Annotated in this window: 51 protein-coding genes and 1 tRNA gene (2 of these 52 cut by a window edge); 16 read left to right on the top strand and 36 right to left on the bottom strand. The window is 64.6% G+C overall.

Features of this window, described 5'->3' with window-relative positions:
• Together EYB42_RS06905 and EYB42_RS06900 are read left to right on the top strand one after the other, a co-directional pair.
• On the top strand, nt 1–757 hold the 3' portion of the coding sequence (locus EYB42_RS06905) for an RsmB/NOP family class I SAM-dependent RNA methyltransferase (protein WP_135449131.1). It extends 389 nt beyond the left edge of the window; the window shows 757 of its 1,146 coding nt (coding positions 390–1,146); its start codon lies off the left edge, out of view; it ends in the stop codon at nt 755–757.
• Nucleotides 758–868: 111 nt separating this feature from the next.
• Nucleotides 869–2,935, top strand: a complete 2,067-nt coding sequence (locus tag EYB42_RS06900) for a hybrid sensor histidine kinase/response regulator (protein WP_135449157.1) — start codon at nt 869–871, stop codon at nt 2,933–2,935.
• Here EYB42_RS06900 and hemB read toward each other — a convergent pair.
• On the bottom strand, nt 2,932–3,930 hold the full coding sequence (gene hemB / locus EYB42_RS06895; protein ID WP_135449130.1) for a porphobilinogen synthase: 999 nt from the start codon (nt 3,928–3,930) through the stop codon (nt 2,932–2,934). The genes EYB42_RS06900 and hemB overlap by 4 nt on opposite strands.
• Before the next feature lie 128 nt (nt 3,931–4,058).
• Here hemB and EYB42_RS06890 point away from each other — a divergent pair, with 128 nt between their 5' ends.
• Together EYB42_RS06890 and mfd are read left to right on the top strand one after the other, a co-directional pair.
• Nucleotides 4,059–4,583, top strand: coding sequence for a component of SufBCD complex (locus EYB42_RS06890; RefSeq protein ID WP_346763301.1), 525 nt, complete (start codon nt 4,059–4,061; stop codon nt 4,581–4,583).
• Between the two features lie 10 nt (nt 4,584–4,593).
• On the top strand, nt 4,594–8,058 hold the full coding sequence (gene mfd / locus EYB42_RS06885) for a transcription-repair coupling factor (protein ID WP_135449129.1): 3,465 nt from the start codon (nt 4,594–4,596) through the stop codon (nt 8,056–8,058).
• A 66-nt stretch (nt 8,059–8,124) separates the two neighbouring features.
• On the opposite strand, the gene EYB42_RS06880 is transcribed toward mfd, so the two are convergent.
• The 3 genes from EYB42_RS06880 to EYB42_RS06870 are packed head-to-tail and all read right to left on the bottom strand — an operon-like array spanning nt 8,125 to nt 11,497.
• Nucleotides 8,125–9,348 (bottom strand): multidrug effflux MFS transporter, encoded by a 1,224-nt coding sequence (locus tag EYB42_RS06880; protein WP_167850950.1) that lies wholly within the window; start codon nt 9,346–9,348, stop codon nt 8,125–8,127.
• Complete coding sequence (locus EYB42_RS06875) at nt 9,345–9,998, bottom strand: DsbA family oxidoreductase (protein ID WP_135449128.1); 654 nt, start codon at nt 9,996–9,998, stop codon at nt 9,345–9,347. Before EYB42_RS06875 ends, EYB42_RS06880 begins: the two co-directional genes overlap by 4 nt.
• A complete protein-coding gene (locus tag EYB42_RS06870) occupies nt 9,995–11,497 on the bottom strand; it encodes a class I adenylate-forming enzyme family protein (RefSeq protein WP_135449127.1) in 1,503 nt (500 codons plus the stop codon). The genes EYB42_RS06875 and EYB42_RS06870 overlap by 4 nt, the downstream gene beginning before the upstream one ends.
• Before the next feature lie 64 nt (nt 11,498–11,561).
• Between EYB42_RS06870 and EYB42_RS06865 the strand changes: the two genes are divergently transcribed.
• Nucleotides 11,562–12,185, top strand: coding sequence for a helix-turn-helix domain-containing protein (locus tag EYB42_RS06865; RefSeq protein WP_135449126.1), 624 nt, complete (start codon nt 11,562–11,564; stop codon nt 12,183–12,185).
• 43 nt (nt 12,186–12,228) lie between these two features.
• Here EYB42_RS06865 and EYB42_RS06860 read toward each other — a convergent pair whose 3' ends face one another.
• Together EYB42_RS06860 and EYB42_RS06855 are read right to left on the bottom strand one after the other, a co-directional pair.
• Entirely contained in the window at nt 12,229–12,345 is a 117-nt protein-coding gene (locus tag EYB42_RS06860) for an entericidin A/B family lipoprotein (protein WP_135449125.1), read from the bottom strand.
• 28 nt (nt 12,346–12,373) lie between these two features.
• The gene (locus EYB42_RS06855) at nt 12,374–14,209 is read right to left on the bottom strand and encodes an extracellular solute-binding protein (protein ID WP_394346486.1); all 1,836 of its coding nucleotides are present in this window, start codon (nt 14,207–14,209) and stop codon (nt 12,374–12,376) included.
• A gap of 258 nt (nt 14,210–14,467) precedes the next feature.
• Here EYB42_RS06855 and EYB42_RS06850 point away from each other — a divergent pair, with 258 nt between their 5' ends.
• Nucleotides 14,468–15,241 carry a 3-hydroxybutyrate dehydrogenase gene (locus tag EYB42_RS06850; RefSeq protein ID WP_135449124.1) on the top strand — a complete coding sequence of 258 codons (774 nt, stop codon included), beginning with the start codon at nt 14,468–14,470 and terminating at the stop codon, nt 15,239–15,241.
• A gap of 57 nt (nt 15,242–15,298) precedes the next feature.
• Here the strand turns inward: EYB42_RS06850 and EYB42_RS06845 are convergent, their stop codons facing one another.
• The 3 genes from EYB42_RS06845 to EYB42_RS06835 form a co-directional block, all read right to left on the bottom strand.
• Nucleotides 15,299–16,015, bottom strand: coding sequence for a DUF502 domain-containing protein (locus EYB42_RS06845; protein ID WP_240784006.1), 717 nt, complete (start codon nt 16,013–16,015; stop codon nt 15,299–15,301).
• An 81-nt stretch (nt 16,016–16,096) separates the two neighbouring features.
• Complete coding sequence (locus tag EYB42_RS06840) at nt 16,097–17,011, bottom strand: pseudouridine-5'-phosphate glycosidase (RefSeq protein WP_135449122.1); 915 nt, start codon at nt 17,009–17,011, stop codon at nt 16,097–16,099.
• Entirely contained in the window at nt 17,008–17,898 is an 891-nt protein-coding gene (locus EYB42_RS06835; protein WP_135449153.1) for a PfkB family carbohydrate kinase, read from the bottom strand. The genes EYB42_RS06840 and EYB42_RS06835 overlap by 4 nt, the downstream gene beginning before the upstream one ends.
• A 339-nt stretch (nt 17,899–18,237) precedes the next feature.
• Here EYB42_RS06835 and rpsB point away from each other — a divergent pair, with 339 nt between their 5' ends.
• Together rpsB and tsf are read left to right on the top strand one after the other, a co-directional pair.
• On the top strand, nt 18,238–18,996 hold the full coding sequence (gene rpsB, locus EYB42_RS06830; RefSeq protein WP_135449121.1) for a 30S ribosomal protein S2: 759 nt from the start codon (nt 18,238–18,240) through the stop codon (nt 18,994–18,996).
• Nucleotides 18,997–19,068: 72 nt separating this feature from the next.
• On the top strand, nt 19,069–19,977 hold the full coding sequence (tsf, locus tag EYB42_RS06825; protein ID WP_135449120.1) for a translation elongation factor Ts: 909 nt from the start codon (nt 19,069–19,071) through the stop codon (nt 19,975–19,977).
• 256 nt (nt 19,978–20,233) lie between these two features.
• Here the strand turns inward: tsf and EYB42_RS06820 are convergent, their stop codons facing one another.
• The 4 genes from EYB42_RS06820 to ndk form a co-directional block, all read right to left on the bottom strand.
• Nucleotides 20,234–21,019, bottom strand: a complete 786-nt coding sequence (locus tag EYB42_RS06820; RefSeq protein WP_135449119.1) for a helix-turn-helix transcriptional regulator — start codon at nt 21,017–21,019, stop codon at nt 20,234–20,236.
• A gap of 175 nt (nt 21,020–21,194) precedes the next feature.
• Nucleotides 21,195–21,863, bottom strand: a complete 669-nt coding sequence (gene gph, locus EYB42_RS06815) for a phosphoglycolate phosphatase (RefSeq protein ID WP_240784005.1) — start codon at nt 21,861–21,863, stop codon at nt 21,195–21,197.
• A complete protein-coding gene (gene rpe / locus EYB42_RS06810) occupies nt 21,856–22,545 on the bottom strand; it encodes a ribulose-phosphate 3-epimerase (protein ID WP_135449118.1) in 690 nt (229 codons plus the stop codon). The genes gph and rpe overlap by 8 nt, the downstream gene beginning before the upstream one ends.
• Nucleotides 22,546–22,718: 173 nt before the next feature.
• On the bottom strand, nt 22,719–23,141 hold the full coding sequence (ndk, locus tag EYB42_RS06805) for a nucleoside-diphosphate kinase (RefSeq protein ID WP_135449117.1): 423 nt from the start codon (nt 23,139–23,141) through the stop codon (nt 22,719–22,721).
• Nucleotides 23,142–23,265: 124 nt separating this feature from the next.
• Between ndk and EYB42_RS06800 the strand changes: the two genes are divergently transcribed.
• The 4 genes from EYB42_RS06800 (at nt 23,266) to EYB42_RS06785 (ending at nt 26,877) form a co-directional block, all read left to right on the top strand.
• Complete coding sequence (locus EYB42_RS06800) at nt 23,266–25,113, top strand: ABC-F family ATP-binding cassette domain-containing protein (protein ID WP_135449116.1); 1,848 nt, start codon at nt 23,266–23,268, stop codon at nt 25,111–25,113.
• 73 nt (nt 25,114–25,186) lie between these two features.
• Entirely contained in the window at nt 25,187–25,570 is a 384-nt protein-coding gene (locus tag EYB42_RS06795) for a DUF2267 domain-containing protein (RefSeq protein ID WP_135449115.1), read from the top strand.
• Between the two features lie 59 nt (nt 25,571–25,629).
• Complete coding sequence (locus tag EYB42_RS06790; protein ID WP_135449114.1) at nt 25,630–26,250, top strand: MarC family protein; 621 nt, start codon at nt 25,630–25,632, stop codon at nt 26,248–26,250.
• 51 nt (nt 26,251–26,301) lie between these two features.
• Nucleotides 26,302–26,877, top strand: coding sequence for a retropepsin-like aspartic protease family protein (locus EYB42_RS06785; protein ID WP_135449113.1), 576 nt, complete (start codon nt 26,302–26,304; stop codon nt 26,875–26,877).
• A gap of 38 nt (nt 26,878–26,915) precedes the next feature.
• On the opposite strand, the gene EYB42_RS06780 is transcribed toward EYB42_RS06785, so the two are convergent.
• The 7 genes from EYB42_RS06780 to EYB42_RS06750 all read right to left on the bottom strand — a co-directional run bounded on the left by EYB42_RS06780 (nt 26,916) and on the right by EYB42_RS06750 (nt 39,720).
• The gene (locus EYB42_RS06780; protein ID WP_135449112.1) at nt 26,916–28,448 is read right to left on the bottom strand and encodes a trimethylamine methyltransferase family protein; all 1,533 of its coding nucleotides are present in this window, start codon (nt 28,446–28,448) and stop codon (nt 26,916–26,918) included.
• A gap of 95 nt (nt 28,449–28,543) precedes the next feature.
• Entirely contained in the window at nt 28,544–30,169 is a 1,626-nt protein-coding gene (locus tag EYB42_RS06775) for an alpha-D-glucose phosphate-specific phosphoglucomutase (RefSeq protein ID WP_135449111.1), read from the bottom strand.
• Complete coding sequence (gene glgX / locus EYB42_RS06770) at nt 30,166–32,298, bottom strand: glycogen debranching protein GlgX (protein WP_276605852.1); 2,133 nt, start codon at nt 32,296–32,298, stop codon at nt 30,166–30,168. The genes EYB42_RS06775 and glgX overlap by 4 nt, the downstream gene beginning before the upstream one ends.
• Nucleotides 32,295–33,725 (bottom strand): glycogen synthase GlgA, encoded by a 1,431-nt coding sequence (glgA, locus tag EYB42_RS06765; RefSeq protein ID WP_135449110.1) that lies wholly within the window; start codon nt 33,723–33,725, stop codon nt 32,295–32,297. The genes glgX and glgA overlap by 4 nt, the downstream gene beginning before the upstream one ends.
• An 80-nt stretch (nt 33,726–33,805) precedes the next feature.
• Complete coding sequence (gene glgC / locus EYB42_RS06760; RefSeq protein WP_135449109.1) at nt 33,806–35,077, bottom strand: glucose-1-phosphate adenylyltransferase; 1,272 nt, start codon at nt 35,075–35,077, stop codon at nt 33,806–33,808.
• 31 nt (nt 35,078–35,108) lie between these two features.
• Nucleotides 35,109–37,280, bottom strand: coding sequence for a 1,4-alpha-glucan branching protein GlgB (gene glgB / locus EYB42_RS06755; protein WP_135449108.1), 2,172 nt, complete (start codon nt 37,278–37,280; stop codon nt 35,109–35,111).
• Between the two features lie 31 nt (nt 37,281–37,311).
• Nucleotides 37,312–39,720, bottom strand: a complete 2,409-nt coding sequence (locus tag EYB42_RS06750) for a glycogen/starch/alpha-glucan phosphorylase (RefSeq protein ID WP_135449107.1) — start codon at nt 39,718–39,720, stop codon at nt 37,312–37,314.
• 751 nt (nt 39,721–40,471) lie between these two features.
• On the opposite strand from EYB42_RS06750, the gene EYB42_RS06745 reads away from it, so the two are divergent.
• Nucleotides 40,472–40,810, top strand: a complete 339-nt coding sequence (locus EYB42_RS06745) for a TfoX/Sxy family protein (RefSeq protein ID WP_135449106.1) — start codon at nt 40,472–40,474, stop codon at nt 40,808–40,810.
• Between the two features lie 34 nt (nt 40,811–40,844).
• On the opposite strand, the gene EYB42_RS06740 is transcribed toward EYB42_RS06745, so the two are convergent.
• A tRNA-Thr gene (locus EYB42_RS06740) sits at nt 40,845–40,919 on the bottom strand.
• A gap of 143 nt (nt 40,920–41,062) precedes the next feature.
• On the bottom strand, nt 41,063–42,721 hold the full coding sequence (locus tag EYB42_RS06735) for an ABC transporter permease (RefSeq protein WP_135449105.1): 1,659 nt from the start codon (nt 42,719–42,721) through the stop codon (nt 41,063–41,065).
• A 110-nt stretch (nt 42,722–42,831) separates the two neighbouring features.
• On the opposite strand from EYB42_RS06735, the gene EYB42_RS06730 reads away from it, so the two are divergent.
• On the top strand, nt 42,832–43,716 hold the full coding sequence (locus EYB42_RS06730) for a hypothetical protein (protein WP_135449104.1): 885 nt from the start codon (nt 42,832–42,834) through the stop codon (nt 43,714–43,716).
• Nucleotides 43,717–43,739: 23 nt separating this feature from the next.
• On the opposite strand, the gene EYB42_RS06725 is transcribed toward EYB42_RS06730, so the two are convergent.
• A complete protein-coding gene (locus EYB42_RS06725) occupies nt 43,740–43,994 on the bottom strand; it encodes a DUF2312 domain-containing protein (protein ID WP_135449103.1) in 255 nt (84 codons plus the stop codon).
• Between the two features lie 137 nt (nt 43,995–44,131).
• On the opposite strand from EYB42_RS06725, the gene EYB42_RS06720 reads away from it, so the two are divergent.
• Nucleotides 44,132–44,347, top strand: a complete 216-nt coding sequence (locus EYB42_RS06720) for a hypothetical protein (protein ID WP_135449102.1) — start codon at nt 44,132–44,134, stop codon at nt 44,345–44,347.
• Nucleotides 44,348–44,353: 6 nt separating this feature from the next.
• Here EYB42_RS06720 and EYB42_RS06715 read toward each other — a convergent pair whose 3' ends face one another.
• The 3 genes from EYB42_RS06715 to EYB42_RS06705 all read right to left on the bottom strand — a co-directional run bounded on the left by EYB42_RS06715 (nt 44,354) and on the right by EYB42_RS06705 (nt 46,687).
• Nucleotides 44,354–46,084: an enoyl-CoA hydratase-related protein gene (locus EYB42_RS06715; RefSeq protein ID WP_276605853.1), complete on the bottom strand. Its 1,731-nt coding sequence runs from the start codon at nt 46,082–46,084 to the stop codon at nt 44,354–44,356.
• Between the two features lie 70 nt (nt 46,085–46,154).
• Nucleotides 46,155–46,367 (bottom strand): hypothetical protein, encoded by a 213-nt coding sequence (locus EYB42_RS06710; protein ID WP_135449100.1) that lies wholly within the window; start codon nt 46,365–46,367, stop codon nt 46,155–46,157.
• Complete coding sequence (locus EYB42_RS06705) at nt 46,364–46,687, bottom strand: TraR/DksA family transcriptional regulator (protein ID WP_135449099.1); 324 nt, start codon at nt 46,685–46,687, stop codon at nt 46,364–46,366. The genes EYB42_RS06710 and EYB42_RS06705 overlap by 4 nt, the downstream gene beginning before the upstream one ends.
• Nucleotides 46,688–46,840: 153 nt before the next feature.
• Here EYB42_RS06705 and EYB42_RS06700 point away from each other — a divergent pair, with 153 nt between their 5' ends.
• Nucleotides 46,841–47,272 (top strand): TIGR01244 family sulfur transferase, encoded by a 432-nt coding sequence (locus tag EYB42_RS06700; protein ID WP_135449098.1) that lies wholly within the window; start codon nt 46,841–46,843, stop codon nt 47,270–47,272.
• A gap of 4 nt (nt 47,273–47,276) precedes the next feature.
• On the opposite strand, the gene EYB42_RS06695 is transcribed toward EYB42_RS06700, so the two are convergent.
• The 10 genes from EYB42_RS06695 to EYB42_RS06650 form a co-directional block, all read right to left on the bottom strand.
• Entirely contained in the window at nt 47,277–48,242 is a 966-nt protein-coding gene (locus EYB42_RS06695; protein ID WP_135449097.1) for a FliM/FliN family flagellar motor switch protein, read from the bottom strand.
• A gap of 55 nt (nt 48,243–48,297) precedes the next feature.
• Nucleotides 48,298–50,982, bottom strand: a complete 2,685-nt coding sequence (locus EYB42_RS06690; protein ID WP_135449096.1) for an ATP-binding protein — start codon at nt 50,980–50,982, stop codon at nt 48,298–48,300.
• 1 nt (nt 50,983) lies between these two features.
• The gene (locus tag EYB42_RS06685; RefSeq protein ID WP_135449095.1) at nt 50,984–51,247 is read right to left on the bottom strand and encodes a hypothetical protein; all 264 of its coding nucleotides are present in this window, start codon (nt 51,245–51,247) and stop codon (nt 50,984–50,986) included.
• A gap of 10 nt (nt 51,248–51,257) precedes the next feature.
• Nucleotides 51,258–51,620 (bottom strand): response regulator transcription factor, encoded by a 363-nt coding sequence (locus EYB42_RS06680; protein ID WP_135449094.1) that lies wholly within the window; start codon nt 51,618–51,620, stop codon nt 51,258–51,260.
• Nucleotides 51,621–51,699: 79 nt separating this feature from the next.
• Complete coding sequence (locus EYB42_RS06675; RefSeq protein WP_135449093.1) at nt 51,700–52,977, bottom strand: helix-turn-helix domain-containing protein; 1,278 nt, start codon at nt 52,975–52,977, stop codon at nt 51,700–51,702.
• 268 nt (nt 52,978–53,245) lie between these two features.
• Complete coding sequence (locus tag EYB42_RS06670; protein WP_135449092.1) at nt 53,246–54,226, bottom strand: ABC transporter substrate-binding protein; 981 nt, start codon at nt 54,224–54,226, stop codon at nt 53,246–53,248.
• Between the two features lie 39 nt (nt 54,227–54,265).
• Nucleotides 54,266–55,111 carry an ABC transporter permease gene (locus tag EYB42_RS06665; protein ID WP_135449091.1) on the bottom strand — a complete coding sequence of 282 codons (846 nt, stop codon included), beginning with the start codon at nt 55,109–55,111 and terminating at the stop codon, nt 54,266–54,268.
• Nucleotides 55,108–55,974 carry an ABC transporter permease gene (locus EYB42_RS06660; RefSeq protein WP_135449090.1) on the bottom strand — a complete coding sequence of 289 codons (867 nt, stop codon included), beginning with the start codon at nt 55,972–55,974 and terminating at the stop codon, nt 55,108–55,110. Before EYB42_RS06660 ends, EYB42_RS06665 begins: the two co-directional genes overlap by 4 nt.
• The gene (locus EYB42_RS06655; RefSeq protein WP_135449089.1) at nt 55,971–56,306 is read right to left on the bottom strand and encodes a hypothetical protein; all 336 of its coding nucleotides are present in this window, start codon (nt 56,304–56,306) and stop codon (nt 55,971–55,973) included. The genes EYB42_RS06660 and EYB42_RS06655 overlap by 4 nt, the downstream gene beginning before the upstream one ends.
• On the bottom strand, nt 56,307–56,522 hold the final stretch of the coding sequence (locus EYB42_RS06650; protein ID WP_135449088.1) for a hypothetical protein. It continues 363 nt past the right edge of the window; only the last 216 of its 579 coding nucleotides appear in the window; its start codon lies off the right edge, out of view — the gene reads right to left on this strand; its stop codon occupies nt 56,307–56,309.

Raw genomic sequence — 56,522 nt, 5'->3', positions numbered from 1 at the left:
CGTGCTGGAGGCGCTGCGGCACCGCGCGCCTGTATTTCTGCGGGTGAACCTGCGAAAGGGCGATCGTATGGCTGCCATCGCGGCGCTGGCAGAGGAAGGGATCGTGGCAGTGGCGCATCCGCTGGCTTCGACTGCGCTGGAAGTGACCGCCAATGCGCGCAGGGTCCAGACTTCGCGGGCCTACCTGTCCGGACTGGTCGAGGTTCAGGATGCCTCCAGCCAGGCGGTGGTCGAGGCGCTGCCCCTTGCCGATGGCATGCGCGTGCTGGACCATTGCGCCGGCGGCGGCGGCAAGACGCTTGCCATGGCGGCACGGGCCGATCTGCGGCTGTGGGCACATGACATCGCGCCCCGGCGGATGGCCGATCTGCCCGAACGGGCGCGGCGCGCGGGAGTGCGGGTTACGTTCACCGACCGGCCCGAGTTGGCGGCGCCGTTCGATCTGGTCCTGGTCGATGCGCCCTGTTCAGGATCCGGCAGCTGGCGCCGCGACCCCGAGGGGAAGTGGGCGCTGACGCCGGATCGTCTGGCCTCGCTGGTGGCCGAACAGGCTTCGATCCTGGCTCGGGCGGCGGCCATGGTCGCGCGAGGGGGCATTCTGGCCTATGCCACCTGTTCCCTTGTCCGGCGCGAGAACCAGCTTCAGATCCAGACCTTCCTGGCAGCAAGCGCCGGTTGGCGGCAGGAACGCGAGCTTTCGCTGACACCGATATCAGGCGGCGACGGGTTCTTTCTCGCGGTAATGCGGCGAGCTTGACCGAAGTATTGCAACCATAGCGTGTGTATCGTAAGCGATTAAGCATCGGTTAACCTTTTGGCGGCCATGTTCACCCGGGAACAGTCGGGACGGATCGGTCGCGTGTCTGAAATGCTGCGCAGGGCTTATACGGGTCTTGACCGGGTTCCTTCGGCAGTGCTTCTTGCTCTTGCCGCCTTCGGGTCGGGCCTTCTGGCCCTGTTGATCACGACCACGGCAACTGTGGGCAACCCGGCGGGCGTAGCCGCCGCCACGGTACTGGCGCTTGTTGTTGTGCTGTGGGGGGTGTCGCATCTGCAAAAGCGCGACGGCCGGGCCCAGCATGCCGGCAGCTTTGCCCTTGTGGGGGCCGATGCGGCCGCGTGTTTCATGACCAATGCTGCCGGGCAGGTGATCTTCCAGAATGCGGCGGCCGAGGCCAGGTTTGGCAACAGCATCCGGTCCCTGACCGATGTCCTTGGCGGGCTGGTGCTGGCTCCGGGCCTTCTGTTGCTGGCCCTGTGCCGTGCGGCCGATCGCGATGGCGCAGCGCGGCGAGATCTGCCGATGCATGAGGGCGTTCTGCGCCTTTCCGTTCATCGTTCTGCGCCGGACCGCTATTTCTGGCGCATCGACGAATTCCGGCTTCCCGCCGCCGTTTCATCAGATCTGCCTTCATGCGACCAGCCGCCGAAGGATGCAGGCGGGGCTGACCTGGAGGAAGTGCCGGTTGCCCTGATGTCCTTCGGGTCAGATGGCGTCCTGCGGTCGGCCAACAGGGCGGCGCGCGACCTTCTGTGGCAGGGCGAGTTGCGCGCGGCGATGTTCCACGATGTCTTTGAAGGTTTGGGCCGTCCTGTGTCGGACTGGCTGTCCGACGTGGCCTCTGGACGCTTGCAAGGCGGTGCAGAGGTGCTGCGCGTGCGTAATGCAAGGGAAGAAACCTTCCTTGAGGTGACCCTGCGCAGTTTCGTCGATGGCGGTCGGCCGGGTGCTCTTGCGGTGCTGAATGATGCCACCCGCCTGAAGACCTTGGAGGCGCAGTTCGCGCAAAGTCAGAAGATGCAGGCAATCGGCCAGCTTGCAGGCGGAATCGCGCATGATTTCAACAACCTGCTGACCGCCATTTCCGGCCACTGTGACCTGCTGCTGCTGCGCCACGGGCACGAGGATCCGGACTTCGCCGATCTGGAACAGATCCGTCAGAATGCCAACCGTGCTGCGGCGCTGGTCGGGCAGTTGCTGGGCTTTTCCCGCAAGCAGACGTTGAATCCGGAAAGGCTTGATCTTGAAGAGGTCTTGTCGGACCTGACGCATCTTCTGAAACGGCTGGTCGTGGAACGGGTGGATCTGAAGCTGTCCAGTCCGGCCGCCCTCCAAGGGCGGCCGCTGAAGCCGATTCGTGCTGATCGGCGGCAGCTGGAACAGGTATTGATCAATCTGGTGGTCAATGCCCGGGATGCCATGCCCCAGGGTGGAACCATCGAAATCGCGACCGAATCCATCACCTTGACAGAGCCGATGTGCCGCGATCGCGCCTCGGTTCCTGCCGGGGATTACACGGTGATCCGGGTGATCGACTCCGGGATTGGGATTGCCGATGAGAACCGCCAGAAGATCTTCGAACCCTTCTTCACCACCAAGCGCGCAGGCGAGGGCACGGGACTTGGCCTGTCGATGGTCTACGGCATCATCAAGCAGTCGGGTGGCTTCATCTTCGTCGATTCCAATCCGGGCGCAGGCAGCACCTTCTCGCTTTACTTCCCTGTATTCGCTGGTGAAATGACGCGGCTCTCGCCCATCGAGCCGCGTCGTGGCCCGTCGCGCCCTGGTGCCGGTGTCGTCCTTCTTGTTGAGGATGAGGCACCTGTGCGGGCCTTTGCCGTGCGTGCCCTGCGTCTGCGCGGGCACACCGTACTGGAGGCAGCAACCGGAGAAGAGGCATTGCATGCGCTGGACGACCCCGGCCTTGATGTCGACCTGTTCGTGACCGACGTGGTTATGCCGGGGCTCGACGGGCCGGCCTGGGTACGAAAGGCGTTGGAAAGGCGGCCGGGGGCAAAGGTGATCTTCATGTCGGGCTATGCCGAGGACGGTTTGTGGGAAGACCAGTCACGCATTCCCAATTCGGTCTTCCTGCCCAAACCCTTTTCGCTGAACGACCTTGCGGAAACCGTGCAGGCCCAGCTTGCCCGCTAGCCGCGCAGACGGCGGGCGGCCTCTGGCGCGAAGTAGGTGAGGATACCGTCGCAGCCTGCGCGCTTGAAGGCGATCAGGCTTTCCAGCATCGCCTTTTCCCCGTCGATCCAGCCGTTTGCCGCGGCCCCCCGTATCATCGCGTATTCACCCGAGACCTGGTAGGCATAGGTCGGGGCGCCGAAAGCGTCCTTCACCCGGCGGCAGATGTCGAGATAGGGCATGCCGGGCTTGACCATGATCATGTCCGCCCCTTCGGAAAGGTCACGCGCCACAAGGCGCAGGGCCTCGTCGCTGTTGGCCGGATTCATCTGATAGGTCTTCTTGTCGCCCTTCAGGGCTCCCGTAGCGCCAACCGCATCGCGGAATGGTCCGTAGAAGGCACTGGCATACTTTGCGGCATAGGACAGGATCGCCACGTCCTTGTGTCCGGCGGCCTCAAGGGCCTGACGCATCGCCCCGATCCGGCCGTCCATCATGTCGGACGGCCCCAGGATATCAGCGCCCGCTTCGGCCTGGACCAGCGCCATCCTGACCAGCGCATCGATGGTTTCGTCGTTGAGGATCACCCCGTCCGCGACCAGCCCGTCATGGCCATGGGCGTTGTAGGGATCAAGCGCCACATCGGTCATAACCGCAATTCCAGGAACCTGCGCCTTGATCGCGCGGATCGCGCGGTTCGCCAGATTGTCAGGGTTCCAGGCCTCGCGGCAATCGGCCGTCTTCTTCGCGGGATCGGTGTAGGGAAAAAGGCAGACCGCCGGAATGCCCAGGCCCGCCGCCATCGCGGCAGCCTCGACCACAAGATCAACCGAAAGCCTTTCAACCCCCGGCATCGAGGCAATGGGTTCGCGCAGCCCCGACCCATCGCGAACGAAGATCGGCCAGATCAGGTCCGACACCGTAAGCTGCACCTCCTGCGTCAGTGTGCGCAGCGCTTCGGTTCGGCGGGTCCGCCGGAACCGCGTCTGCGGAAAGGGCGCAAGGACAGGCTGCATGGGCTGGCTCCGTGAAGGTTGACGCAAGGAGGACTTGCGGCTTCCCGTTCTGCCTGCCATGGAAAAGGGCGCACCTCAAGTTATCTGTGCTTCCCAAACGGGCAGCCAGGGAAAGGACGATCCGAAAGGTGGACGTTATCGACAAGGCGTTCGAAGTGATCGACATGCGGTCCTTCTCGAACCTCTGGTACTGGATCGCTCTGGCTGTCATGTGGTCATCGGTCAACTACTGGGTGCTTGGCGTGCCATACGACATGATCCAGCGCGCCCGGCGCGAGGGCGGCAAGGCGCAGTCCGATCTGGAAGACCTGGTGCGGATAAACACCGACCGGCTTCTTGCGCTGGTGGATCAGGGCGCGATGGTGCTGGTCGCCTTGGGAAGCTTCTGGCTGAGCGTGCTTGCCGTGTCTGGCTTCTACTACGATTTCGAATTCGCTCAGGCTGTCTTTCTGCTGATCTTTCCGCTGAGCCTGGTGGTCCTGCTCAGCATACGAGCAAGTCGGCGCATCCGGGCCGGTGCTGACACAGGCGAAGCGTTGTACCGCCGCCTGATCGTTCATCGGCTCTGGACACAGGTGATCGGCATGGTCTCGATACTCGTGACCGGCATGTATGGCACGTGGCAGAACCTCAGCATTTCGGTCCTGAACTGATCGGGTCGGCATGACAGCAGAACGCATCATCCTGGGCGGCGCGCCCGAAGGTTTTGACGCGCGGCTTGTGGCGAAGGAAATGGCGCGCGGGCGCCCGGTGATCCACATCGCCCGTGACGACAAGCGGGCCGAAGCTATGCGGGCGGCGCTGGCCGTGATGGCGCCAGAGGTCGCGGTGCTGGATTTCCCGGCCTGGGACTGCCTGCCCTATGACCGTGTCAGCCCCAACCCCGACATCAGCGCCCGCCGCATGGCCACGCTTTCGGTGCTGGCCGACGGGCTGAACGGCCCCTTCGTTCTGCTGACCACGCTGAATGCTGCGACCCAGAAGGTGCCCGCGCGTGACGTGGTGCGCGCTGCCTCGTTCCGGGCTGAAGTCGGGCAACGCGTCGATGAGGCACGGCTGAAGGGCTTCCTTGCACGGATGGGGTTTTCGCCTGTCTCGACCGTGGCGGAACCCGGCGACTATGCGTTGCGCGGAGGAATCATCGACATCTACCCGCCTGGGCCGGGCGGCCCGATCCGGCTGGATTTCTTCGGCGATGTGCTGGACGGCGCACGGCGGTTCGATGCCGCCACCCAGCGGACCGTCGAAAAGCTGAAGCGTGTCGAATTCGCCGCTGTGTCCGAGATCATCCTGGACGAGGCGGCTATCGCCCGGTTCCGCCAGAACTACCGCATCGCATTCGGCGCGGCGGGCACGGATGACCCGCTCTACGAAGCCGTCAGCGTGGGACGCAAGCACCAGGGGATGGAGCACTGGTTGCCCTTCTTCCACGAGCGGCTGGAGACGCTGTTCGACTATCTGCCCGAAGCCAGCGTGATGCTGGACGACCAGGTGACACCCGCGCGTCTGGCTCGCTGGGAGGCGATCGACGACAGCTATGATGCGCGCCACGAGGCGATGAGTGCCAAGGGGCGCATCGACACGGTCTACAAGCCTGTGCCGCCCGGGGAACTGTATCTTGACGACGCCGCATGGCAGTCAGCATTGGCCGGGCACCGCCTGGTGCAGCTTTCGCCGTTGCCCCAGGCGCCAGGGCCTGGCGTTCTGGATGCGGGCGCCCGGGCCGGGCGGAACTTTGCACCCGAACGTCAGCAGGAAAACGTAAACCTTTTCGGCGCACTGGCCGATCACATCGGCGCGCTTTCGAAAGAGGCCCAGGTCGTCGTCGCCAGCTGGTCCGAGGGCGCGCGAGAGCGGCTGAAGGGTCTTCTGGCCGACCATGGCCTGACCGGGGCACGGGAAATTGCCGATTTCCGCGAGGTGCCGGAAGGCAAGGGCGGGCTCTTTCTTGTCGTTTGGCCGCTGGAAGCCGGCTTCGTGGCGCCGGGCCTTGCGGTGATCTCGGAACAGGATGTGCTGGGCGACCGGATGGTGGGGAAACCCCGCCGCAGGCGCAAGGCCGACAACTTTCTGCGCGAGGTCGATACCCTGTCGCCCGGCGATCTGGTGGTGCATGTCGAACATGGGGTGGGTCGCTATCTGGGGATCGAGACGATCACCGCGCTTGGCGCGCCCCATGCCTGTGTTGCACTGGAATATGCCGACAATGCAAAGCTTTACCTTCCGGTCGAGAATATCGAACTTCTCAGCCGCTACGGCCATGAGGAAGGGCTGCTGGACCGTCTGGGCGGTGGGGCATGGCAGGCGAAGAAGGCAAGGCTAAAGGAACGGATCAAGGAAATTGCCGACCGCCTGATGCGGGTGGCGGCGGAACGCGCGCTGCGCCATGCCCCGATCCTGGAGGCGCCGCACTCGCTGTGGGAGGCCTTCGCTGCCCGCTTCCCCTATCAGGAAACCGACGACCAGCTTGCCGCGATCGCAGATGTGGTGGCCGACCTGGAAAAGGGCAGCCCGATGGACCGGCTGATTGTTGGCGATGTCGGCTTCGGCAAGACAGAGGTTGCGATGCGCGCGGCCTTCATCGCCGCGCTTTCGGGGATGCAGGTCGCCGTGGTCTGTCCGACGACGCTGTTGGCGCGACAGCACTACCGCAGCTTTGCCGAGCGGTTCCGGGGTTTTCCGATAACAGTCAAACCCTTGTCGCGCTTTGTTTCAGCAAGGGACGCCAATGCGACCCGCACCGCCATGGCCGACGGATCGGTAGATATCGTCGTCGGGACCCATGCGCTCTTGGCAAAGGGGGTGACGTTCAAGAAACTCGGGCTGCTGATCATCGACGAGGAACAGCATTTCGGCGTTGCCCACAAGGAACGCCTGAAGGAGATGCGGTCGGAAGTGCATGTGCTTACGCTGACTGCCACACCGATTCCGCGCACGCTGCAACTGTCGCTGACCGGGGTGCGGGATCTCTCGATCATCGCGACACCGCCGGTGGACCGGCTTGCGATCCGCACCTATGTTTCGGAATTCGACACGATAACCATTCGCGAGGCACTCTTGCGCGAAAGGTTCCGGGGCGGGCAGTCCTTCTATGTCGTGCCCCGGATTTCAGACCTGAACGAGGTCGAGGACTTCCTAAAGACCCATGTCCCCGAGGTAAGCTACGTCATCGCCCATGGTCAGCTGGCGGCAGGCGAGCTGGATGACCGCATGAACCAGTTCTACGATGGCAAGTATGACGTGCTGCTGGCGACAACCATTGTTGAAAGCGGTCTGGATATTCCCCGTGCAAACACGATGATTGTTCACAGGGCGGACATGTTCGGTCTGGCCCAGCTGTATCAGATCCGGGGCCGGGTTGGGCGGTCAAAGACGCGGGCCTATTGCTATCTGACAACCAACCCGCGCGCGCCGCTGACACCTCAGGCGGTGAAGCGGTTGCGCCTGCTGGGCAGCCTTGACAGCCTTGGTGCTGGCTTCAACCTGGCCAGCCACGACCTTGACCTGCGCGGGGCGGGGAACCTTCTGGGCGAGGAGCAGTCCGGCCACATCAAGGAAGTGGGATACGAACTCTACCAGCAGATGCTGGAAGAGACGATCGCCAGGATCAAGTCAGGTGAATTGCAAGGTTTGTCCACGATTTCCGATGACTGGAGCCCGCAGTTGAACCTTGGTGTTCCCGTCATGATCCCCGAGGACTACATCCCGGATCTCGACATCCGGCTGGGGCTTTACCGACGGCTGTCGTCGCTGACGACAAAGGTGGAACTGGAGGGCTTCGCGGCCGAACTGATCGACCGGTTCGGCCCCCTGCCGAAAGAGGTGAACACGCTGATGCTCATCGTGCGCATCAAGGCGATGTGCAAGCGGGCAGGGATCGCAAGGCTGGATGTGGGACCGAAGGGCGCAACGATCCAGTTCCACAACGACAAGTTCGCCAATCCCGCCGGTCTGGTCGATTTCCTGAAGGCCCAGGGGCCGGCGGCAAAAGTGAACGGCAATCGTATCGTGCTGACGGGCGAGATGAAGTCGGAGGCAGACCGCATCAAGGGTGCCTTCGCAATAGCCCGCGATCTGGCCGAGGTGGTCAGGGCGGGAAAGGCGGAAAAGGTCGGAAAGGCGGGATAACTAACCCGCTTGCCGACGACTTCGTGCATCTGTCCGGCAAGGACGTGCGCACCACCCCCGACGGCTCTAGTCGCGCGGCTCGCCCAGGGTTGCCAGTGACAGGGCCAGCGCCAGGCCGATCAGCACCGCCACGCCCCACAGCAGCGGCATCACCGTGCCGTCGAAGGCCAGTCCGACCGGGATTGCCAGCAGGACCGAGCCCACGGTTGCCAGCGACAGGATGACCGATGCCGCAAGACCCGCAATATGGCCCACGGGTTCCATGGCCAGCGCGTTAAGGTTGCCCATTGTCAGGCCCATCATCGCGAACAACCCGATGCACCACACCAGATGCACGACAAAGGCCGTATTCTCCGTGACCAGCCCCGGACCCAGCAGCCCCAGCGTAACCAGCGTCAGGCCGATCTGGGCGGCGTAGGTGCCCCGCACCACGCGGCGCATGCCCAACGTCATCACAATTCGGCTGTTCAGCAGGCTGCCCGACATCGAGGCCACCGCGATCACCGCGAACCAGAGCGGGAAGCTGTCGGCGCGGCCGTGGACAGTTTCGAAGATCGGCTGGATCGAGGACAGCGTGGCGAACAGCGCGCCCAGGGTCAGGGTCTGCAAAACGGTCGAGACGATCACGACCGGATGCCGGGCTAGCTCGATCATGGCGCCGGCAAGGTCGCCCAGATGCAGGCTGCGGCGGCTGTCTTCGGGCAGCGTCTCGGGTTGGCGCAGGCCAAGCCACAGCATTGTGAGACCGGAAAAGGCGACATAGGCCAGAAAGATCGCGTGCCAGTCGGCCAGCGCGATGATGCCCTGGCCCATGAGCGGCGCGATGGCAGGGACGATGGTGAAAATCATCATCGCGAAGGACATGATCCGCGCCATCTCGCGCCCGTGGAACAGGTCGCGGATCATGGCGACCGACACGGTTCGCGGCGCCGCCGCGCCGATCCCCTGCACCAGGCGCGCGATCAACAGGGTTTCCAGTGTAGGCGCGACATAACAGGCCAGGGCCGCCAGCGCGTAGACACCCGAGCCTGCCATGATCACGCGTTTGCGCCCGAACCGGTCGGACAGCGGACCCGCGGCGAAGGTGCCAAGCCCCATGCCAAGGACAAAGCTGGTGACCACCAGCTGCGCGGCATTCGGCGCCGATGGGGTCAGCGTCGCCGCGATATCGGGCAGGGCCGGCAACACCGCGTCAATGGATATGGCAATGGTGGCAAAAAGCATCGCCATCAGTGCGACAAATTCGGTCTGGCCAAGTCTATGGGTCGGGGCCTGGGCCTTGTCAGTCACTTGGCTTGCTCGCGATCGGCAAGTTCGGCGATGACCTGTGCCCAAAGTCCGGGCGGCTGGGCTCCGGTCACCACATAGGTCTGGGCGACAAGGAAAGTGGGCACCGAACTGACCCCCTTTGCCCGCGCATCGGCATCACGGGCGGCGATGTCGTCGGCATCGGCGTCGGATTGCAGCAGCCGCAGCGTGGCTGCCGGATCCATGCCCGCCTCGCCCGCAATGGCCGCCAGGGTTTCCATTTCGCCGATATCGCGGCCTTCTTCCCAATAGGCGCGCATCAAGCGGCTGACGACTTCGGACTGGCACCCCTCGATTCCGGCCCAGTGGATCAGGCGATGGGCGTTCAGCGTGTTGGGTATCCGCTGCGGCCTGTCGGGATCAAGCGTCACGCCGGCGGAGCGGGCGACCTCGCGCAGGCGTTCGTGGACTGCGTCCACGCGCTCCTTCCCGCCGAACCGGGCCTCAAGCCAGGCGCGCTTCGGCACCCCTTCGGCCGGCATGTCTGGGTTGAGCTGGAACGGGTGCCATTGGACGCTGAAAGGATGGTCGGGATGGTCGGCGAGCGCCCGGTCGAGATTGGCCTTGCCGACAAGGCACCAGGGGCAGACCGGATCCAGAAAGATGTCAAGGCGGACGGGCTGGCGGATCATGTGGCGGGCCTTGCGTAAAGCGGGCCGAGGGCCCGGCGGATGACCTTGCCGGTCGCAGTGCGGGGCAGGGCAGGGATGTGCTGGTAGTGACGCGGTTGCTTCCAGCGGGCAAGTGCGCTTTCCGCGCGCTGGCGCAGAAGCGCGTCGCCGATTTCGCACGGGGCTTCGTAGAAAAGGGCGATGATCTTCGTGCCGCGTGCGGGTTCGACCTCGGTCGCAGCGCAGGCCAGAAGGCCCGGAAGGCCCTCGAAGGCCGCCTCTACCTCGACAGGCGAGACACGGAAGCCCCCCGCGTTCAGCAGGTCGTCCTTGCGGCCCAGGTGGGTTACGGCGCCGTCAGCCGCCATGATGGCCATGTCACCGGTGCGGAACCAGGGGCCTTGCGGGGCGGGTGCCCCCAGGTAACCGCGCATCAGGCCGGGATCGGTAGTGGCGACGGCAAGTTCGCCCTGGGCGCCGCGTGTGACGGGTTGGCCGTCCTCGCCCAGCAGCGCGACGTGGCGGCCGGGCTGGACATATCCCACGCTGCCGGGCAGCGCCGGGCGGGCGGGAGAGCCGGACAGATAGGTCGAGATTTCGGTCATCCCGAGCGCCTCGTGCACCCGGGTGCCGGTCGCATCTTCCCAGGCCGCGCGAGTGGCCGGTGGCAGACCCTCGCCCGCCGATAACGCGTGGCGCATCCGGGGCAGGGCAGGGATGGGCGCGCGCAGCAGCTGGCGAAATACGCCGGGCGCAGCGGCAAAGATCGTGGCCGCGCTACGGGCAAGCAGGGTGGGCAAGGCGGCAGGCGGCGTGCCGGGTGCGGGGATCAGCGCAGTGGCGCCAACCGTCCAGGGGTCTAGCAGCCCGGTGCCCAGCGTGTAGGTCCAGTTCATTGCCCCGGCGTGCAGCAGCCGATCTTCGGGGGTCAGCCCCTCCCATCCCTGGTGCATCGGCTGCCGTGCCAGGATTGCGCGATGGGCGTGGCTGACCGCGGCAGGCCTGCCCGAAGTGCCAGAGGTGAAGATCACATAAGCCTCGGTCTCCGGGTCGGCGGCGACAGGGGGCAGGGGCGGCATTGCCTCCCACAGGGCGAGGTCGGGTGCGATGGTGGCGATTTCCCCCTGGGGCAGGGCGATTCCGGGCTCGGCCACGATCAGGCGGGGCCCGACAAGGCCGGCAAGTCGCGTGATCTCAGCCACCGTCAGCGCGGCAGAGGTGGGGACGGGGACCAGGCCTGCCGCGATGGCCCCGAGAAAGACGATGGGAAAGGCGGGGCCGTTCCCCAGTCGCATCAGGATGCGGTCGCCGGGGGCGAGGCCAAGGGTGAAGAGATGGCGCGCGCAACCCAGGACGAGGGCCTGAAGTCGGGCGTAGGTCAGGGTCTCGTCCCGGTCGGAATGCAGGATCACCAGCGCAGGTTTTTCATCGGGCGCCCTGGCGCGGCCCAGTACATGCGCCGCAAGGTTCATCACGGGTGGCACAGGCGGATGCGGGCGGGTGTCGATGACTGAAAGCATGGCCAAGGGGTGGCATTGCCGCAGCGCAGTTGCAAGGCCGGTGCCTGTGGACTATCGGAGAACCATGCAACCGACCGATCCAAAGACCATGATCCGTGTCGCCCGCGAAGCCGGGGGCGAGGTGCATGTGGAACCGGTAAACCTGGGCGAAAGGGTGCGCGAGCTGCGCCGGTCAAAGGGCTGGACGCTGGAAGAGGCGGCAACGCGCGCGGGCCTGGCGCGGTCCACCCTGTCCAAGATCGAGAACGGCCAGATGAGCCCGACTTACGAGGCGCTGAAGAAGCTGGCGCAGGGGTTGTCGATCGGTGTGCCGCAGCTTTTCACGCCGCCATCCAAGGCGCAGGTCATGGGGCGGATGGCGGTAACCAAGGCGGCCGAGGGCCAGAGCCAGGCAACCGCCACCTACGAGCACGAGCTTCTGGCCGCCAGCCTGACGAAGAAGCAGATGCTGCCCTACCGCGCCACGATCCGGGCGCGGGCCTTCGAGGAATTCGACGGCTGGGTCCGCCACGACGGTGAGGAATTCCTCTATGTCCTGACCGGCGTGGTGCGGCTTTATACCGAATTCTACGAACCCGTCGACCTGCGCCGGGGCGACAGCGCCTATTACGATGCGGCTATGGGCCACAACGTGATCAGTCTGTCGGAAGAGGATGCGACGATCCTCTGGGTCACGTCCCTCGTCTAAGACAGTGGTGCAGGCACCCGGGAGTGGACCCTCTCCCGGGCCGTCAGAACATGCTCTGGACCTTGCGTGCGCCGGCCGAGACATCCTCGCCCACACCGGCGACCGTGTTGCAGCCGGCCAGCGCCAGCAGAGTTGCGGTCAGGATCAGGAATTTCTGCATCGTTCTGCCTCGTATCGTTGCCCGTCGGTCATTCCTCATACCACCACAGGGCGGGAAGATAGGAGTAGCCCCAGTCGCCGTAAAGCTGCACCCTTTCAGGCTGCTTCAGTTCCTTTCGGTGGACGATCAGGTTGCGGTCGGAATACCAGAAGGGCACCACATAGCGCCCGGCAGTCAGCAGCCGGTCCAGCGCCTGGGCGGCGGCCGCGGCCTCTTCCTGGCTGCGGGCGGACAGGATCGCGCCGATCACCGCGTCGATGGCGGGCGATTTCACCCCCATCCAGTTGCGCGAGCCCTCGGTATCGGCCGCCTCCGATGACCAGTAGAGGTTCTGTTCGTTGCCCGGTGACAGCGACATGGTGCGGATCATGTAGGTCATGTCGAAGTCGAAGGTGTCGGTGCGCGTCTTCATCTGCGCGCTGTCCAGCATGGAAACCGTGGCGGTAACGCCGATGTCCTTCAGCGCCTCGACATAGATCGCGGCGATGCTGGCAGCCTCGTCCTGGCCGATGGTCAGCAGGATTTCGAAGGTGAAGGGCCGGCCGGCGGCGTTTTTCAGAAGGCCGTCGTCGGCGATGGTCCATCCGGCCTCTTCCAGAAGCGCCAGCGCGCGGCGCAGGCCGGCGCGGTTGCGTTCGGTTCCGTCACTGGCCGGCAGGGCGTAGCCTTCGATCGTGCCGGGCAGAAGATCGGCGCGGAATGGTTCAAGCAGTTCAAGCACCCGTCCTTCGGCCGGGGCGCCGGGAACCATCGCGAACGGGCTGTTCGAGAAGTAGGAGGTGATCCTTGGCGCGGCGCCGCCGGTGATCGTGCGGTTGATGAAGTCGAAGTTGAACATCTCGATCATCGCCTCGCGCACGCGCCAGTCGGCAAACTGCGGTCGGCGCGTATTCATGACGAAACCGATGATCCCCGAGGGCCGGTCGTGCGGCACCTCGAGCTTCACCATCTCTCCGCTGGTGATGGCCGGAAAGTCGTAGCGGCTGGCCCAGCGGGCAAGGTTGTCCTCGCGATAGGCAGTGATCGCGCCGGATTTGACCGATTCGAAGACCGCGACAGGGTTGGCGAAATAGTCGAAGCGGATCGTATCAAAGTTCCACTGGCCGCGGTTTATGGGCAGATCCTTTCCCCACCAGTCGGGGTTGCGCCGGAAGGTGATCTGCACGCCGGGATCGACGCGATCGACGACATATGGCCCCGACCCGGTCAGCCGGTCCAGCGTCGTTGCCTCGAAATCCTTGCCGTCGAAATCCGCCTTCTTCAGGATCGGACGAAGGCCCAGGATCAGCGGAAGTTCGCGGTCTTCGGTGTTGAAGGTGAAGCGCACCGTGCGCGGGCCGGTCGCTTCTGCGCTTGCGACCTTCTTCCATGCACCATGGTATCGCGGATGGCCCAGCGTGCCCAGCGTCTCGTAAGACCAGAGCACGTCCTCGACCGTCACAGGGCTGCCGTCGGCGAATCGCGCCTCTTCACGCAAGGTAAATTCCACGTAGGTCCGGGCATCGTCAGTCTCGACCGATTCGGCCAGAAGGCCGTACAGGGTAAAGGGTTCGTCGAAGCTTCGCGCCATCAGCGTCTCGAATGTCAGGGGCGCGACACCCTCGGCCGGGCTGCCCGCGGTAATGAAGGGGTTCAGCGTGTCGAAGCTGCCGTTCACCGCCATGGTGATCTGACCGCCCTTGGGGGCATCAGGGTTGGCTTGGGGCAGGGACACAAAATCCGGGGGAAGTGCGGGGTCGCCATACATAGCTATGCCATACATAGCTATGCCATGCATCGGTTCGGCATGCGCCAGTGTCGCGCTTGCGGCAAGGGCCAGCGGCAGGGCAAGACGGATCACGGCAGCGGCTAGGTCGCGCAACATTCTGGGGTCCCTGTTCATAGGTCGTTCCGGTCGCCGAGCCTAAGCTTGTCCGTCAGCCAATTCAAACTTTTAGCTTGGCCATCGGCAAAGAGACGACTATAAGGAAGTTACTGCTCGATAGGTTTCTTGCCTGTATGAAACCTGCCTCAAAGACTTGACGCCGGCCTCGCGCCGGCGTTTTTTTGTGCGCAATGACTGGCGCCGTCCGCCGCAATCGCCGTATGCTTTTTTCGCAGATGCAGCACGGGAGAGCGCGATATGACGCTGAAGGGCAAGCGGGCCATCGTCACCGGATCGAATTCGGGAATCGGTCTGGGTGTGGCAGAATCGTTGGCGGCGGCTGGGGCCGACGTGGTTCTGAACAGCTTCACCGACCGCGCCGAGGACCATGAGCTTGCCAGCGATCTGGGCGCCCGGCACGGTGTGACGGCGCGTTACATCGCGGCCGACATGTCAAAGGGGGCCGAATGCCGGGCCCTGGTTGAAAAGGCCGGTGGGTGCGACATCCTGGTGAACAACGCCGGGATCCAGTTCGTCAGCCCGATCGAGGAGTTCCCGGTCGAAAAATGGGATGCGATCCTGGCGATCGACCTCAGTTCCGCCTTTCATGCCACCGCCGCTGCCCTGCCGGGGATGAAAGAACGGGGGTGGGGCCGGATCGTGAACATTGCCAGTGCCCACGGTCTGACCGCCAGCCCCTTCAAGTCGGCCTATGTCGCCGCCAAGCACGGTGTCGTCGGACTGACCAAAACCGTTGCGCTGGAGGTTGCCGGCCAAGGCATCACCTGCAACGCGATCTGCCCCGGCTATGTACTGACGCCCCTGGTCGAGGCGCAGATCCCGGAACAGATGAAGGTCCACAGGATGGACCGCGAAACGGTGATCCGTGAGGTCATGCTGCAACGCCAGCCCTCGCGCCAGTTCGCCACGGTCGAACAGATTGGTGGTACGGCTGTCTTTCTGTGCAGCCCGGCGGCGGATCAGATCACCGGAACGACGATTTCCGTCGATGGCGGCTGGACGGCGTTGTAAGGCGCCTCCCGGGCGCGCAGGCGGTTTCCTTGCCGACGGCAAAGCAAAGATCGGGGCCTAGCGCGGCGCAGACCTGCCGGGGGATTCAGGCTTGGCCGGCGCTTCCCTGGGCATGGGATAGACCAGCCCGCCCGAAACGATCAGCTTGGCGGCGTCGTCCACGCCCATGTCCATCACGACCAGATCCTTCGTCGGCACGAAAAGCAGCATCCCGCTGGTAAAGGGCGTCAGGCCAACGAACACGGCCGACATGTCGGGCCCGAGCGCCGCGAGCCGCGCGGCCAGTTCGCCCTTTGGCCGGGTTGACAGGAACCCCAGCGCCCAGCTGCTGGGGCGGGGAAATTCGACCAGAACGACCTTGTCGAAGCTTTGTTCCTTCTTGTTGAAGAAGGTCTCGGCCACCTGTTTCAGGGCGCCGTAGATCGACCGGACTATCGGCATCCGGTTAACCAGATCTTCACCCTTTCGGATGATCGACCGGCCCAGAAGGCCCTTGGCCAGCCAGCCCACCAGAATCGTGCCGATCAGGAAGACCAGTACCCCCATGCCCCGCACGGGAAATTCGTAATCCGGTCCGAACCAGTCGCGGATCAGTACGTCCGGCTGATAGGCGGCGGGAATAAGCGGCAGGATCCATCCGTCGATCCAGCCGATCGCGGCCCAGACGACATAGATCGTCAGCCCCACGGGCAGGACGACGACAAGACCGGTCAGGAAGCTGGCACGCAGGCTGGCCAGAAAGCCGCGGCGGGTCGGTTGCGACGGTTCGTTCACGATGTCAGGCCCCCAGTAGGCGGCACATTAGGGTCAGCCGGGCGCCTCGCGCAACGGGGCCGGGCCTTTCACACGAGAATTTCAGTCTTGCCGGTCCAGATGGGCGGCGATGGCTGCTGCCAGCCGGGCGTTCGACAGGACCAGCGCGATATTGGCCGCGAGCGACCGGCCGGCCGTGCGTTCAAAAAGGCGTTGCAACAGGAAAGGGGTCACGGCCTTCGCGGCGATCCCATCGCGCGCGGCCTCGGCCAGCGCAGCCTCGATATGCGGCAGGATCTCGGAGCGCGGGATCTCGGCCTCGGCCGGGATCGGATTGGCAACCAGTTGGCCACCCGGCAGGCCAAGCCGGACGCGCATGCGGTGGGCGGCGGCGATCTCGGCGGGGCTATCCATGCGCAGCGGTGCTTTCAGACCCGAAGAACGCGACCAGAAAGCTGGAAAGTCGTCCTGGCCCACGGCGATGACCGGCACGCCCATGGTTTCCAGGTATTCCAGCGTCTTGGGCAGGTCCAGGATCGCCTTCGCCCCGGCGGCGACCACCGTGACCGGGGTTTCAGCCAGCTCTCTCAGGTCGGCCGAAATGTCAAAGGTAGTTTCCGCCCCCCGATGCACGCCGCCTATGCCGCCAGTTGCAAAGACCTTGATACCTGCCAGATGCGCACAGATCATCGTCGCGGCCACCGTGGTGGCCCCGATGCCGCCCGAGGCGAGGCAGGCCGCCAGATCGGCCCGGGAAAGCTTTGCCACGTCCCGGGCCTGGCCCAGGGCGTCGAGCTGTGCCTCGGTCAGGCCGATGTGGATTTGCCGGTCCATGATCGCGATGGTGGCAGGCGTGGCGCCATGGGCGCGAACCTCGGCCTCCACCTGTCTGGCCGTTTCCACATTCCGCGGGAATGGCATGCCGTGAGTTATTATTGTGCTTTCAAGGGCTACAACCGGGGCTCCGGCCTTTCGGGCCTGCGCCACTTCGGGCGAATAGGTAAGCGGCAGGGTCATGAACCGATATCTCCCGATACATAGGATGCTGCGGCCCGCAGCGCCTGTTCCAGGGCGTCTGCACGCGAGGCGCCGCGCCGTTCGGCCACCAGATGCGCGGCCATGAACGTATCGCCCGCACCGGTGACACGTGTCACCTGCACCTGCGGCGGGGCGGATGCGATGACACCTTTGCCGCGGCGCCCGTCCGCGGCAGGCGCGCTGCCATCTGTCACCAGAACGCGCTCTGCGCCGCAGGCAAGCAGGGCCTCGGCGGCCTCGGGTGCGGTGGATGCATCGCTGCGCGCCAGGATGTTCGCCTCTTCCAGGTTGACGTAGAGCGTGGCCGAGGGATGGGCCAGCAGGGGCAGCAGACGGCCGGCCTTGCCGGGCGAGGCAGGCGCCACACGCAGGTCGGCGGCCGATAAGAGAGGAGAGGCCGCAATCGCGGCAAGCAGCGCCTCAGTAAGATTGCCATCAAGGGCGATCGGCCCACCCCACGGCTTGGCTGCGGTGCCAAGGCGCCCGTCCGACAGCGGGCGCAGGATCCTGTCGCCCGCAGCCTCAAGCGAACGGGCGTCGGCAATGGCCGCGATCAGGCCATTCGCACCCTCGACGGCCATGTAGCGGTCAGTCGGCAGATCATCTGGCCGGTAGACATGGTCCGTCACCAGCCCCAGTCGGTCGCAGGCGGCAAGCAGTTCGTCGCCCTCGGCATCGCGACCGATGGCTGTCAACAGGGCAGGGGTCATGCCGAAGCGACGAAGGGTCATCGCGATGTTCATGGCCACCCCCCCGGGCAGGCGGCTGATGCGTCCGGGCATGTCCGAACCCAGCCGCATCGACGTGGACGAGCGACCGATGATGTCCCACAGGACCGAACCGATGCAGAGGATTTCGGGCATCATGGCGCCTTGATTGCTGAAAGCCCCGACCGGCGCAAGCCCGACCGGGGGCAGGCGCAACGCACCCGTGCGTCTGGACATTCGTGGCTAGCGGCAAGGCCCGTCTCGGGTCATGCCCTGCAACCGCCTGTCGAAAGGCGACGACTGCATGAAGCCGTCGGGGGAGGTTGCGAGAGGATGGGCGAAACAGGGCCTTGATGCCCTCACAGCTTCCGTCTATACGCTCGGCACTTCACAGGGTTGGTGCGGGCCTTGGCGGGGAGAAATCCCGTCAGGTCCACCGGTTGGGGCAATAGCCCTGAAATCACTGGCCCGAGGCGCGAAACCGGAAAGGAAAAGGACATGGCGCTCCCCGAGTTCACCATGCGTCAGCTGCTTGAGGCTGGCGTTCACTACGGCCACCAGACCGCCCGCTGGAACCCCAAGATGGCGGAATACATCTATGGCGACCGCAACGGCATTCACATCATCGACCTGACCCAGACCGTTCCGATGCTGGAACAGGCCCTCAAGGTCGTGCGCGACACCGTGGCCAAGGGCGGCCGCATCCTGTTCGTCGGCACGAAGCGTCAGGCCCAGAAGCCGATCGCCGAAGCCGCCGAGAAATGCGCGCAGTATTACATGAACCACCGCTGGCTAGGCGGCACGCTGACCAACTGGAAGACCGTCTCGCAGTCGATCCAGCGCCTGAAGCACCTGGACGAGGTGCTGGGCGCGGGTGGCGAGGGCCTGACCAAGAAGGAACGCCTTGGGATGGAGCGTGACCAGGCCAAGCTGCAGGCCAGCCTGGGCGGCATCCGCGAGATGGGCGGCATTCCGGACCTTCTGTTCATCATCGACGTGGGCAAGGAAGACCTCGCCGTCCAGGAAGCGCAAAAGCTGGGCATCCCGGTGGTGGCGGTGGTCGATACCAACTGCTCGCCCAAGGGCGTTGACTATGTGATCCCCGGCAACGACGACGCGGCGCGCGCCATCGCGCTGTATTGCGACCTCGTGGCCCGCGCCGCGCTTGATGGCATGTCGGCCCAGATGGGCGCGGCCGGTGTCGACCTGGGCGCTCTGGAAGCTGCCCCCGAGGAACAGGCGGTCGCCGAGGCCTGAGCCCCGGACTGTCACCGAATTTTCACCCGGCGGGCCTATCCCGCCGGGCCATCGATTCCAAGGAGAGAGACAATGACTGTCACCGCTCAGATGGTGAAGGAACTACGCGAATCGACCGGCGCGGGGATGATGGATGCCAAGAAGGCCCTGACCGAAACCAACGGCGACATGGAAGCTGCCGTTGACTGGCTGCGCACCAAGGGCCTGGCCAAGGCCGCCAAGAAGGCCGACCGGGTCGCTGCCGAAGGCCTGATCGGCGTCGCCGTCACCGATGGCCGCGGCGTGGCGATCGAGATCAACTCGGAGACCGACTTCGTCGCCAAGAACGAGGACTTCCAGGCGCTGGTCCGCGACGTGGCGAACGTGGCGCTGACCACCGGCGACTCGATCGAGGTCGTGAAGGCCGCCCATCTGAACGGCAAGACGGTCGAAACCGTCATCCAGGAAGCCATTGCCCGCATCGGCGAGAACATGACTTTCCGCCGGATGCATGTGCTGGAAGGCGACACCGTGGTGTCCTATGTACACAATGCTGCCGCTCCTGGCATGGGCAAGATCGGCGTGCTGGTCGCGCTGAAGGGTGACAAGGCCAAGGCGGAAGAGATCGGCAAGCAGTTCGCGATGCACATCGCGGCAACCGCGCCGCTGTCGCTGTCGGAAGCCACGCTCGATCCCGCCGTGCTGGAACGCGAGCTGGCCGTGCAGACCGCCAAGGCCCTGGAAGAGAACGCAGCTTCGGCCAAACCCAAGCCCGAGCAGGTGATCCACCAAAACATCATCCCGGGCCGGATGAAGAAGTTCCTGGCCGAGAACACGCTGCTTGGCCAGGCGTTCGTGATCAACCCTGACCTGACGGTGGCCCAAGCGGCCAAGGAAGCCGGGGTCGAGATCACCGGCTACGCGCGCGTCGCGGTGGGCGAAGGCGTCGAGAAGAAGCAGGAAGACTTTGCCGCCGAAGTGGCAAAGGCCCTGCAAGGCTGATTGCCCGGACGAACGGGGAAGGGGCCGGAGCCGCAAGGTGCCGGCCCCTTTGCTTTTCGGCGCCCCGAAAATGCAAACGGCGCAGCCCCGGGGAGAGCCGCGCCGTCAGGTTCGTCCCGGGACCCTGGGGATGAGGACACGATGGAACGAACCGGGTTCCCGCCGCACCAGAAACGGACCGGAGAACCTTGCGTCGTATTCGGCGGACCATACATCTGACCTTGGGTAAGGACAGTATGGGAAACCTTACCTGGCCTTATCGCGCTGCGCGGGCCGCGTCGGGCTGTCGTTGGAAGATCATGTTCAGCAATGCGCCCTTGGCCACCGCCTGCGCCGTGGTTTCGACGGACAACGCCTCTCTGGCAAGCCGCAGGAGCTTTTCGACCATGGCAGGACTGACGCCCATGAGAAGCGCCACGTCCTGCGTGGTCTTGCCGTCGGCAACCCATTCCAGAGCTTCACGCTGGCGCGGGCTTAGCGCCCGGTGGCGGGAAAGATGGGGCAGGTGGACAATCGTCAGATGCATCATGTTGGCGACAGCCAGGATCTCTTCGCGTCTTTCGGCAAAGATGCGGTCCACATCCTGGTGGGTCAGGCCGGGGTCGGCAATCATGCCCATTGCGCCCTTCGACCGTGCCGAAACCTCGGGGAAACTGACCGAGATCCCGGCAGTGACACCCATGGCCAGGTTCTGCCGCACGGCCTCGGCTTCTTCTGCGGAAAGGTGTCCGGCTTCGAACGCCTCCTTCACCCATGTCCAGGTGCAGGCGCCCGAATTGCATTCGGCCCAGCGAAAGACGGGGGTCTTTGCATAGAATCCACCGCGGAAATAGCGGTTCACATAGTCAGTGTCGCAGGTGGACAGAAACAGCGCATCGTCCGGATCGCCGATCGTCTTCAGATGGCGGAACCGCGTGAAGCCGTAGTTCACGCGCCGAAAGCCCAGGCTGGCAAAATGTGCGGTCGCCAGCGCCCAGGCTTCATCAATGCTCTGCGTGGCAGCGATGCGGTTCAAGAGAGGCAAAATCGAATGATCTGTCATGGCAATCTTTCCTGTCGCCAGCGCAGCCCTGCGGAGAGGTGGTCTCAGCCTCTGGGCACACCCCGGCGATGCGCGAGTGATACGGAACGCAAGCCGGGCTGTCGAGACTTCGCATGGCGAAATGCCGGCGATGCCGCGACAAGACGGAACTTTTCATCGACACCGGGGCGGGAAATCAAAGTCTTGGTGTCAGATGTGTCACAAGACGGGGCAGGGCATCATGATGATCGAAGATGATCCGCGCCCCAAGCGACTCGGCCGAAGCCTTGCGATAGCCGCCCGTGAACAGCGCCAGCGGAACGTCTGCTGCGTGGGCGGTTTCGGCATCTACCTCGCTGTCGCCAACGAACAGCGCCCGGCGTGCGCCCGTTGCCGCGATGGCGGCCCGCAGCGGGGCAGGATGTGGCTTGCGTTCGGCCATACTGTCTCCGCCGATGAGAGCCCGGAACAGCTGATCAATTCCGAAATGGCGCAGTGCGGCGCGTGCAGGTGCCTGTGGCTTGTTGGTGCAGATAGCCAGGGGATAGCCGCGATCATGCAGATCGGTCAGCATCTCTGCCACAGATGGGTAAAGCGAAGTCATTGCAAAGGCTTCTTCGTAAATACTCAGAAACTCCGAAACCATTGCCGCATGCAGGTCACCGCTATCCGTCATCCCTCGGCTGCCAAGAAGGCGGCTGACCAGCACGCCAACGCCGTTTCCGATGAAGCCCCGGACCACGTCGAAGGGGAAGGGCTCCATGCCCCGGGCGCCGAACACCTTGTTGGCCGCGCAATGGATATCGGGCGCGCTGTCGATCAGCGTGCTGTCCAGATCGAATATCAAGGCAGGCAGATCAGTCACGCGCTGCCTCGGCCGCTGCCCGGATTGCGCGGATGTTGGCGCCATAGGCGGCCGGGGCGTCAGCAGAGCCACCCTTGAACACCGCCGAACCGGCCACCAGCACATCGGCGCCAGCGGCTGCAACCAAGGGCGCCGTCTTTTCGGTGATGCCACCGTCAACCTCGATGTGCACCGGGCGGTCGCCGATCAGGGCGCGCAGGCGTTCCACCTTGGCCACCTGGCTGGCGATGAAGCCCTGACCGCCGAAGCCAGGGTTGACCGTCATGACACAAATCAGATCCACAATGTCAAGAAGATCGGACACCGCCTCGACCGAGGTGCCGGGGTTCAGGGCAACGCCGGCCTTTTTTCCAAGTGCACGAATGGCTTGCAAGGTGCGGTGAATGTGCGGTCCGGCCTCGAGATGTGCGGTGATGATGTCGGCACCGGCCTGAGCGAAGGCATCCAGCCACGGATCCACCGGCGAGATCATCAGATGCACGTCCATCACGCCTTTTATGTGCGGCCGAAGTGCAGCACACATCGCCGGTCCGAACGTCAGGTTCGGCACGAAATGGCCGTCCATGACATCGACATGAACCCAGTCGGCACCCTGTGCCTCGACCGCGCGACATTCCGCGCCGAAGTTGGCAAAATCCGCAGCCAGGATAGAGGGGGCGATCTTGATGGAACGATCGAACATGGCTCAGGCTCCTGTGGGGGTGTGGCGCGTCATATCCCGGGGAGCCCCGGCTTGCCAGAGCCCTTTACATTACATAATACTGATTATGCGATAATCGGATTTGCGCTTACTCCCTGCTCCAAACAGAAACGGCCCGGTCACTTCAACCGGGCCGCTTCGATATTGCGTTTCGATCAGCCGACCAGTTCGAGGCCCGAGAAGAAGAACGCAATCTCGCGCGCGGCCGACGCTTCGCTGTCCGAGCCGTGCACCGAGTTCTCACCCTTCGACAGCGCGAATTCCTTGCGGATCGTGCCGTCGGCGGCCTGGGCCGGATCGGTCGCTCCCATGACTTCGCGGTTCTTCAGGATGGCGTTCTCGCCCTCCAGCACCTGCACCACGACCGGCTCCGACGCCATGAAGGCGCAAAGCTCGCCGTAGAACGGGCGCTCCTTGTGTTCGGCGTAGAATTGGCCGGCCTGGGCGGGCGTCAGGTGGATGCGCTTAGATGCGATGACGCGCAGGCCGGCTTCCTCGAACTTGGCAATGATCTTGCCGGTAAGGTTGCGCTTGGTCGCGTCGGGCTTGATGATCGACAGGGTGCGTTCAATGGCCATCGGGCTCTCCATGGGGTTGCGGCGCGCACGCCGGAATGGGACGGGCGGCTGCTACCACGGCCTGCCCGGCTTGAAAAGGTGCCGCAGCATTGACTGCAGGGCGCGCTTAGGGCACTTCGCCTGCATGCTGAAGATCGAGGACATCACCTACAGCGTCGAGGGCCGCCCCTTGTTCGAGGGCGCGACCGCGAGCATACCGACCGGCCACAAGGTGGGCCTTGTCGGCCGCAACGGCGCGGGCAAGACCACGCTCTTTCGGCTGATCCGGGGAGAGCTTGCGCTGGAAGGCGGCACGATCACCCTGCCCCAGCGTGCCCGCATTGGCGGCGTCGCGCAGGAAGTGCCGTCCTCGGACACCTCGCTGGTGGATACGGTGCTGGCCGCCGATACCGAACGCGCGGCATTGATGGCCGAGGCCGAGACCGCCACCGATCCGCACCGGATTGCCGAGATCCAGGCCCGGCTTTCTGACATCGACGCCTGGTCGGCCGAAGCGCGGGCTTCCAGCATTCTCCGGGGCTTGGGCTTCGATGCTGACAAACAGCGCATGCCCTGTTCCGCGTTCTCGGGGGGGTGGCGAATGCGGGTGGCGCTGGCGGGCGTGCTGTTTGCCCGGCCCGACTATCTGCTTCTGGACGAGCCGACCAACTATCTCGACCTCGAAGGCGCGCTCTGGCTGGAAAGCTATCTTCAGAAATACCCCCACACCGTCCTCATCATCAGCCACGACCGTGGCCTTCTGAACCGCGCTGTGCAGGGCATCCTGCATCTTGACAGCCGCAAGCTCACCTACTGGCAAGGCGGCTACGACCAATTCGCACGCCAGATGGCCGAGCGCCGCGCCGTGTTGCAGGCCGAGGCGAAGAAGGTCGAAGCGCGGCGTGCCCATCTGCAAAGCTTCGTCGATCGCTTCAAGGCCAAGGCCACGAAGGCCGCACAGGCGCAGTCGCGCGTCAAGATGCTGGAGAAGCTGACCCCGGTCACGCCGCCGGAAGAGGCGAAGAAGGTCGCCTTCAGCTTCCCTGCCCCCGAGGAGCTCGCGCCGCCGATCATCAATCTGGACGGGGCAGCGGTGGGCTATGGTGGCCCCCCGGTCCTGCGCCGGCTAAACCTGCGCATCGACCAGGACGACCGTATCGCGCTCCTTGGGCGGAATGGCGAAGGAAAGTCTACACTTTCCAAGCTTCTGGCGGGTAAACTTGAACCGTCCGAGGGCAGGATCGCCCGCTCGTCAAAGCTGCGGATTGGCTATTTCGCCCAACATCAAGTTGACGAGCTGCATCTCGACGAGACGCCCCTACAGCACGTTGTGCGCCTGCGCCCGGACGAGGGGCAGGCCCGCCTGCGCGCGCGGCTGGCGGGCTTCGGGTTGATGGCGGACCAGGCGGAAACGGTAGTGGGTCGTCTGTCGGGCGGGCAGAAGGCGCGACTGTCGCTGCTTCTGGCCACCATCGACGCGCCGCATCTTCTGATCCTCGACGAACCCACCAACCACCTCGACATCGAAAGCCGCGAGGCACTGGTCGAGGCGTTGACCGAATATCCGGGTGCGGTGATCCTGGTGAGCCACGACATGCATCTCCTCAGCCTCGTGGCTGACCGGCTCTGGCTGGTCAAGGATGGGACCGTGACGCCCTATACCGAGGATCTGGAAGCCTACCGCCGCCAGCTTCTGGCGGGTGATGACGAGGTGAAAACCGCGCCGAAACCAACGGAAAAAACAAGGAAAACCAGTCGTGATGAGATCCTTGCCCTGAAGGCAGAGGTCCGCAAGTGCGAGGAGCGGCTGGAAAAGCTGAGCGAGATGCGCGACAAGCTTTCGGCCAAGCTTGCCGACCCCGCGCTTTACGAGGACGCGCGCAAGGGCGAACTGGCCACCTGGAACGCGAAATATGCCGAGGTGATGCAGGCGCTCGACAAGGCCGAGGCGCTGTGGCTTGCCGCGCAGGAACGGCTGGAGGCGGTTGTCTGAGACGCCGATACCCTGGACCTACCGCCAGGCAACGCGCGAATGGCAGGCCTTTCTTGCCCACGCGCGCTAGGCGATGGATCTCGAGACCGACAACCTTGCCTACACCGCCGTCCGGGGCGTCTTGCCGGCCTTCCGGCGACGGCTGACCGCGCAGCAGGCCATCGACCTCGCCCAGGTCCTGCCCAGCGTCCTGCGTGCGCTTTTCGTCGCCGACTGGCAGATCGAGCCGCCCGTCCTGCCCGGCATCCGCGCGGACTGGACGACCGAGGCGATGGCCTTGCGCCCACACCACAATCTGACACCGCCGATCTGCGTCGCGGCGACCGCCTACGCCTTGCGCAAGTCCGTTCTGCGCGCGGATCAGGAGCGGGCGCTGGCCACCCTGCCCCCCATCGCGGCCGACTTCTGGTCAACCCCTGGTCTGGATCCGGCGACCCTCGGCCCGGGCATCGTCTGAGGTTCCGCTTCCCAAAGCGCGGGTTGCCGCCTAGCCTGCGGGAAACTCCCGGGGGACAGATGCCGGAAACCGCCTTTCTCATCACCGCCTTCGCCACGCTGTTCGTGGTGATCGACCCGCCGGGCCTTGTGCCGCTGTTCATCGCCCTGACCCGCGGCATGGCGCCCGACCAGCGGCGGGCCATGGCGCGGCGGGCCTGCCTGATCGCAGCCTTTCTTCTACTCATCTTCGGCCTGGCTGGCGAGGCGATCCTTGCCTTCGTCGGCATCTCGATGCCTGCCTTCCGCATCGCAGGCGGAATCCTGCTGTTTCTCACCGCGCTCGACATGCTGTTCGAGCGCCGTACCCAGCGGCGCGAAGGGCAGCAGGCCGAGCCTGACCACGACCCCTCGGTATTTCCACTGGCAACACCCCTGATCGCGGGGCCCGGGGCGATCGCCACCATGATCCTGCTGGTCGGCCAGGCCGGGCCTGACTGGACCGGCACGCTTTGGGTGCTGGGGCTGATGTTGGTGATGATGGCGGTGACCTTCGCCTTCCTGCTCGCCTCTCCGCCTCTGGAGCGGATGCTGGGCCGCACCGGCACCATCGTCATCACCCGCCTTCTGGGCATGCTGCTGGCGGCCCTTTCGGTGCAGTTCGTGATCGATGGCGTGCGCGGCACGGGACTGATCGGCTGACCTTTCCTTCGCCGCCCCCTACCCCCATATCAGGCGGGAATGGAGACAGGCATGGACGGCGAAACCCTGGCCCGCGTGGGCTATCTGGCAATCATCCTGGTGGCGCTTGGCGGCTGGGTGCTGGTCGAATTCCGCCAGCGCATGGGTCAGGCGCTGCGCATGGCCATGGCTTGGGGGTTGATCTTCGTCGGGATCGTGGCCGGATACGGCCTTTGGTCCGACATCCGCCGCGACATCCTGCCCATGCAAGAGGTGACGCAGACCGGATCGGTCGTGGTGCCGCGCGCGCCGGACGGGCATTATTACCTGACGCTTACGATAAATGGCACGCCGATCAGGTTCATGGTCGATACCGGCGCCTCGGGCATGGTGCTGTCGGACCGGGATGCCGAGCGGCTGGGAATCGCGCCGGACAGCCTGATGTTCCTTGGCCAGGCCAACACCGCAAACGGCGTGGTGCGGACGGCGCGGGTGACCTTGCCGATCGTCGAACTGGGCCCGTTCCGGCACCAGGATTTCCGTGCATTCGTCACCGAAGGCGTGCTGGAACAGTCGCTTCTGGGCATGGACTACCTGGGTCAGTTCCGGATGGAATTTGCCGACGGAAAGCTGATCCTCAGGCCATGACGTCCAGCCCCGGGTTTTCGGCCGCCCCCTTTCCGGCCCTAGTGCCAGGCGTCTGGCATTTCGGCCTTTCTGCGCGCGACGAAGTCATGCAGCGCCTCGCGGATGCCGTCGTCAAGCGGCGGCGGCTGATATTCTGCCAGCCGCTTCTTCCAAAGCCGGTTGGCACGCGTCGCGGCATCGGTTGAGCCGGCAGCCTCCCATTTCTCGAACGGTTCGTTATCCGACAGCTCGCTGTCCCAGAAGGCCGTTTCATAGTGCTTCATCGTGTGGCTGCAACCGAAGAAGTGGTTGCCGGGCCCCACCTCGGCGAAGGCCTCGACGGCAAGCTGGTCTTCGTCGATCCTGACCCCGTCCAGATAGGCGTGCAGCGCGCCACACAGGTCTGCATCCAGCATGAATTTCTCGTAAGACATGGACAACAGGCCATCGAGGAACCCGGCCGAATGCAGGATGAAGTTTGCCCCGCAATGGATTGCTGCCAGCATGGACATGGTGCCTTCCATCATCGCCTGCGCGTCAGGCAGCTTCGACGTGGTGAAATTGCCCGAACACCGCAGCGGCAGGTTCAGCCGACGCGCCAGCTGCCCGATCACTTGCGAACCGATCGCTGGCTCTGGCGTGCCGAAGGTGGGGCTGCCCGATCGCAGCGACATCGAGCTGAGGAAGTTGCCGAAGATCACCGGTGCGCCCTTTCGTTCCAGCTGCGTCAGCGCGCAGCCGGCCATCGTTTCGGCCAAGGCCTGCACGATCCCGCCCGCATTCGTCACCGGCCCCATCGCCCCGCCCAGGATGAACGGCACGATCACCGCCGCCTGATTGGCGCGGGCATAGGCGCGCAATGCCAGCGTCATCGTGCCATCCCAGACCAAAGGCGAATTGACGTTCACATTCCCCAGAATAACGCAATTTTCGTTCACAAACGCCTCGCCAAAGACGATCCGGCTCATCTGGATGCTGTCTTCGGCCCGGCTTTCAGCGGTGACAGAGCCCATGTAGGGCCGATCCGACAATTCGATATGGGCAAGCACCATGTCGAGATGCCGTTTGTTCACGGGCAGATCCGTCGGTTCGCAGATCGTCCCGCCGGAATGGTGAAAGTTCGGCGAAGATTGCGCCAGGCGGATGAAGTTGCGGAAGTCCTCGATCGTCCCGAAGCGGCGGCCGCGGTCCAGATCCATCACGAAGGGGCTGCCATAGGCGGGGGAAAACACCACGTTCCTGCCCCCGATCCGAACCGAATTGGACGGATTGCGGGCATGCTGGGTGAACTCGGATGGAGCTGACTTCAGGATCTCGCGCAGCATGCCGGGTTCGAATTTGACCAGCACGCCATCGACCTTTGCGCCGGCACGGCGCCACAGGTCCAGCGCCGCGGGGTCGTCGCGGAACTCGATCCCCGTTTCGGCCAGAACCCGGTCGGCTGCCTGTTCTATTCGGATCAGGTTCTCTTCAGAGAGCACGTCATAGGTCGGTATGTTTCGCACGATGTAGGGCCGGCCCATGCCGCCCCCCTTTGCCGCCCGTTCCGCCTGCCGTGCCTGCCGGCCCGACCGCACCCTGCCCTCGCCCATTGCCGCTCCTCCAGAAAACTCGACATGGGTGTCAGGTTTGGCGTATCGAGAACTGGGGTCTGGTCCATTTGCGACATCGAGCCACTAAAATCTTGTCAGGTCACCACATCCGGGGCCATCCGGCCGGTGTGATGTGCGATGCCTGCAAGTGCATGGGCTGCGCGAATGACCGGGGCGAGTGCCTCTTGCGGGTCATGGTCAAGACCATCAGGCCCCGGCGCATAGCGTTCCAGATAAACCCGCAGGGTGGCCCCTTCTGTTCCCGTGCCGGAAAGCCGGTATACGATCCGGCTGCCATCCTCGAACATCACGCGCACCCCCTGCCCCGCGCTTACCGACCCATCCACGGGATCGGCGTAGGCGAAATCATCCGCGCGGCTGACCGTCATATGTTCGATGACCTGGCCGGGAAGGCTGCCCAGCGACGCCCGCAGGCCCGCCATCATCGCCTCGGCCGCAGCCGTGTCGATCGCTTCGAAATCGTGGCGGCTATAGTAGTTGCGCCCGAAACTTGCCCAATGTTCGCGCAGGATTTCGGCCACCGACTGCCTCCGGACCGCCAGGATGTTCAGCCACAATAGGATCGCCCATAGCCCGTCCTTCTCGCGCACGTGGTCCGACCCGGTGCCAAAGCTTTCTTCGCCGCAGATGGTGGCACGGCCGGCGTCCAGCAGGTTGCCGAAGAACTTCCAGCCTGTCGGCGTTTCATACCTGGCTATCCCCAGCGCGTCGGCCACCCGGTCCACCGCGGCGCTGGTCGGCATCGACCGGGCCACGCCCTTCAGCCCCCCGGCATAACCTGGGGCCAGATGCGCATTCGCCGCCAACACCGCCAGACTGTCAGATGGCGAGACGTAGATTCCCCTGCCCACCACCATGTTGCGGTCGCCGTCGCCATCTGATGCAGCACCGAAGTCCGGCGCCTCGGGGCCGAACATTTCGTCCATCAGCGCCTTTGCCCAGGTGGGGTTAGGGTCAGGATGCAGGCCGCCGAAATCAGGCAGGGGCGTTGCATTCACGCAAGTCCCCTTCGCTGCGCCCAGCCGATTTTCCAGTATCTCCACGGCATAGGGCCCGGTTACGGCGCACATCGAATCCATCCGCATGCGGAACCCGCCGGCGAACAGGTCGCGGATAGCCGCAAAGTCGAACAGGCTTTCCATCAGGTTCGCATAGTCGGCCACGGGATCGACCACATCCACCACCATTCCGCCCAGCGTTTGCCGGCCGACCTGCGACAGATCGACATCCTGTGCCTCAAGAATGCGGTATTCGGCGATTTCTGTCGTGCGGCGATACATAGCCTCGGTGACGGCTTCGGGCGCGGGGCCGCCGTTGGGCATGTTGAACTTGACCCCGAAATCCTCATTCGGGCCGCCGGGGTTGTGGCTGGCCGACATGATGATCCCGCCGTCCGTCCTGTTCAGGCGGATCAGATGCGATGCCGCCGGCGTCGACAGGATCGCCCCCTGCCCCACGATCACCCGTACCGCCCCGTTCGCCGCCGCCATCCGCAGGATCACCTGCGCTGCGCGGTCGTTGAAATAGCGCCCGTCGCCGCCCAGGACAAAGGTCTTGCCCGCGCAGCCCACCACATCAAAGATCGACTGGACGAAGTTTTCCAGATAGTGCCGCCCCATGAAGACCGGCGTCTTCTTGCGCAATCCGCTGGTGCCGGGCTTCTGACCCGGGATCGGGGTCGTTGCGACAGTGGTGATCATGGCTTTCCTCCCTTGGACGTGCCGGCGAGCGACCGGAACAGAAGAACCGAATGCGCCGGCACATGGGTCATGTCGGATGCCTTGCCGGTGGGCACCAGGTCGGGGCGCGTGGTGTCCAGCAAAAGCTCCCAACCCGGCGCGGTTTCGGGCAGGTGCAACGCGGCGGAAGACCCGGTGTTGAAGACGGCAAAGATCGCATCCGGGCTGGGATCCCCGCCTTCGGCCTGCATCCGCAACTCGACGCACAGGCAGCGGAAGGCCGGGTCGTGCCATTCCTCGGATTGGGGGACCGTGCCGTCTGCCCGGCGCCAGATCACATCCTGCAGGCCGTCCGCAGCGCGCAGGCGGGCATGCAGGAACCGGCGCTGCCGCAGGACGGGCAACGACCGGCGCAGCGCAGTCAACCGTTCGACAAAGGCCTGAAGGTCGCGGTTGGCCTTCGACCAGTCGATCCAGCTCGTTTCGTTGTCCTGCGCATAGGCGTTGTTGTTTCCACCCTGCGAATGCCCGATTTCATCGCCCGCAAGGATCATCGGGACGCCCTGGCTCAGCATCAGCGTGGCCAGCAGGTTCCGTTTGCGCAACGCGCGGGCGGCAAGCACGGCCGGGTCTTGCGTCGGCCCTTCGACCCCCAGATTGTCGCTGTGGTTCTCGTTCTGGCCATCCCGGTTGTCCTCGCCATTGGCGAAGTTTCGCTTGACGGTGTAGCTGACCAGATCTTCCAGCGTAAAGCCGTCGTGGCTGGTGACATAGTTGATCGAGGACGTGGCCGCGCGCCCCGAATGGTCGAAGCGTTCCGCGCTGCCCAGGATGCGCGCTGCAAGATCACGTGTCATCCCCGCATCGCCCTTCCAGAACCGCCGTACCCCATCGCGGAACCTGTCGTTCCATTCCTGGAACGGGTGCGGATAGGCGCCCAGCTGATAGCCGCCGGGGCCGATGTCCCAGGGTTCGGCGATCAACTTGACGCGCGACAGGACCGGATCCTGCCGGATCGCATCGAAGAACCCGCCATTCGGGTCGAAACCGTGCGCCTCGCGTCCAAGAACGGTGGCCAGATCGAAGCGGAAGCCATCGACATGGCCGACTTCGACCCAGTAGCGCAGCGAATCCATCACCATCCGCAGTACCATCGGGTGGGTCAGGTTCAGCGTGTTCCCCGTTCCCGTGTCGTTGACGTAATATCGCCCACCCATCGCCAGCCTGTAATAGCTGGCATTGTCGAGGCCACGGAACGAAAGCGTCGGCCCCCATTCGTCGCCCTCGCACGTGTGGTTGTAAACCACATCCAGGATCACCTCGATCCCTGCGGAATGAAAGCGGCGCACCATGGTCTGGAATTCCCACAGCGCGCCCTTCGACATGTAGCGGGGCTCGGGGGCGAAGAAGGCAAGGGTGTTGTAGCCCCAGTGGTTGCGCAGGCCCCGGGCCACCAGAAAGCGGTCGTCGATGAAGCCCTGAACCGGCAAGAGTTCGATTGCCGTGACGCCGAGCTTCAGAAGATGGTCGATTACCGGGTCACAGCACAGGCCCAGATAGCTTCCGCGCAGGCCCTTCTCGACCCCCGGGTGCAGCTGGGTCATCGACTTGACATGCGCTTCGTAGATCACCGTGTCGATGCGCGGGGTGCACGGCGGCTGGTCGTTGCCCCAGCTGAAACTGGGGTCGGTCACCACTGCCTTGGGCACGGCAAAGGCACTGTCCCGGGTGTCGAAGCTTAGATCCCCGCGCGGGCTGCCGATCTTGTAGCCCATCAGCGCATCCGACCATTTCAGACGCCCCTCCAGAGCGCGGGCATAGGGGTCGAGCAGCAACTTGTTCGGGTTGAAGCGGTGCCCCTGTTCGGGTGCATAGGGGCCATAGGCGCGAAATCCGTAGACGGTCCCGGGGGTCAGGCCTCCGACATGGATGTGCCAGATGTCGCCGTCCCGTTCGATGATGGGCAGACGGCACAGCTCTTTCCGCCCGTCGGAAGAGAACAGGCACAGTTCGATCCTTTCGGCATTGGCCGAAAACACGGCGAAATTCACCCCGTCGCCGGTCAGGCTGGCCCCCATTGGCCAGGGGCGGCCCGGCCCGACCGCATGGCCGGCCAGCCGCGCGGGCGGCGAGACGCCTTGCGAGGTCACGCCACCAACCCTTCGTAAAGGTGCGCATAGGCCTTGGCGCTGTTTTCCCAGCCTACGGGATGGGCCATCGCATTGGCACGCAGCTTCGCCCAAAGCCTGGGCTGGCGGAAAAGCTCCAGCAGCCTTGCCATTGCTTGCCCGAAGGCAAGCGCATCGACCGGATGAAAGGTCACCCCTGTGGCCGCCCCGACCGCCAGAGTTGCGGGCGATGCGCCGATCACCGTATCGGCAAGCCCGCCCACCAGGCTCACCAGCGGCAGTGTGCCGTAGCGCAGGCCATACATCTGCGTCAGTCCGCAGGGCTCGAACCGCGAGGGCACCAGCACGGCATCCGCCCCGGCAAACAGCCTGTGGCTCAACCCCTCGTCATAGCCGATCCGCACGGCTACCCGGCCTGGAAACCGGTCGGCCAGATGCCGCATCGCCCCCTCCAGCCCCGCATCGCCGGATCCGAGCACGATCAGTCCGCCGCCGCCCAGCACGAAATCCGGGATCACCAGCGGCAGAAGGTCGATACCCTTCTGGTCGGTCAGCCGGCTGACCACTATGGCCAGCGGTCCGGGAACCTCCAGCCCGAACTCCTCGCACAGGGCCTTGCGATGCGCGGCCTTGCCGGCGATGGACTTGCGGTCATAGCCCGGATCCTCCCGCGCGGGATCCCAGATGCGCGTGTCCACCCCGTTCAGGATCCCAGAGACCACCGACGCCCGTGCCGCGATCACACCTTCAAGCCCCATGCCGAATTCTGGCCGCATCAGTTCCGCCGCATAGGTGGGCGAAACCGTTGTGATCCGGTCGGCCGTGACCAGACCTGCCTTCAGGCTGGAAATTCCCCCGTAATATTCCAGCGCCTCGGGGTGCCAGGCGTGACCAGGCAGGCGCAGAACCCCCAGCATGTGGGCGGGTGCCCAGCCCTGAAAGGCGATGTTGTGGATGGTCATGACCGTTCTTGTCCCGCCGGCGCCGTGATAGGCCAGGTAGGCAGGGGCCAGTCCAGCCTGCCAGTCATGGGCATGCAGGATGTCCGGCTTCCAGCCGCCCAGCCCCTCGCGCGCGATACGAGCCCCGATCCAGGACAGAGCCGCAAAGCGCACCGCATTGTCGGGATGATCGCCCGATGGCCCCGTATAGGGCCCGCCGTCACGGTCATAAAGGTGCGGTGCGTCCAGCAGCAGCAGCGGCACGCCCGCTACCTCGCCTGACAGCACCCGCCCCGGCCCGCCCCAGAGGTCCGGCTCCTCCAACAGAACCGGCCAGTCGGCCGCCCGGGCCCGGACCGTGCGATATGCTGGCAGAAGCACCCGCATCTCCCAGCCGGTCGCGGTCAGGGCCCCGGGTAGCGCGCCAACCACATCGGCCAGCCCGCCGGTCTTGACCAGCGGAACACATTCCGACGCCACCGATAGCACCCGCCCGCGCACTGTCATGGCGCCCTCTTTCTTCCGTTCTCAAATATCCCACGGGGGTCCGGGGGTGTGAAACCCCCGGGGCCTCCGCCCGCGCGCCGTCAGGACAGTGCCCGCGCCCTGGCGTCGATCATGTCCTGCGTGATCAGCACGATGCCGCCCTCCGACCGGCGGAACCACTTCGCATCTTCCTCCGGGTCCTCGCCCACCACAAGGCCCTCGGGGATCTCCACTCCGCGGTCGATCACGCAGTTCTTCAACTGCGCCTTCCGGTTGACCGTCACCTGTGGCAGGGCCACCACATATTCCAGGCTAGACCAGCTGTGCGTGCGCACACCGGTGAACAGCAGCGAATTCCGCACCTCCGATCCCGAAACGATGCAGTCGCCAGAGACCAGAGAACTGACCGCCATGCCGCGCCGGCCGTCTTCGTCATGAATGAACTTCGCAGGCGGCACGATCTCGGCATAGGTCCAGATCGGCCAGGCGTTATCGTAAAGGTCGAGCTTGGGCACGAAATCGGTCAGGTCGATGTTGGCCTGCCAGAAGGCGTCGATCGTGCCCACGTCGCGCCAGTAAGGCTCGGTTTCCAGACCGCTGGTCACGCAGCTGTCGGCAAAGCGGTGCGCTACGGCCTTGCCGTGCTTCACGATCTGCGGGATCAGGTCGAAGCCGAAATCGTGGGTCGAAGTGTCGTCCGCCATGTCGCGGATCAAGAGGTCGCGCAGGAAGGCCCAGTCGAAGACATAGATCCCCATGCTGGCCAGCGCGTGATCGGGGTCGCCCGGAATGGCTGGCGGATCCTTGGGCTTTTCCAGGAAATCGGTGATCCGCATCGTTGCATCGACATGCATCACACCGAAGGCCGTGGCCTCCTTGCGTGGCACGGTAAGGCACCCGATGGTCACATCGGCCCCCGCCTCGACATGCTGGCGCAGCATGACCTCGTAATCCATTTTATAGATGTGATCGCCGGCGAGGACGATGACGTATTTCACGCTGTAGCTGTCGATGATGTCGATGTTCTGCGCGACCGCATCGGCCGTGCCCCGATACCAGTTCACTTCATCCATCCGCTGGCTGGCGGGCAGGATGTCCAGGTATTCGTTCCGTTCGGCCCGGAAGAAGCCCCAGCCGCGCTGGACGTGACGGATCAAGCTGTGCGCCTTGTATTGCGTGGCGATCGCCATCTTGCGAATGCCGCTGTTCAGCGCGTTCGACAGGGCAAAGTCGATGATCCGTGTCTTGCCGCCGAAATAGACCGCCGGTTTCGCCCGCCGGTCGGTCAGCTCCTTCAACCGGCTGCCTCGGCCCCCCGCCAGAACGAAGGCCATCGCCTGACTGGACAACCGCTGGTTCGGTCTTGGTTTCATTCTTCCCTCCCCTGGCGGTGTATCCCGCCCTTCAGTCCTGTTGCAGATAAAGTGCCGACAAGGGCGGCAGCGTGACAAGCGCCGACTGGGTCTGCCCGTGCCAGGGCGTGGCTTCCGTGACCACACCGCCCAGATTGCCGCGGTTGCCTCCTCCGTAGGCTTCGGCATCGGTGTTCAGGATCTCGCGCCAACGGCCTGCCGAGGGCAGGCCCAGCCGATACTGCCGCTCCACCGGCGTCATGTTCATCAGCGCCACTACGGGCCGGTCGCCGTCGCGCCCTTTCCTGACCCAGGCGAAGACCCCCGCTTCGGCGTCATTCGACTGGATCCAGTCAAAGCCCTCCGGGCGGCAATCATGCACATGCAGGGCGGGGGTCTCTCGATATACCCGGTTCAGGTCGCGGATCAGACGCTGGACGCCATGGTGTTCGGTCAGGTCCAGCTGGTGCCAGTCAAGGCTTTGCGCGTGGTTCCATTCCGCGCCTTGCGCAAATTCCTGCCCCATGAACAGCAGCTTCTTGCCGGGATGCGCCCACATGAAACCATAATAGGCCCGCAGATTTGCGAATTTCTCCCAGGCATTGCCCGGCATCTTGGCCAGCATGCTGCCCTTGCCGTGCACGACCTCGTCATGGGAAATCGGCAGGATGTAGTTCTCCGACCAGGCATAGACCATGCCGAAGGTCATCTGGTGGTGATGGTACTTGCGGTAGATCGGATCCTTCTGGATGTAGGACAGCGTGTCGTTCATCCAGCCCATGTTCCATTTGAACCCGAAGCCCAGCCCGCCCAGGTCTGCGGGTCGCGACACGCCGGGAAAGGCCGTCGATTCCTCAGCCACGGTCATGATGCCAGGACATTCGCCGTAGGCGGTGATGTTCATCGCCCGCAGCATGTCGATCGCCTCGTAGTTCTCCCGCCCGCCATCCCGGTTCGGGATCCATTCGCCAGGTTTGCGGCTGTAATCGCGGTAAAGCATCGAGGCCACCGCATCCACCCGCAGCCCGTCAACGTGGTATTCCTCCAGCCAGTACAGGGCGTTGCTGACCAGGTAGTTCTTCACCTCGGTCCGGCCATAGTTGTAGATCAGGGTGTTCCAGTCCTGATGGAACCCCTCGCGCGGGTCGGCGTGTTCGTAAAGCGCCGTGCCGTCGAAGCGGCCTAGGCCATGGGCATCCGTCGGGAAATGCCCCGGCACCCAGTCGAGGATCACGCCCAGGCCCTTGCGGTGCGCTGCATCGACGAAGGCGCGGAACTCGGATGGCGTGCCGTGGCGGATCGTGGGGGCGAACAGGCCTACCGGCTGATAGCCCCATGAGCCATCAAAGGGATATTCGCTGACCGGTAGGCATTCGATATGTGTGAAGCCCATGTCGGCGGCGTAATCGACCAGCTGTTCGGCCAGTTCCAGATAACTCAGCATCCGGTTGCCCGGCGCGCGCTTCCAGGATCCCAGATGGACCTCGTAGATGCTGATCGGCGCGTCGATGGTCTGCCTTGAAGCACGCCCGTCCATCCAGCCGCCATCATGCCAATCACCGCGGATTGTCCTGACAACCGAGGCATTTGCCGGCGGATGTTCAGATCCGAAGCCGACCGGATCGGCCTTCAGCGGCACGATCTGCCCACCCGGCCCCCTGATCTCATACTTGTAGGCCGTGCCCTCGCCCAGGCCGGGCATGAAGATTTCCCACACCCCCGTTGCGCCCCGCCGCCGCATCGGGTTGCGTCGCCCGTCCCAGACATTGAAATCGCCCACGACCGAGACCCGTTCTGCGTTCGGTGCCCAGACGGCAAAATGCACGCCCTCGACCCCTTCATGCGTCATCACATGCGCCCCCAGGGCCTGCCACAGCCGGCGATGCGTACCTTCGCCCAGCAGATATTCGTCCAGCTGGCCCAACACCGGGCCGAACCTGTAGGGGTCGTCAAATTCCCATTGGGTTCCGTTGCCTTCGGCGCGAAACCTGTAGTCTGTCCTGCGCGCCATACGGTGCGTGAAAAGACCCGGAAGTTCCGGATATGGCGATGCTTCTGCCGCCGTCTTGCCCGTCAGCACCCAAAGGCGCTCTGCCCCCGGGACGAAGGCGCGCACCTCCCAGCCCTTCGCCACCTTGTGCGGCCCCAACACTGCGAAGGGGTCGCCATGCCGGCCCCCGGCAATCGCCTCGGCTGCGCCCCGGTCCAATGTCGTCTCAGCCATGCTTCCCTCCCCCGAAAGCCGCCGGAGCGTGTTACAGCGCCGATGTCGTCTGCCAGATCTCTTCCATGTAACCGCGGATCGTCCGGTCAGAGGAGAAGAACCCGCTTCGCGCCGTGTTCAGCGCCGCCATCTTCCACCAGCGCGCCGGGTCGGCATAGGCCGCATCCACCTGCGCCTGCGTCGCGTGATAGGCCGCGAAATCCGATGCCACGAGGAAATAGTCGTGGTGCCAGACCCTGTGCACCAGCTGATGATAACGTTCGGGTTCGTCGGGGCTGAAACGTCCCTCGGCGATCATCTGCAGCACATCCATCAGCGGCTGGCTTGCCTCGATGGCCTTTCTGGCATGGTCGGGATCCTCGCGCCGCCTGGCCACTTCTTCCGCGGTCAAGCCGAACAGGAAGAAGTTCTCTGCGCCAACTTCTTGCAATATCTCGACATTCGCGCCGTCCAGCGTGCCGATTGTCACCGCGCCGTTCATCATGAACTTCATGTTCCCGGTGCCCGACGCTTCCTTGCCGGCGGTCGAGATCTGTTCCGACAGGTCGGCAGCCGGGATCACCCGTTCCGCCATCGTGACATTGTAGTTGGGCGGATAGACGATCTTCAGCAAATCCCCTGTGACCGGATCATTGTTAACAATCAATGCCACATCATTGATAAGGCGAATGATTTCCTTTGCGACGGCATAGCCGGGTGCGGCCTTGCCACCGAAGATCTTGACGCGCGGCACCCAGGGCTCCCTCGGGTTCGCGCGTATTCGATGCCAATGGGCGACGGTTTCCAGGATGTTCAGCAGCTGGCGCTTGTATTCGTGGATGCGCTTGACCTGCACGTCGAAAACCGCATCGGGCGAGACCTGCACCCCCAATTGGCGCCCGATCCAGTTTGAAAGCTCGACCTTGTTCGCCCGCTTGGCGGCCGCGAAATCGGCCCGGAAACCGGCGTCTTCGACATGCGGCTCAAGTTCGCGGAGGCGGTCGAGATTGGCCTCCCACCCGGTTCCGATCGTTTTGGTGATCAAGGCCGAAAGCGGCCGGTTCGCCATCCGCAGCCAGCGGCGCGGAGTGACGCCGTTGGTCTGGTTCACGATCCGACCGGGATGCAGCGCGTGCAGTTCAGGAAAGAGGGTCTTCTTCACCAGATCGGTATGCAGCGCGGAAACGCCGTTCACCTTGTGCGACATGATGAAGGCCAGCTCTCCCATCCGCACTTCCTGGTGCTTGACGATACCCACATAATGCGGACGGCTGGGATAGGCGCGGCGATGCCAGCTGTCGATCCGTTCCACGATCTGCATGTGCCGCGGCAGAACGGTCCCGAACGTATAGGTCGCCCAGCGTTCCAGAGCCTCGGGCAGAAGCGTGTGGTTGGTGTAGCCCAGGCAGGCCCGCGAAATGGTCAGCGCCTCGTCAAACGGAAGGCCGTGATCATCCGTCAGCAGACGGATCAGCTCTGGCCCCGCAATTGCGGGATGGGTGTCGTTCATCTGGATGGCAACATGCCTCGGCAGCGCGCGCAGGTCGGAATGGCTGGCCAGGAACCGGCGCAGGATGTCCTGCAGCGCGGCTGAGGTCAGGAAGAATTCCTGCTTCAGCCGCAGCACCTTGCCCTGGTAGGTCGTATCGTCCGGGTAAAGAACCCGGCTCAGCGTGCGCGCCAGCGTCTCGGGCTCGGCCGCAGCCGTGTAGTCGCCGCGGTTGAAGCGTTCCAGATCGAACTGCGTTGTCGCCTTGGCCCCCCAAAGCCGCAGCGTATTGGCCCACTTGCCCTGCCAGCCGATGACCGGCGTGTCATGCGCCTCGGCGATCACGGTTTCGCCCGGGTGCCACACCTCGCGTCCGTCGCGCGATGCCACATGGCCCATGAAACCGATGGTATAGGCACTTTCGGGCCGGGCGAATTCCCAGGGATGTTCCTGGGCAAGCCAGTTCTCCGGGGTCTCGATCTGGCGCCCGTGGTCGAACCGCTGGTGAAACAGCCCATGCTCGTAGCGGATTCCGTAGCCATAGGCGGGGCAGCCGAGCGTCGCCATCGATTCCATGAAGCATGCCGCAAGGCGACCAAGCCCCCCGTTCCCCAAAGCCGCATCGGGTTCGTCGTCGATCACCGCGCGCAGATCGACGCCAAAGGCTGCCATCGCATCCTGAGCGGCATCGTAAAGACCAAGGTTGATCGTCGCGTCCTCCAGAATCCGGCCGATCAGGAATTCCATCGAAAGATAGTAGACACGCTTGTGGTCTTCCGCCCAAGTGCGGCGTGTCGATGCGAACCAGGGCTCGACGATGCGGTCACGGATCGCATGGGACAAGGCGATGCGCCAGTCATGCACACTGGCATGCGGAGCATCCTTGCCGACCGTGAACATCAGATGGCGCAGGATATCGGCCTGCAGAAGGTTCGGGGTCACGCTCAGATCGGTCACGGTTCTGTCCAGCATGTCAGTTCGTTCGCAAAGCCTAAGCGCCGCAGGACGGCGGTCAAGCAGTCAGTCGGGCCCTGCGATGGGTGTCCAACATGAACAGGACCATTCAAACCGGTTTTGTGTTACCGCAACCATAACTCCTGTCTACTGTTATGTTTCAAATGTCTGCTCTGATTAATGCCGTTTCAAACCGGTTTGATTCATTGCGTCGGGCCAAGGGTATGGATCCAAAAGGGAAACCGGTACGGACACCCCGGACTCGGCCCATGCCGCGGCGCACCACAGCGGGATTCGTTCGGCCAGTCGGGACGACTGGGCCAAGCGCAGATAGACATGCAACCCTGCCCAGCCCTTCGGCAGCATCATGATTCTCGCCCTGACCCGGGTGATCGCCGCGCAAACTGGCATGGGGGAAAGGAAATGTGATCATGTCGATGTTGCGAAACCCGCACAACCCTGCCACAGCGCCGCAGGATCGTCGTGAAGCGGGTTTGCCAACGCTCGCAAGCGACGCAATATATGCAGAACGCGACAACCAGAGCCAGAGCACGGAGCAGTCAGATGGCCTCTTCCCCAGCAAGCCCCCAGCAAGGCGGCACTTCGGGTCAGACCCCCCAGCAGCAGGGTCAGCAGACCGGTACCCCCACCCAGCAGGCCGGTCAGACGGTCTTCAGGGACTGGGCGTCGATCTGATACCTGGCGCGCCGTTGACAAGCCGGGGGCCAGCCGCAAGTCTGGCCCCCTGTTCGTTTCGGCCGCGCCCAGCATGACCAGCCCTGTCTCGACGATCCCGAACCTTGGCCCCGCTTCTGAGGCAGCCTTCGCGCGTGCCGGCATCACCAGCGCCGAGGAACTTCGCGCCATTGGCCCCGATGAAGGTTATCGCCGGCTGCTTGCTGCGGGCACACGGCCACATTTCATTGGCTATTATGTGCTGGTGATGGGCTTGCAGGGCCGCCCCTGGAACGACTGCAAGGGCGAAGAAAAGAAGGCCCTCCGCAAACGTTTCGATGCCCTGTGCGCCACCTTCAACCGGTCCGACGCAAAACTGCGCGCCGATCTGGAACAAGCGCTGGACATGCTCGGTGTTGTCGCGCGAAGCTGAGTCCTGCGCCACGCCCGCAGTTCTGAGTGTAAACTGGTGCCCCCAGAGAGATTCGAACTCCCGACCTTCGGTTTACAAAACCGCTGCACTACCGCTGTGCTATAGGGGCTACGCGTGCCGTAGATATGCCATTGGCGCCGCAAGTGCAATCGGCTCTGAATGTGCCGCGCTTCCGGTCGGTGTGCCAGCAGGGGTGGTCGCGAGAGAGAGTGAAGCGCGCAGGATCAGCGGCCCGTGCGGGGTGCGGGGCGATCAGTCCCGCTCGCCCCTGGCAACGATCACCACGGCAATCATCCCGACCGCCATGACCAGCAACGCCGCCGGCGCCGCCTCGGACAGACGTTCCAGGCTTGCAAGCTCGAAGACCCGGGTAGACAGCGTGTTATAGTTGAAGGGCCGCAGCAGTAGAGTTGCGGGAAGTTCCTTGACGCAATCGACGAAAACGACCAGCAACGAGGTAACAACCGAACTTTTCATCAGCGGCAGATAGACCGCCCCCAGCGTGCCGCCGGCCGTCCTGCCCAGCGACCGGGCCGCCATCGGCAGCGAGGGCGAGACCCGGCCGAAAGCCGCATCCACCGCCCCCTGAGCTATCCCGAAGAAGCGCACCATGTAGGCCAGCCCCAAGGCAAAGGCAGTTCCGGTGATCATCAACCCGGGGTCCCAGCCGGTCAGGGACAGGACTGCATCAGCCAGGCGATGATCGACAGCGGCGAGTGGCACCAGCAATCCCAAGGCCAGAACCGCCCCCGGCGCGGCATAGCCGATCAGCGTAAGGGGCAGCAGCCAGCGCACCATGGCCGATCCGGCCAGCCGCAGCGCATAAACAAGATAGAGCGCGGCGCCGACCGTCGCCAGCGCCGCAAGGCCCCCGACAACAAGAGTATTCCGCAGCGCCTCCACAAGTCCTGGCGCCAGCCAGCCGTCTGGTGCCTGCATGGCATGGGCCAGCATCACGGCCACCGGCAGCACGAAACCGCCCGCAAAGGGCAGCAGGCAAAGCGCCGTTGCCAGCCAGCGCCGGGCACCCAGGATCTGCTGGCGTTGCACCGGGCGCAGTGCCCGGCTGGTCTGGTGGAAGCGCGCGCCGCCGCGACCGGCACGCTCCAGCCCGACAAGCAGCAGGATCAGCAGCAGGATGACCCCGGAAATCTGCGCCGCACCACCTGCGTTGCCGGCATTCAGCCAGGTCGAGAACACCCCCGTCGTGAGCGTCTGCACCCCGAAATGATATACGGTGCCGTAGTCGGCTACGGTCTCCATCAGGGCAAGCGCAACGCCTGCGGCGATCGCCGGGCGGGCCAGGGGCAGGCCGACCCGCAGGAACATGCCCCATGGTCCGCACCCCAGCGCACGGGCCACTTCGTAGGTGGCGCCAGACTGTTCGCGCCAGGCTGCGCGCGCCAGCAGATAGACATAGGGATAAAGGGCAAAGGACAGCACAAGGATCGCACCGGGCAACGAACGCGCCTGGGGGAACCAGTAGTCCCGGGCCGATGTCCATCCGAAGGTATTCCGCAGGGCCGTTTGCAGCGGGCCCGCGTAATCAAGAAAATCGACCAGGGCGTAGGCCCCGACATAGGCCGGGATGGCCAGGGGAAACAGCAATGCCCAGGACAGCCAGTTGCGGCCTGGAAAGCGGTATTGGCTGACCAGCCAGGCCGCGCCGGTACCCATCGCCGCCGACAGGGCGGCAACCCCCAGCATCAGCACAAGCGTGGTGCCCAGATAGCGTGGCAGCACCGTGGCCATCAGATGCGGCCAGATGTTCTCGGTCGGGGTAAGGGCGATCCAGAAGATCGAGCCGATCGGGGCAAGCACGATCGCAGCGATCAGAAGGGCACCGGGTGTCCACAGATCCATGCGGAACCGGGGTCGCGGTGGGTCAAGTTGACTGAAATGCTCGGTCATTGCGACCCGCTTACAGGAAAGGCGTTTGACTGTCCAGAAAAGCCCATCCCATATAGTGCGGAAAAAGGCTGCACCCCAGCCATACAGGGATCGACCCGAAAGCAAGGCCCATGCGCATCGCCTATCACCTTGGTGCCCACTGCACCGACGAGGATCGACTTATCCGCTGCTTTCTGAAGAATCGTGCGGTGCTTGCCGAACAGGGCATTCTGGTGCCCTCTCCGACCCGCTATCGTCGGCAGGTGCGCGAAATATCCGACAAGCTTGGCGGTCAGGTGGCAACACCGGAGACACAGGCGATGATGCTCGAGCAGATCATTGATGATGCCGAAGGCGAACGCATCGTGCTGTCATGGGACAGTTTCATGGGATTTCCCACCTGGGCTGTGGGCGAGACCTTCTACCCCAGGGGTGGCGAGATCATGCGCGCCATCACGCGGATTTTCCCCGACCACAGTTCCGAGTTCTTTCTTGCCATCCGCAATCCTGCCACGTTCCTGCCGGCGCTGCAGGCAAAAATCGACGCAAAGGGCAGCGCGTCCGGCCCTCGGGCGATGGTTTCGGCGATTGATCCGTTCAGCCTGCGCTGGTCCGACACGGTGCGCCAGATCCTGCGCAACAACCCGGGCGTTCCCCTGACGGTCTGGTGCGACGAGGAAACCCCACTGATCGAACCGGAAATCATGCAGGCGATCTCGGGGCATGCGGCAGGAACATTGCTGGCCGATTCCGATGAGGTGCTGGCGCAGATCATGACCGACATCGGCATCGCAAGGATGCGCAACTATTGCAAGGAACACCCACCGCAGTCCGTTTCGCAGCGGCGGCGGGTGGTCACGGCCTTCCTGGAAAAATTTGCAAGGCCAGAGCGGGTCGAGGTCGAGATCGACGTGCCCGGCTGGACCGATGAAACCGTCGCGCAGCTGAGCGATCTGTATCTGCGCGACGTCGCCTATATTTCCGGCATGGCCGGTGTCAGATTGATCGAAGCCTGAAGCGCGGGACGCGCTTCGCGGCCCTAGGTCATGCCAAGTGCGGCCTTGTACATTTCCAGAACCGCCTCTTCCTCGGCGATCTCGTCGGGCTTGCGCTTGCGCAGGGCGATGACCTTGCGCATCACCTTGGTATCGTAGCCGCGGCCCTTGGCTTCGGCCATCAGCTCTTTCTGCTGTTCGGTGACGTCCTTCTTCTCGGCCTCCAGCTGTTCGTAGCGCTCGATGAACTGGCGCAGTTCGTCCGCGGTCACGGCGTATTGCTCGGTCGGATCGGCCATCGCATGTCCTTTGTGCTTGGGGGTCAGGCGGTTCCTACCCTGCCCCGCCCCGCAGGTTCAAGCGGCATCCGCGCGCAGCTTGCGAAGCAGTGCCGAACCGGGTAGCCAGACCCCGGTGGCGACTGGGAACGGCATACATGCAGGCATTGATCTGGGCAGGGGCAGCGTTGACGATGGCAGGGCTGGCGGGCATTGGCTACTGCGTGGTCAGGGCCATGCGGGCCAGGCATGCCGGGCTTGACGACACGGCGATGCGCGCGGAACTGCAACGGGTGGTGTTGATCAACATGGCAGCCATGGGGGTTTCTGCCCTTGGTCTGGCCATGGTCGTGACGGGCATATTGCTTGGCTGACGTGGGTCAGCCGTCAAGATCCGAAATCCGCAACCCGTCCTGGATCAGCCGATCGATCAGGGACGCGGGTGCCCATACCGGGTGTTCCTGCGACCACAGACGCAGGTCGTGGCGCAGCACCATGAGCCCCCGCTCTTCTGCCTGATGCATCGGTCCGCCCTGCCACCGCGGGAAACTGTAGCCCGCGACCAGCAGGCAATCCACATCCGAAGGTCGCCGCGCAACCCCACGATCCAGAAGCCGGAACCCCTCGTTTGCGATGGCGGCCAGCCATCGGTTGACGATTTCGCGCGGCGGCATTGCCCGCATCGGGGCGTTTGCCTCTGGCAGTTCCATGGGCACCCTGGCGCCGAAATCCCCCAGGGCTTCGGCCAGAAGACGCTGAGACACGCCCAACCGGGCCAGCTGGGCAAGCGCGGTCTCGCCCGCAGCCATCAGTCTTTGGCCCAGGATGGGGCGCTGCCCGACCAGGATCGACGACAACCCCATGCGGCGCAATGTGGCCACCGCAAGACCGATCTCGCGTGGCGCCTCTTCCGCCAGCACAGCAAGCTCGCAGGTCCGCAGCGATGGGGCCAGTGCAAGCCCCAGCTCTCCCTCGGCACCGCCCAGCACAAGGTGGGCCTGCCCCGTGTCCGACCGCAAGGATCGCGGGGTTGAGGGTCCGGCATGAATCTGCACCGGCGCGGCGGACGCCTGGGCTGATCCCTCGGTCAGCCGTGCCCGCTGCGCATCCCGGTCCCCGGGGGTCAGCCGACCGGCACGCACTTCGGCCGCTTCGGCATGGTCAAGGGCCGCAAGGCTTGCCTGCCGTGCCGCGTCTGACGGGTGATGCCAGTGAACGGCCATTCCGCTGGCCAGCGCCCGGCGGGCCAGCCCGGCCAGCATGGGCGCCGAACCATGCAGTGCAATCGCATCGGCGGCAACTGGCCGCAGCCGGGCAACAGCGGGCGGCAGCCGCGCTGCCCGACGTTCAGCCAGGACGGCGGATCGCAGTGCCCGGGTCTCGGGCGACAGTTCCAGATCCTCGCGCGCCACTTCCTCGAAGGCGCGATGCGCTTCGGGCGGCAGCATGGCCGCAGCCTCGACGCAGGCGATGATCCGTTCGGCCGCAGCCTGCGCCGAAGATCGCAACCGCCGCGCTTCGGCACAGGCTGTCAGGGTTTCGCCCGCCGCGCGAGGTGGCAAGACCGGCCGAATGGGTGTCATCGCAGCCGCGGCAACCGGGTCTGCTGCCAGGGAATCGACCAGACCCATGTCCTGCGCTGCCATGGCGTTGACTGCCCGGCCGGACAGCAGCAAGTCCAGTGCCGCCCTGGCGCCGATCAGCCGGGGCAGGCGAAGGCTGGTTCCGCCTTCGGGGCAAAGCCCAAGCGCGACCTCGGGAAAGGCAATGCGGGTTCCCGGTGCAGCGACCCGGGCGTGCGCGGCAACTGCCAGTTCCGCCCCCGGCCCCATCACCAGCCCCTGCAACGCCGCGATGACCGGCACCGGGGCGGTTTCGACGGCGGCGCACAGATCGGCCAGCGAGGGGACCGCGCGATCCGGTTCAAGGGAGATCGCGCTAGAAAACGTTGCGCCACTACCCGCCAGAACCACCCGGTCACAGTCCAGGGTGGAAAGGGCGTCGATCAATGCCGCGCGCACCTCCGCATCCAGTTCATTGGACGGGCCGCTGGCAAGGCGCAGGACCAAGACCTGCCCCTGCCTCTCTGCCGTAACGCCCGCTGCACCCATTGGCATGTTCCCCCGCCCCTGGGGCAAAGTAAGGCGGATTCAGCGGTTTCAGGCAAGGGCAACCACCCGATCAGACGGGCATGTTGTCGAAACCTTCCTCAGTCTCTGCCTCGGTTGGGTGATGCAGTTGTGTTCCGGGAACCTTTGCCCCCGGCATCAGCGCGGCAAGGGCCTGCATCTCTGCCAGCAGCAGTTCCAGATTCTGGCCTTGCAGCTCGATTCCCGCCTGAAGAAGTTCGGCCTCCTTGCGGATCAGGTCTTCGGTCGGGTCAGGTTTGGTCATGTCGCACATCTCCTGCAAAGCGGGGTCCAGGGTATCGCATCCAGACGGGCCTCGCCGATTTCTTCGCCGCACCGGACGCAGAGGCCGTAACTGCCATCCGCAATCCGGCGCAGCGCGGCGCGGATCTGGGCAATTTCCGCAAGCCCGGCATTTCCGGTGGCCTCGAGCACCTCATCGACCTCACGCTCGGTGGCCAGATCCTCCCAGTCGGGGTTGTGATGCGAGTCGAGTTCCTCCTCGATCGCCTCCAGCCGTTCGCCCAGTTCGATCAGCCGCCCCTCCAGCATGGCCTTGCGGGTCGCCAGCGGTGTCTTCGCCATTTCGTCCATCCAAATCAGTGCTTGCTGCTTCCTGATGAAAGTAAAACGCCGGCTGCGCCTTGACACAAGTCAACGCCGACGCTTTCGCTTTGCGCAGCCTGCGGCTATCCTTGGCTTGGCCGCGGTAACGCGGCACCCTGTACAGAGGAAGACATGGACATCCGTGCGATCACACCAGACTACGCCGTTTCCCCGCAGATCGAGCCTTCGGATCTGCCGGCCATCAAGGCTGCGGGTTATGTCACGGTGATCGACAACCGCCCCGATGGCGAGATTCCGTCCCATCTGCAGGCCGACGCGATGCGTGCTGCGGCCGAGGCGCTTGGTCTGGTTTTCGTCGTCAATCCAGTGATCGGGGGGATGCTGACCATGGACAACGTGGCGGCGCAGGGTGCGGCAATTGCGGCGTCCCGCGGTCCGGTCCTTGCCTATTGTGCCAGCGGCAACCGCAGCTCCATCGTCTGGGCGCTGAGCCAGGCCGGAAAGCGGCCGGTTGATGAACTAATCGCGCTGCCTGCGCGTTTCGGCTATCAGCTGGAACATCTGCGCCCGCAGATCGAGGCGCTGGCCCGGTCGGGCAGCTGAGGCATCAGCCGGCTGCGCGCCATTCCTCTTCCGCTTCGGTTGCCGCGTCCGCCGCGCCAGGCAGCACAGACTGCTCTGGCGATGGTGCCGGCCTGCTTGTCTGCGGTCCAATCGAAAGGATCTTGACCGCGCGCATCCCGCGCTTCTGGCCCAGCCGTGCGCGGGCAACACCGCGAGCGTCCAGGGTTTCAAGCGAAATGCTGTCAACCGTGGCCGAGGCCATTTCCAGCACATCGCCCGGCTTCAGGGCCATGATCCTGCCGATCGTCAGCCTTGCCCGCCCGATGACGGCGTCAAGCCGGCAATCGGCCAGTTCCAACTGCGCCGCAAGCGCAGCCGTAAACTGGGGGGCAGTCTCTTCCACCTCGGCCGATGACCAGGCGGGCCGGTCCCCCCGCCCGATGGCCGGCAAGATCAGGATTGCCTGACCGGTGCGGTTGCCGCCAAGCGCAACATCCGCAGTAAGGACGCGGTAATCCTCTTCCTCCAGGATCAGGGCCAGCGGGCGCACATCTTCCAGCCACGAAGCATAGCGGAAGCCACCGGCCCAGACGAAATCGGCCTCTTCCGCCAGCGCCTCATCCAGGCAGGCAAGCGCCTTGTCGATCACGCCGGACACCATGGCCGCGTCAATCCGCGTCGGGCGACGCGGCGGCGCAGGCTGCGACTGAAGCCGGCCGAGCGCCTGAAGCTCGATGAAGGCGGCCGTCACTGCGGGCGAAAGCATCAGGGCCCCCAGCCCCCCGCGCGGCCCGTCCAGCAAAGCCACGAGGGCGCGATCCGGCGCACTGTCAAGAATCTCGGCCAGTCCGGCACGGGTGATCGCAAGGCGATCCACCCCCAGGTCGAGGCCGAGCGCCTCGCGCGCGGCGCGTGCCAGCGCAAGGCGCCAGCACCGGTCCACACCGGGCGCGCCATCTGCCTGGGACGGGCGGGCGCGGTCGATCTTGCGACGGATGACATGCGACATTCCGGCCCCCCTGTTGCAGCGCGGCCAGACTAGGTCGCCCGGCCTTGACAAAAGGTTAAGCTGCGGCCTTTTCCAGCCGCAGCGGCACGGTCACCCGGAAGGCAGCGCCGCCCTGCCCCGGCAGATAGGCGATGGAGCCGCCAAGGTTGGTCATAACCTCGCGACAGATCGCCAGACCCAACCCTGCCCCGCCCGCCCGGTTGGCATCGGTAAGCCGCGCGAATTTTTCGAAGATCAGCGCCTGGCTCTCTTTCGGGATGCCGCTGCCATTGTCGATGAAGTCGATCATCACACGCCCCGCGCGCTGGCGTACCGCGATCCGCAATTCGGGGTTTTCGGCATCGCAATACTTGCGCGCATTCGAGATCAGGTTGATGAACACCTGGGTCAGCCTGTCGGCATCGGTCTTCAGATAGATCTGTTCCGAGGGTAGGTCGCGGTGGATCACGAAGCTGCGCTCGGGCCGGGTCTGGCGCGCTGCGGTCAGCGCGGTGTCGATCATCTGCTGCAGGTTCGCCATTTCCAGGTTCAGCTGCACCGTGCCGTTTTCCAGGACCGAAAGATCCAGCAGATCGTCCAGAAGCCGAGTCAGCCGCTTCGCCTCGTCATGGATGATCTTGCCATACTTTGCCACCATGTCCGGCGGAAGATCGCCTTCCGTCAGGATTTCCGAGAACGCCCGGATCGACGTCATCGGCGTGCGCAGTTCGTGGCTGATCTGGCTGAGGAAGGCGTCCTTCTGGATCGAAAGCTGGGTAAGCTTCTCGTTCGCTTCGCGCAGGGCCCCGGCGGTGCGGGTCAGCTCGGCCTCGCGGGCCTCGAGCTGGGCGGAGTATTCCATGATCTGAGCGGATTCGCTGGCCACCGCCATCAGATCCTCGACCGTCACCATCGCGCGGCCGACCAGTTGGCTGATCATCGCGTGTGCCGTCGCGGCACCGACCGAACCTGACAGGCGTGCCTCGAGCGTATCAAGGAAGGCCGGTGTAGGATCGGGCAGGAAACCCTCCTTGCCCTGATCGCGGGCGGCCGACTGAAACAGGGTCAACGCCGCCTCCTCGCCCAGGATACGCTGCGCCATGGTCAGCAGCGCCTCTGGCTCTGCCTGACCGCGTGCCCAGCGTTGCGGGCCGGCGCCGCCGTCGAAGACGTTGACGAAGGCCGCCCCTTGCAGGCGTTCCACCGGTCCCGGGAAGGTCAATAACGAACCGAGGCAGAAGGCCGCGGTGTTCAGCGTCATCGACCAAAAAAGCGCATGGGTAAGGGGGTCCATCGCCTCGGTGCCGAACAGCGCGTGGGGGCGCAGCCAGGACAGTCCGAAAAGCCCCTGCTGGAAGACGGCTTCCGACAGCGCCGCCCCGGGCCCGAAGGACGGGAGGAACGAGGCAAAGGCCCAGACCGCAAAGCCGGTGACCAGCCCGCACATCGCCCCGACACGGGTCGCCCCGCGCCAGAACAGGCCCCCGATCAGCGCAGGCAGAACCTGCGCCACACCCAGAAAGGCAATCAAGCCGATGGCCGCAAGCGCCGCCGAACCGCCAGAGACGTGATAGTAGCCATACCCCAGCGCCAGAACCGCCGCGATGGCGATGCGTCGCGCGCGCAGCACGACGACACGCAGATCGTCGCCCGCACCGGCCGTCGGATGCCAACGCAGCCAAAGCGGAATCACGATGTGGTTGGAAATCATCGTGGCCAGCGCGATGGATTCGACGATGACCATCGAGGTGGCCGACGAGAACCCGCCAAGGAAGGCCAGCATGGCCAGGCTGCCCTGCCCTTCTGCCAGCGGCAGGGTCAGCACGAACATGTCGGGGTTGGATCCCGCCGGCATCCGCTCAAGTCCCACCACGGCGATGGGCACGATGAACAGGCTCATCAGCATCAGATACAGCGGAAAGGCCCAGCTGGCGCGGGCAAGGTGCCCCTCGTCATCGTTTTCCACGACCATGACCTGAAACATCCGTGGCAGGGTGATGACTGCGACGGCCGAAAGGAAGATCAGCCCCGTCCATCGCCCCGGCTGCACCTGCCACGCGTTCAGATGTGCCGCGTCGATCCTGGCGATGATGTCGGAAACGCCCCCGGCGATTCCCCAGACGACAAAGGCCCCGACCGCGAGAAGGGCAACCAGCTTCACCACTGCCTCGACGGCAATTGCCGTGACGATGCCGTGGTGCTGTTCCTTCGCGTCCAGATTTCGGGTGCCGAACAGGATGGTGAACAGGGCAAGCCCCACAGCCACCCAGATCGCCGTGCTGCCGGCATCGAGGGGCGCCTGTCCGTCAGGTGCGGCGCTGGCAAAGACGCCGAAGCTCAGCACCACCGATTGCAGTTGCAGCGCGATGTAGGGCGTGGCCGCAACAACCGCGATCAGGGTGACGATCACCCCCAGCGTGTTCGACTTTCCGAAGCGCGAGGAGATCAGGTCCGCGATCGACGTGACCCGGTATTGCCGCCCGATCCTGACCAGCTTTCGCAAGAGCCACCACCAGCCGACAAAGACCAGCGTCGGGCCGAAATAGATCGTCAGGAACTCCAGCCCCGACCGCGCCGCATAGCCGACCGCACCGTAGAAGGTCCAGGCGGTGCAGTAGATCGACAGCGAAAGCGTATAGACCAGTGGCGAGCGCAGCCAGCCCAGCCGCCCGATCAGCGCCCGGCGCTCGACAAGGAAGGCTACGGTAAACAGGAAGATGACATACAGCAGGCAGGCCGCCACCAGAAGGTTGAAGGGCATGTCAGTCCTCCTCCTCCTCGGGCTGTTGTTCATCGGCGCGCAGGCCCGGGGCAAAGGCGGCCGCAAGACCGATCAGGATCAGCCAGACAGCAAAGAAGTAAATGACATCAGCCGAACTCAGGCTGACCTCTGCCTTCGGTGTCCACAAGAGCGGCACCAGAAGAAGAAACAGCCCCACCACCGGCAGAAGCCGCGCCGCATCCCGCAGGCGGCGGCGGCGGTAGGGCGCCCGGGCAAGGAACAGAGGCGGTTTCACCCGGGCCATCGCACAACCCCTAGCGCCCCACAAGCGCGCGCACTTCAGCCACTATTTCGGCATTCGAGAAGGGCTTGGATATGAAGCGGTCGGCCCCGGCCTGCTCGGCAAGTTCCCGGTCGCGGCCGCGCGCCGTCAGCATCATCACCGGCAGTGCGCGGGTTTCGGGATCAGCACGCAGCGCGGCCAGGATTTCCAGCCCGGACATGCCGGGCAGCATGAGGTCGAGGATCAGCAGGTCGGGACGGTCGGCGCGCACCCGCTCCAGAACCTCGGTGCCCTGGGCAAGATGGCTGACCCGCCAGCCTTCCCGCGACAGGATGAAGCGCATCGCCTCGGCGATGTTCGGCTCGTCCTCGATGAGGAGCACATGCAATGTCACCGGTTCCCCCCCGGGCGGGCTTGGCGCCGCCTCTGATTCACTATCCGCAGAACCGGCCCGCCTGTCAAAACCGGATGCGTCAGAGGGCAAGGCCCAGGATCGAGGGTTCCCGCCGTGCCGGGCATTCGGCCTTGGCACAAACGCGGCAGCTGGACCCGACAGGCAAAGCCGCACCAGCCCCCGGCTCTGCCGGAAGAATCAACATGGCCGCCGCCCTCAGTTCGGGTCCGCGCAGGCCTTGCGGATGTTGCATTTGGCCCCAGGCAACCGTTCGGAAGGTCCGTCCGCCCTGTCCGGCGATCGAAACCAGCGCCTCGACCGGCTGGCCCGGTCGGCCGAGTGCCGTGTAAAGCGGCCACAGCGGGCAAGCCGCACCGAAGCGCGGCAACGGAAACCCCGAAGCAGGCTTGCGAAAGGTCAGCGTGCCCGATCCGTCGCAGATCACCAGTCCCGCCGCGACATCGGACCGAAGCGCCAGCCGCCGCATGACCGTCAAGGGATCAGCGCCGAAACGGTCGGCCAGCGACAGGGGGTCTGGTCCGGTGACGGCAAGGGCTGCGGCGAACGCGGTCTCGGGCAGCGCGCGCGCATCGGCGGCGGCTTCGGCCAGAAGCCTTTGCGCCAGACTGCGTGCCGCAGTAGAAGCCAGCGCGGCGACATCATCCCTGCACCCCGAGGCCAATTCTGCATCGGTAAAGATCCAGCCTCGGCGGTTAAGCCAGTCCTCCACCTCTTCCTGCGGAGACGCGATGCCCTGTTCGGCGATTCCGCTGCCTGCATCCAGATAGGCAACAAGCGCTTCTGCACCTGCTGCCAGCCGTTCGCTGTCATGGTGCAGGTTCCTGTGGAAGCGCGAGGCCCATTGCGGATCAAGGTCTTCCGTCTCGGCAAGAATTGCTGCTGTGGCCCGCACCGAGGACAGCGACGACAGCACCTCGTGCAGCGCCTGCGACAGGTGGGGGTCATGGCTCATCCGGTCGTTCAGAGCTTCGACCGCGCGTTCCAGCATCTGCACGCGCCGGTCCAGCGCCACCAGAAGCTCGGCCCAGCCGGGAAAGCGGCTGACCAACTCCTCGGCCCGGTCGAGTTCTGCAAGCGTCGGTGTCGCACGCGATGCGGCAGCCCGCAGATCCTCGACCAGTGCCGCATCCTCGTCACCGGCCAGTGCGGCACGGTCCAGGCCCAGAATGCCGGCCAGCCGGTCGATCAGCTCGGGCGAAACCTTGCGCCGGTTGTGTTCGATCAGGTTCAGGTAGCTGGCAGAAATTCCGGCCGCCTCTGCCACGTCAGCCTGCCGCAGGCCCGCGGCCAGCCTTCGTTCGCGCAGACGTGTTCCTGTCAGGGTGGACAGCGGCATCGGAACGAATTCCCGGAAGCATTTACAGGATGAGTCCCGATTTACAATGCATAGTCAATCAGTGCCAAGCCCCGCGAAGCTTTCCCGCGGGCTGCCTGCGACAGTGCGGGATCAGTCCTTCACCGGGGCAAGCAGCACCCATTCCACAGCTCGGTGCATCAGGCATGTGCCGCCGAATGGCCCTGTCCGCGCAGGAAGGTCGGCACGTCATGAGAAAGGGCGGACGCAACCCACGGCCGCGCCCGCCCGCTTCAGCAGCGTCCAGCGATCAGTTCGCCAGCGCCTTGTCGGTGATCATGTGGGTCCAGGCCCCTTCCGGCGCCTTCGAGATCACCGGGTCGGACCCGCCGGCCAGCAGCGTGGCCACCGTCCGTTCGTAGTCGGCCGGGTCAAGCGCGCCGTTCGAGCCGGCGGTCAGCTTGGCCACCTCGCCCATCATCCGCTTCTGGTGGGCCTCGGTCTGGGCGCCGGTCTGGTCGTTCTCCAGCACGATCATCGCGGCTTCGTCCGGGTTCTCCTCGGCATATTTCCAGCCCTTCATGCTGGCACGGACGAACTTGACCATCGTCTCCTGGAAGGCAGGGTCGGCCAGCCGGTCCTCAAGCACATAAAGCCCGTCCTCCAGCGTCGCCACGCCCTGATCCTCATACTTGAAGGTCACCAGGTCGTCGGGGCTGATGCCGGCGTCGATCACCTGCCAGTATTCGTTGTAGGTCATGGTCGAGATGCAGGCGGCCTGCTTCTGCAGCAAGGGGTCCACGTTGAAACCCTGCTTCAGCACGGTCACGCCACCAGGGCTGCCGTCGGTCTTGAAACCGAGCTGGCTCATCCAGGACAGGAACGGGTATTCGTTGCCGAAGAACCAGACGCCCAGCGTCTTGTCGGCAAAATCCTTCGGCTCCTTGATCCCCGTCTCCTTCAGGCAGGTCAGCATCATGCCCGAGGACTTGAAGGGCTGGGCGATGTTCACCAGCGGCAGGCCCTTTTCCCGCGCGGCGAGCGCCGCCGGCATCCATTCCACCACCACATCGGCGCCGCCACCGGCGATGACCTGGGTCGGCGCGATGTCCGGGCCGCCCGGCAGGATGGTGACGTTCAGGCCCTCCTCTTCATAGAAGCCCTTGTCCTTGGCGACATAATAGCCAGCGAACTGGGCCTGGGTCACCCATTTCAGCTGCAGCTTCACATCCTCGGCGCTGGCGCCAGAGGCTGCCGCTGCCAGGAAGGCCGCCGTGATCAGTCTCTTCATCTTCGTTCTCCCGTGTTGAGCCCGTATCCCGGGCCTTTGTTAATGCCGTTGCGACGGATGCCAGAATGTCACCCACCGTTCGATCAGGGCGATCAGACCATAGAAGGCCGAACCCGCCAAGGCCGCCACCGCAATCTCGGCCCAGACCATGTCAAGGCCAAGCCGCCCGACCTCGGTCGAGATGCGGAACCCCATGCCGTAGATCGGACTGCCGAAGAATTCGGCAACGATGGCCCCGATCAGGGCCAGAGTCGATGCAATTTTAAGCCCATTGAAGACGAAGGGCATCGCCGCCGGCAGGCGCAGTTTGATGAGGCTCTGCCAGTAGCTTGCCCCCCAGGTGGCCATCAGGTCGCGCTGCATCCGCTCGCTCGCCTGAAGACCGGCAACGATGTTCACCAGCATCGGGAAGAACACCATGACCACCACGACCGCCGCCTTCGACTGCCAGTCGAACCCGAACCACATCACCAGGATCGGCGCCAGGCCGACGATGGGCAGCGCGGCCACGAAGTTTCCGATTGGCAAAAGCCCGCGCTGCAGAAATGGTGAACGGTCGATGGCGATGGCGGTAAGGAACGCCGCACCGCAGCCGATCAGGAAGCCCGGAATTGCCCCCCGGAGGATCGTCTGCGCAAAATCCTGCCACAGGACCGGCATCGAGGTCGAAATCTTCGCGGCGATGGCCGATGGCGCCGGAAGGATCACCGGGGCGACCCCCAGGCCCCGCACCAACCCCTCCCACAAGACCAGGACTGTCGCGCCGAAGATCAGCGGAACCAGCGCGCGGCCGAACCCCCTTCGCGACAGCGGTTGCCCCGCCAGCCAGACATTCAACGCCCAGGCGCCCAGCCAGACGGCGACAGCGATCCAGAGTGCGCTCATGCCGGAACCCCCATGCGCCTGCGTGCCAGCCGTTCCACCAGCCCCACGGTCACGATCAGCAGCCCTGCCAGGATCGCCGCCGCGAACAGTGCCGCCCACATGATCAGCGGCTCGCCGAATTGCGATCCGATCAACATCCGCGCGCCCAGGCCCTCGATCGCGCCGGTCGGCAGCTCGCCCACGATGGTTCCGACAAGGCTTGCGGCGACCGCCACCTTGAGCGAGGCGAAGAAATACGGCATCGAGGCTGGCAACCGAAGCTTCAGGAAGGTTTCGGTCTGGCTTGCGCTGTAGGTCTTCAGCAGATCAAGCTGCATCTGGTCCGGTGCCCGCAACCCTTTCACCATGCTGACCAGTACCGGAAAGAAGGACAGATAGGCCGCGATGATCGCCTTCGGCACATCGCGCCCCGAAATGCCCAGCTGGCTGGACAAGGTGATGATCATCGGCGCCAGCGCAACGATGGGAATGGTCTGGCTGATGATCGCCCAGGGCATCACGCTCTGGTCCATTACGCGGAAGCGCACGATGGCCATGGCCAGAAGCACGCCCACGATGATCCCAAGGCCGAACCCCGTCATCGTGCCCTTGAAGGTGACATAGCCGTGATAGACCAGGCTGCGCTTCGATGTGACGGCCTGTCCAAAGAGGCCCTTCCAAAGCTCTGCCCCCACCTGGTGCGACGGTGGCAGAAGCGGGCGCGTCTGGTTCATCGTCTGGGGGATCACCTCTGCCCAGGTCACCTGCTGACCGGCGCGCTCTGCCTGGTCATAGACCCATTTCGCGTTCATCCAGACCGCAGCGGCATACCAGATCGCCACGATCCCGGCGAGGACGGTCAGGACGGGAAGCGCCCGGCTCATGCCCTGCCTCCCTGCGGCCAGGCGATCATCGCCACTGCCACCACACCCAGCGCCATGCCGGCCAGTTGCAGCGGCGAGGGGCGCTCGCCAAACACCACGATCGCCATCAGCGAGATGGCAACCAGCTGGAAGATCGCCGATAGCGCAATCGCCAGCCCCAACCCGTTTGCCCGCATCACCTGCACCATCAGCCAGTTGCCGACACAGAACAACGCCAGCGCGCCGACCAGCACCGGCCAGCCGCCCTTGACGGTATAGGTCTTCAGGACGCCATTTGCCGCCACGAACACCGCCGTCGCGGCCGAAAGCCACAGAAAGCTGATCCCGCCCATCTAGAGACCCCGGTCCTTGTCACGCTTTTCCTTCACGTTGATCGCCACGATCACCGCATACATCGCCAGAAGCCCGACAAACATCAGCCCGGCCTCGCCAAACGGCCGCCCCTTCAGCCAGTCGTCCACCACCAGCACGGCCACCGCAACGGTGCAGAACAGCCAGATCGCCGTGATGATGATCATCTCGCGCCAAAAGGCCTGGCGCCGCTTCTT

Origin of the sequence: Tabrizicola caldifontis (assembly GCF_004762095.1) — a bacterium.
Taxonomy (GTDB): domain Bacteria; phylum Pseudomonadota; class Alphaproteobacteria; order Rhodobacterales; family Rhodobacteraceae; genus Tabrizicola; species Tabrizicola caldifontis.
This window is presented reverse-complemented; position numbering and strand designations above follow the sequence as displayed.

Excerpts from the sequence above, each read along its gene's own strand:
- EYB42_RS06715 (WP_276605853.1), bottom strand. The coding sequence starts at position 46,084 with ATGGGTGCAGCGGGCGTTACGGCAGAGAGGCAGGGGCAGGTCTTGGTC.
- EYB42_RS06655 (WP_135449089.1), bottom strand. The coding sequence starts at position 56,306 with ATGGGCGGGATCAGCTTTCTGTGGCTTTCGGCCGCGACGGCGGTGTTC.
- EYB42_RS06695 (WP_135449097.1), bottom strand. The coding sequence starts at position 48,242 with ATGTCGCATGTCATCCGTCGCAAGATCGACCGCGCCCGCCCGTCCCAG.
- tsf (WP_135449120.1), top strand. The coding sequence starts at position 19,069 with ATGACTGTCACCGCTCAGATGGTGAAGGAACTACGCGAATCGACCGGC.
- EYB42_RS06745 (WP_135449106.1), top strand. The coding sequence starts at position 40,472 with ATGACCAGCCCTGTCTCGACGATCCCGAACCTTGGCCCCGCTTCTGAG.
- EYB42_RS06820 (WP_135449119.1), bottom strand. The coding sequence starts at position 21,019 with ATGACAGATCATTCGATTTTGCCTCTCTTGAACCGCATCGCTGCCACG.
- EYB42_RS06725 (WP_135449103.1), bottom strand. The coding sequence starts at position 43,994 with ATGGCCGATCCGACCGAGCAATACGCCGTGACCGCGGACGAACTGCGC.
- EYB42_RS06700 (WP_135449098.1), top strand. The coding sequence starts at position 46,841 with ATGGACATCCGTGCGATCACACCAGACTACGCCGTTTCCCCGCAGATC.
- EYB42_RS06720 (WP_135449102.1), top strand. The coding sequence starts at position 44,132 with ATGCAGGCATTGATCTGGGCAGGGGCAGCGTTGACGATGGCAGGGCTG.
- EYB42_RS06780 (WP_135449112.1), bottom strand. The coding sequence starts at position 28,448 with ATGGGCGAGGGCAGGGTGCGGTCGGGCCGGCAGGCACGGCAGGCGGAA.
- EYB42_RS06785 (WP_135449113.1), top strand. The coding sequence starts at position 26,302 with ATGGACGGCGAAACCCTGGCCCGCGTGGGCTATCTGGCAATCATCCTG.
- hemB (WP_135449130.1), bottom strand. The coding sequence starts at position 3,930 with ATGCAGCCTGTCCTTGCGCCCTTTCCGCAGACGCGGTTCCGGCGGACC.
- EYB42_RS06850 (WP_135449124.1), top strand. The coding sequence starts at position 14,468 with ATGACGCTGAAGGGCAAGCGGGCCATCGTCACCGGATCGAATTCGGGA.
- EYB42_RS06875 (WP_135449128.1), bottom strand. The coding sequence starts at position 9,998 with ATGATCCGCCAGCCCGTCCGCCTTGACATCTTTCTGGATCCGGTCTGC.
- mfd (WP_135449129.1), top strand. The coding sequence starts at position 4,594 with ATGACAGCAGAACGCATCATCCTGGGCGGCGCGCCCGAAGGTTTTGAC.
- rpsB (WP_135449121.1), top strand. The coding sequence starts at position 18,238 with ATGGCGCTCCCCGAGTTCACCATGCGTCAGCTGCTTGAGGCTGGCGTT.
- EYB42_RS06675 (WP_135449093.1), bottom strand. The coding sequence starts at position 52,977 with ATGCCGCTGTCCACCCTGACAGGAACACGTCTGCGCGAACGAAGGCTG.
- EYB42_RS06660 (WP_135449090.1), bottom strand. The coding sequence starts at position 55,974 with ATGAGCCGGGCGCTTCCCGTCCTGACCGTCCTCGCCGGGATCGTGGCG.
- EYB42_RS06870 (WP_135449127.1), bottom strand. The coding sequence starts at position 11,497 with ATGCTTTCAGTCATCGACACCCGCCCGCATCCGCCTGTGCCACCCGTG.
- EYB42_RS06750 (WP_135449107.1), bottom strand. The coding sequence starts at position 39,720 with ATGCTGGACAGAACCGTGACCGATCTGAGCGTGACCCCGAACCTTCTG.
- glgC (WP_135449109.1), bottom strand. The coding sequence starts at position 35,077 with ATGAAACCAAGACCGAACCAGCGGTTGTCCAGTCAGGCGATGGCCTTC.
- EYB42_RS06795 (WP_135449115.1), top strand. The coding sequence starts at position 25,187 with ATGGATCTCGAGACCGACAACCTTGCCTACACCGCCGTCCGGGGCGTC.
- EYB42_RS06860 (WP_135449125.1), bottom strand. The coding sequence starts at position 12,345 with ATGCAGAAATTCCTGATCCTGACCGCAACTCTGCTGGCGCTGGCCGGC.
- EYB42_RS06730 (WP_135449104.1), top strand. The coding sequence starts at position 42,832 with ATGCGCATCGCCTATCACCTTGGTGCCCACTGCACCGACGAGGATCGA.
- EYB42_RS06865 (WP_135449126.1), top strand. The coding sequence starts at position 11,562 with ATGCAACCGACCGATCCAAAGACCATGATCCGTGTCGCCCGCGAAGCC.
- glgA (WP_135449110.1), bottom strand. The coding sequence starts at position 33,725 with ATGACAGTGCGCGGGCGGGTGCTATCGGTGGCGTCGGAATGTGTTCCG.
- EYB42_RS06840 (WP_135449122.1), bottom strand. The coding sequence starts at position 17,011 with ATGACCCTGCCGCTTACCTATTCGCCCGAAGTGGCGCAGGCCCGAAAG.
- EYB42_RS06775 (WP_135449111.1), bottom strand. The coding sequence starts at position 30,169 with ATGATCACCACTGTCGCAACGACCCCGATCCCGGGTCAGAAGCCCGGC.
- EYB42_RS06835 (WP_135449153.1), bottom strand. The coding sequence starts at position 17,898 with ATGATGCCCGAAATCCTCTGCATCGGTTCGGTCCTGTGGGACATCATC.
- ndk (WP_135449117.1), bottom strand. The coding sequence starts at position 23,141 with ATGGCCATTGAACGCACCCTGTCGATCATCAAGCCCGACGCGACCAAG.
- EYB42_RS06735 (WP_135449105.1), bottom strand. The coding sequence starts at position 42,721 with ATGACCGAGCATTTCAGTCAACTTGACCCACCGCGACCCCGGTTCCGC.
- EYB42_RS06670 (WP_135449092.1), bottom strand. The coding sequence starts at position 54,226 with ATGAAGAGACTGATCACGGCGGCCTTCCTGGCAGCGGCAGCCTCTGGC.
- EYB42_RS06710 (WP_135449100.1), bottom strand. The coding sequence starts at position 46,367 with ATGACCAAACCTGACCCGACCGAAGACCTGATCCGCAAGGAGGCCGAA.
- EYB42_RS06900 (WP_135449157.1), top strand. The coding sequence starts at position 869 with ATGCTGCGCAGGGCTTATACGGGTCTTGACCGGGTTCCTTCGGCAGTG.
- EYB42_RS06690 (WP_135449096.1), bottom strand. The coding sequence starts at position 50,982 with ATGCCCTTCAACCTTCTGGTGGCGGCCTGCCTGCTGTATGTCATCTTC.
- EYB42_RS06800 (WP_135449116.1), top strand. The coding sequence starts at position 23,266 with ATGCTGAAGATCGAGGACATCACCTACAGCGTCGAGGGCCGCCCCTTG.
- EYB42_RS06790 (WP_135449114.1), top strand. The coding sequence starts at position 25,630 with ATGCCGGAAACCGCCTTTCTCATCACCGCCTTCGCCACGCTGTTCGTG.
- EYB42_RS06855 (WP_394346486.1), bottom strand. The coding sequence starts at position 14,209 with ATGTTGCGCGACCTAGCCGCTGCCGTGATCCGTCTTGCCCTGCCGCTG.
- EYB42_RS06685 (WP_135449095.1), bottom strand. The coding sequence starts at position 51,247 with ATGGCCCGGGTGAAACCGCCTCTGTTCCTTGCCCGGGCGCCCTACCGC.
- EYB42_RS06705 (WP_135449099.1), bottom strand. The coding sequence starts at position 46,687 with ATGGCGAAGACACCGCTGGCGACCCGCAAGGCCATGCTGGAGGGGCGG.
- rpe (WP_135449118.1), bottom strand. The coding sequence starts at position 22,545 with ATGTTCGATCGTTCCATCAAGATCGCCCCCTCTATCCTGGCTGCGGAT.
- EYB42_RS06665 (WP_135449091.1), bottom strand. The coding sequence starts at position 55,111 with ATGAGCGCACTCTGGATCGCTGTCGCCGTCTGGCTGGGCGCCTGGGCG.
- glgB (WP_135449108.1), bottom strand. The coding sequence starts at position 37,280 with ATGGCTGAGACGACATTGGACCGGGGCGCAGCCGAGGCGATTGCCGGG.